This window comes from Aeromonas sp. 30P (genome assembly GCF_051919805.1).
Classification (GTDB): Bacteria; Pseudomonadota; Gammaproteobacteria; order Enterobacterales; family Aeromonadaceae; genus Aeromonas; species Aeromonas veronii.
Genome location: NZ_JBQBEA010000001.1, coordinates 2018602 through 2075556, shown reverse-complemented (window position 1 = coordinate 2075556; position 56955 = coordinate 2018602). Strand labels below are relative to the sequence as shown.

At 59.4% G+C, this 56955-nt stretch carries 46 protein-coding genes, 12 tRNA genes and 4 pseudogenes (1 of these 62 only partly in view); 28 read left to right on the top strand and 34 right to left on the bottom strand.

Features of this window, described 5'->3' with window-relative positions:
- From purT to ACTG2B_RS09590, 3 genes are all read left to right on the top strand, one after another.
- Positions 1-871, top strand: partial view of a formate-dependent phosphoribosylglycinamide formyltransferase gene (purT, locus tag ACTG2B_RS09600; RefSeq protein ID WP_439995595.1) — the 3' portion only. Its footprint begins 308 nt before the window's first position; the window shows 871 of its 1179 coding nt (coding positions 309-1179); its start codon lies beyond the left edge, outside the window; the stop codon is at positions 869-871.
- Positions 872-997: 126 nt separating this feature from the next.
- The gene (hxpB, locus tag ACTG2B_RS09595) at positions 998-1657 is read left to right on the top strand and encodes a hexitol phosphatase HxpB (protein WP_088868865.1); all 660 of its coding nucleotides are present in this window, start codon (positions 998-1000) and stop codon (positions 1655-1657) included.
- Between the two features lie 271 nt (positions 1658-1928).
- Positions 1929-2132, top strand: coding sequence for a CPXCG motif-containing cysteine-rich protein (locus tag ACTG2B_RS09590; RefSeq protein WP_005336871.1), 204 nt, complete (start codon positions 1929-1931; stop codon positions 2130-2132).
- A 174-nt stretch (positions 2133-2306) separates the two neighbouring features.
- Here the strand turns inward: ACTG2B_RS09590 and ACTG2B_RS09585 are convergent, their stop codons facing one another.
- Both ACTG2B_RS09585 and ACTG2B_RS09580 read right to left on the bottom strand, forming a co-directional pair.
- Entirely contained in the window at positions 2307-2924 is a 618-nt protein-coding gene (locus ACTG2B_RS09585; RefSeq protein ID WP_439995594.1) for a riboflavin synthase subunit alpha, read from the bottom strand.
- Between the two features lie 102 nt (positions 2925-3026).
- Positions 3027-3929, bottom strand: a complete 903-nt coding sequence (locus ACTG2B_RS09580; RefSeq protein ID WP_139734724.1) for a DMT family transporter — start codon at positions 3927-3929, stop codon at positions 3027-3029.
- Positions 3930-4059: 130 nt separating this feature from the next.
- Here ACTG2B_RS09580 and ACTG2B_RS09575 point away from each other — a divergent pair, with 130 nt between their 5' ends.
- The 7 genes from ACTG2B_RS09575 to ACTG2B_RS09545 all read left to right on the top strand — a co-directional run bounded on the left by ACTG2B_RS09575 (position 4060) and on the right by ACTG2B_RS09545 (position 6432).
- On the top strand, positions 4060-4266 hold the full coding sequence (locus ACTG2B_RS09575) for a YaeP family protein (protein ID WP_005352334.1): 207 nt from the start codon (positions 4060-4062) through the stop codon (positions 4264-4266).
- A gap of 149 nt (positions 4267-4415) precedes the next feature.
- Positions 4416-5795, top strand: a complete 1380-nt coding sequence (locus ACTG2B_RS09570; protein ID WP_047440645.1) for an MATE family efflux transporter — start codon at positions 4416-4418, stop codon at positions 5793-5795.
- Between the two features lie 159 nt (positions 5796-5954).
- Positions 5955-6031: transfer RNA gene (locus ACTG2B_RS09565), tRNA-Val, on the top strand.
- 12 nt (positions 6032-6043) lie between these two features.
- Positions 6044-6120, top strand: a tRNA-Val gene (locus tag ACTG2B_RS09560).
- A gap of 18 nt (positions 6121-6138) precedes the next feature.
- A tRNA-Val gene (locus ACTG2B_RS09555) sits at positions 6139-6215 on the top strand.
- Positions 6216-6240: 25 nt separating this feature from the next.
- Positions 6241-6317 (top strand) — tRNA-Val (locus ACTG2B_RS09550).
- Between the two features lie 38 nt (positions 6318-6355).
- Positions 6356-6432, top strand: a tRNA-Val gene (locus tag ACTG2B_RS09545).
- 169 nt (positions 6433-6601) lie between these two features.
- Here the strand turns inward: ACTG2B_RS09545 and ACTG2B_RS09540 are convergent.
- The 6 genes and pseudogenes from ACTG2B_RS09540 to fadR form a co-directional block, all read right to left on the bottom strand.
- Positions 6602-8435: pseudogene (locus tag ACTG2B_RS09540) on the bottom strand (sigma 54-interacting transcriptional regulator).
- Between the two features lie 283 nt (positions 8436-8718).
- Positions 8719-9183 carry a hypothetical protein gene (locus tag ACTG2B_RS09535; protein ID WP_042055892.1) on the bottom strand — a complete coding sequence of 155 codons (465 nt, stop codon included), beginning with the start codon at positions 9181-9183 and terminating at the stop codon, positions 8719-8721.
- Between the two features lie 264 nt (positions 9184-9447).
- Positions 9448-10332 (bottom strand): AEC family transporter, encoded by an 885-nt coding sequence (locus ACTG2B_RS09530; RefSeq protein ID WP_439995591.1) that lies wholly within the window; start codon positions 10330-10332, stop codon positions 9448-9450.
- A 12-nt stretch (positions 10333-10344) separates the two neighbouring features.
- Positions 10345-10902 (bottom strand): YaeQ family protein, encoded by a 558-nt coding sequence (locus ACTG2B_RS09525; protein WP_005336887.1) that lies wholly within the window; start codon positions 10900-10902, stop codon positions 10345-10347.
- Positions 10903-11090: 188 nt separating this feature from the next.
- Complete coding sequence (locus ACTG2B_RS09520) at positions 11091-11231, bottom strand: TIGR02808 family protein (protein WP_005345965.1); 141 nt, start codon at positions 11229-11231, stop codon at positions 11091-11093.
- Between the two features lie 265 nt (positions 11232-11496).
- On the bottom strand, positions 11497-12210 hold the full coding sequence (gene fadR / locus ACTG2B_RS09515) for a fatty acid metabolism transcriptional regulator FadR (protein ID WP_026034983.1): 714 nt from the start codon (positions 12208-12210) through the stop codon (positions 11497-11499).
- Between the two features lie 333 nt (positions 12211-12543).
- Between fadR and nhaB the strand changes: the two genes are divergently transcribed.
- Complete coding sequence (gene nhaB / locus ACTG2B_RS09510) at positions 12544-14124, top strand: Na(+)/H(+) antiporter NhaB (protein WP_374810426.1); 1581 nt, start codon at positions 12544-12546, stop codon at positions 14122-14124.
- A 98-nt stretch (positions 14125-14222) separates the two neighbouring features.
- The gene (dsbB, locus tag ACTG2B_RS09505; RefSeq protein WP_267519911.1) at positions 14223-14744 is read left to right on the top strand and encodes a disulfide bond formation protein DsbB; all 522 of its coding nucleotides are present in this window, start codon (positions 14223-14225) and stop codon (positions 14742-14744) included.
- A 77-nt stretch (positions 14745-14821) separates the two neighbouring features.
- On the opposite strand, the gene ACTG2B_RS09500 is transcribed toward dsbB, so the two are convergent.
- The 3 genes and pseudogenes from ACTG2B_RS09500 to uvrB form a co-directional block, all read right to left on the bottom strand.
- Positions 14822-15469, bottom strand: coding sequence for a DedA family protein (locus ACTG2B_RS09500; protein ID WP_013723684.1), 648 nt, complete (start codon positions 15467-15469; stop codon positions 14822-14824).
- Between the two features lie 179 nt (positions 15470-15648).
- A pseudogene (locus ACTG2B_RS09495) lies at positions 15649-15904 on the bottom strand (YkvA family protein).
- Entirely contained in the window at positions 15901-17913 is a 2013-nt protein-coding gene (gene uvrB, locus ACTG2B_RS09490; protein ID WP_019445830.1) for an excinuclease ABC subunit UvrB, read from the bottom strand. The pseudogene ACTG2B_RS09495 and the gene uvrB overlap by 4 nt, the downstream one beginning before the upstream one ends.
- A 133-nt stretch (positions 17914-18046) precedes the next feature.
- On the opposite strand from uvrB, the gene ACTG2B_RS09485 reads away from it, so the two are divergent.
- Positions 18047-18122: transfer RNA gene (locus tag ACTG2B_RS09485), tRNA-Asn, on the top strand.
- A 470-nt stretch (positions 18123-18592) separates the two neighbouring features.
- Here the strand turns inward: ACTG2B_RS09485 and ACTG2B_RS09480 are convergent.
- Positions 18593-18757 carry a hypothetical protein gene (locus ACTG2B_RS09480; protein WP_213387073.1) on the bottom strand — a complete coding sequence of 55 codons (165 nt, stop codon included), beginning with the start codon at positions 18755-18757 and terminating at the stop codon, positions 18593-18595.
- Between the two features lie 127 nt (positions 18758-18884).
- Between ACTG2B_RS09480 and ACTG2B_RS09475 the strand changes: the two genes are divergently transcribed.
- Positions 18885-20570: an aspartate:alanine antiporter gene (locus ACTG2B_RS09475; protein WP_005336899.1), complete on the top strand. Its 1686-nt coding sequence runs from the start codon at positions 18885-18887 to the stop codon at positions 20568-20570.
- A gap of 327 nt (positions 20571-20897) precedes the next feature.
- Here the strand turns inward: ACTG2B_RS09475 and fabB are convergent, their stop codons facing one another.
- The gene (fabB, locus tag ACTG2B_RS09470) at positions 20898-22109 is read right to left on the bottom strand and encodes a beta-ketoacyl-ACP synthase I (protein ID WP_194496353.1); all 1212 of its coding nucleotides are present in this window, start codon (positions 22107-22109) and stop codon (positions 20898-20900) included.
- Between the two features lie 90 nt (positions 22110-22199).
- On the opposite strand from fabB, the gene mnmC reads away from it, so the two are divergent.
- Positions 22200-24218: a bifunctional tRNA (5-methylaminomethyl-2-thiouridine)(34)-methyltransferase MnmD/FAD-dependent 5-carboxymethylaminomethyl-2-thiouridine(34) oxidoreductase MnmC gene (mnmC, locus tag ACTG2B_RS09465; protein ID WP_247822714.1), complete on the top strand. Its 2019-nt coding sequence runs from the start codon at positions 22200-22202 to the stop codon at positions 24216-24218.
- A gap of 95 nt (positions 24219-24313) precedes the next feature.
- Here mnmC and ACTG2B_RS09460 read toward each other — a convergent pair whose 3' ends face one another.
- Both ACTG2B_RS09460 and ACTG2B_RS09455 read right to left on the bottom strand, forming a co-directional pair.
- Positions 24314-24910 (bottom strand): DUF922 domain-containing protein, encoded by a 597-nt coding sequence (locus tag ACTG2B_RS09460; RefSeq protein ID WP_064335946.1) that lies wholly within the window; start codon positions 24908-24910, stop codon positions 24314-24316.
- Between the two features lie 183 nt (positions 24911-25093).
- Positions 25094-25558, bottom strand: coding sequence for a hypothetical protein (locus ACTG2B_RS09455; protein WP_236272406.1), 465 nt, complete (start codon positions 25556-25558; stop codon positions 25094-25096).
- Positions 25559-25753: 195 nt separating this feature from the next.
- On the opposite strand from ACTG2B_RS09455, the gene dcuC reads away from it, so the two are divergent.
- From dcuC to ACTG2B_RS09430, 5 genes and pseudogenes are all read left to right on the top strand, one after another.
- Positions 25754-27106, top strand: coding sequence for an anaerobic C4-dicarboxylate transporter DcuC (gene dcuC / locus ACTG2B_RS09450; RefSeq protein ID WP_005336914.1), 1353 nt, complete (start codon positions 25754-25756; stop codon positions 27104-27106).
- Positions 27107-27197: 91 nt separating this feature from the next.
- Positions 27198-28843, top strand: a pseudogene (locus tag ACTG2B_RS09445) (bifunctional metallophosphatase/5'-nucleotidase).
- A gap of 189 nt (positions 28844-29032) precedes the next feature.
- Positions 29033-30676 carry a hypothetical protein gene (locus ACTG2B_RS09440; RefSeq protein WP_439995588.1) on the top strand — a complete coding sequence of 548 codons (1644 nt, stop codon included), beginning with the start codon at positions 29033-29035 and terminating at the stop codon, positions 30674-30676.
- A 144-nt stretch (positions 30677-30820) separates the two neighbouring features.
- Positions 30821-31324, top strand: a complete 504-nt coding sequence (locus ACTG2B_RS09435) for a M48 family metallopeptidase (protein WP_005333421.1) — start codon at positions 30821-30823, stop codon at positions 31322-31324.
- Positions 31325-31350: 26 nt separating this feature from the next.
- Positions 31351-32214, top strand: a complete 864-nt coding sequence (locus ACTG2B_RS09430) for a DUF2927 domain-containing protein (RefSeq protein WP_421278568.1) — start codon at positions 31351-31353, stop codon at positions 32212-32214.
- A 175-nt stretch (positions 32215-32389) separates the two neighbouring features.
- Here the strand turns inward: ACTG2B_RS09430 and ACTG2B_RS09425 are convergent, their stop codons facing one another.
- Together ACTG2B_RS09425 and ACTG2B_RS09420 are read right to left on the bottom strand one after the other, a co-directional pair.
- Positions 32390-32641: a DinI family protein gene (locus ACTG2B_RS09425; RefSeq protein ID WP_005333426.1), complete on the bottom strand. Its 252-nt coding sequence runs from the start codon at positions 32639-32641 to the stop codon at positions 32390-32392.
- Between the two features lie 74 nt (positions 32642-32715).
- Entirely contained in the window at positions 32716-35142 is a 2427-nt protein-coding gene (locus ACTG2B_RS09420) for a DNA polymerase II (RefSeq protein ID WP_439995587.1), read from the bottom strand.
- Positions 35143-35308: 166 nt separating this feature from the next.
- Between ACTG2B_RS09420 and ACTG2B_RS09415 the strand changes: the two genes are divergently transcribed.
- The 3 genes from ACTG2B_RS09415 (at position 35309) to ACTG2B_RS09405 (ending at position 37826) form a co-directional block, all read left to right on the top strand.
- On the top strand, positions 35309-35803 hold the full coding sequence (locus ACTG2B_RS09415) for a prolyl-tRNA synthetase associated domain-containing protein (protein WP_279487568.1): 495 nt from the start codon (positions 35309-35311) through the stop codon (positions 35801-35803).
- A 263-nt stretch (positions 35804-36066) separates the two neighbouring features.
- Positions 36067-37305 carry a GGDEF domain-containing protein gene (locus ACTG2B_RS09410; RefSeq protein ID WP_439995586.1) on the top strand — a complete coding sequence of 413 codons (1239 nt, stop codon included), beginning with the start codon at positions 36067-36069 and terminating at the stop codon, positions 37303-37305.
- Positions 37302-37826, top strand: coding sequence for a GNAT family N-acetyltransferase (locus ACTG2B_RS09405; protein ID WP_371167525.1), 525 nt, complete (start codon positions 37302-37304; stop codon positions 37824-37826). The genes ACTG2B_RS09410 and ACTG2B_RS09405 overlap by 4 nt, the downstream gene beginning before the upstream one ends.
- Positions 37827-37886: 60 nt before the next feature.
- Here ACTG2B_RS09405 and ACTG2B_RS09400 read toward each other — a convergent pair whose 3' ends face one another.
- The 4 genes from ACTG2B_RS09400 to ACTG2B_RS09385 form a co-directional block, all read right to left on the bottom strand.
- Positions 37887-38747, bottom strand: coding sequence for a PA4780 family RIO1-like protein kinase (locus tag ACTG2B_RS09400; protein WP_107684862.1), 861 nt, complete (start codon positions 38745-38747; stop codon positions 37887-37889).
- A gap of 195 nt (positions 38748-38942) precedes the next feature.
- A complete protein-coding gene (locus ACTG2B_RS09395) occupies positions 38943-39938 on the bottom strand; it encodes an LpxL/LpxP family acyltransferase (RefSeq protein WP_162515105.1) in 996 nt (331 codons plus the stop codon).
- 151 nt (positions 39939-40089) lie between these two features.
- Positions 40090-41079 carry a lauroyl-Kdo(2)-lipid IV(A) myristoyltransferase gene (lpxM, locus tag ACTG2B_RS09390; RefSeq protein WP_439995585.1) on the bottom strand — a complete coding sequence of 330 codons (990 nt, stop codon included), beginning with the start codon at positions 41077-41079 and terminating at the stop codon, positions 40090-40092.
- A 258-nt stretch (positions 41080-41337) separates the two neighbouring features.
- Complete coding sequence (locus ACTG2B_RS09385) at positions 41338-42330, bottom strand: TDT family transporter (protein WP_439995584.1); 993 nt, start codon at positions 42328-42330, stop codon at positions 41338-41340.
- Between the two features lie 102 nt (positions 42331-42432).
- On the opposite strand from ACTG2B_RS09385, the gene ACTG2B_RS09380 reads away from it, so the two are divergent.
- On the top strand, positions 42433-43338 hold the full coding sequence (locus ACTG2B_RS09380) for a LysR substrate-binding domain-containing protein (protein ID WP_235461184.1): 906 nt from the start codon (positions 42433-42435) through the stop codon (positions 43336-43338).
- 94 nt (positions 43339-43432) lie between these two features.
- Here the strand turns inward: ACTG2B_RS09380 and nfo are convergent, their stop codons facing one another.
- From nfo to ACTG2B_RS09355, 5 genes are all read right to left on the bottom strand, one after another.
- Positions 43433-44275: a deoxyribonuclease IV gene (gene nfo / locus ACTG2B_RS09375; protein ID WP_439995582.1), complete on the bottom strand. Its 843-nt coding sequence runs from the start codon at positions 44273-44275 to the stop codon at positions 43433-43435.
- Between the two features lie 317 nt (positions 44276-44592).
- Positions 44593-44922, bottom strand: a complete 330-nt coding sequence (locus tag ACTG2B_RS09370) for a YbaB/EbfC family nucleoid-associated protein (protein ID WP_005333445.1) — start codon at positions 44920-44922, stop codon at positions 44593-44595.
- A gap of 114 nt (positions 44923-45036) precedes the next feature.
- Positions 45037-47631: a DNA polymerase III subunit gamma/tau gene (gene dnaX, locus ACTG2B_RS09365; RefSeq protein WP_439995581.1), complete on the bottom strand. Its 2595-nt coding sequence runs from the start codon at positions 47629-47631 to the stop codon at positions 45037-45039.
- A 172-nt stretch (positions 47632-47803) separates the two neighbouring features.
- A complete protein-coding gene (gene apt, locus ACTG2B_RS09360) occupies positions 47804-48349 on the bottom strand; it encodes an adenine phosphoribosyltransferase (RefSeq protein WP_005352403.1) in 546 nt (181 codons plus the stop codon).
- A gap of 134 nt (positions 48350-48483) precedes the next feature.
- Positions 48484-48861 carry a YbaN family protein gene (locus ACTG2B_RS09355; protein ID WP_439995580.1) on the bottom strand — a complete coding sequence of 126 codons (378 nt, stop codon included), beginning with the start codon at positions 48859-48861 and terminating at the stop codon, positions 48484-48486.
- Between the two features lie 123 nt (positions 48862-48984).
- Here ACTG2B_RS09355 and dusC point away from each other — a divergent pair, with 123 nt between their 5' ends.
- The 3 genes from dusC (at position 48985) to ACTG2B_RS09340 (ending at position 51275) form a co-directional block, all read left to right on the top strand.
- Positions 48985-49929 carry a tRNA dihydrouridine(16) synthase DusC gene (dusC, locus tag ACTG2B_RS09350; protein ID WP_139408356.1) on the top strand — a complete coding sequence of 315 codons (945 nt, stop codon included), beginning with the start codon at positions 48985-48987 and terminating at the stop codon, positions 49927-49929.
- Positions 49930-50026: 97 nt separating this feature from the next.
- Complete coding sequence (locus ACTG2B_RS09345; protein WP_005333451.1) at positions 50027-50395, top strand: TraR/DksA family transcriptional regulator; 369 nt, start codon at positions 50027-50029, stop codon at positions 50393-50395.
- 160 nt (positions 50396-50555) lie between these two features.
- Positions 50556-51275 carry a substrate-binding periplasmic protein gene (locus ACTG2B_RS09340; RefSeq protein ID WP_439995579.1) on the top strand — a complete coding sequence of 240 codons (720 nt, stop codon included), beginning with the start codon at positions 50556-50558 and terminating at the stop codon, positions 51273-51275.
- A 117-nt stretch (positions 51276-51392) separates the two neighbouring features.
- Here the strand turns inward: ACTG2B_RS09340 and yjjG are convergent, their stop codons facing one another.
- The 8 genes from yjjG to ACTG2B_RS09300 all read right to left on the bottom strand — a co-directional run bounded on the left by yjjG (position 51393) and on the right by ACTG2B_RS09300 (position 54666).
- Complete coding sequence (gene yjjG / locus ACTG2B_RS09335; RefSeq protein WP_439995578.1) at positions 51393-52073, bottom strand: pyrimidine 5'-nucleotidase; 681 nt, start codon at positions 52071-52073, stop codon at positions 51393-51395.
- A 14-nt stretch (positions 52074-52087) separates the two neighbouring features.
- On the bottom strand, positions 52088-53587 hold the full coding sequence (locus ACTG2B_RS09330) for a M17 family metallopeptidase (RefSeq protein ID WP_439996922.1): 1500 nt from the start codon (positions 53585-53587) through the stop codon (positions 52088-52090).
- Between the two features lie 171 nt (positions 53588-53758).
- A tRNA-Met gene (locus ACTG2B_RS09325) sits at positions 53759-53835 on the bottom strand.
- A gap of 88 nt (positions 53836-53923) precedes the next feature.
- A tRNA-Met gene (locus tag ACTG2B_RS09320) sits at positions 53924-54000 on the bottom strand.
- A gap of 88 nt (positions 54001-54088) precedes the next feature.
- Positions 54089-54165, bottom strand: a tRNA-Met gene (locus ACTG2B_RS09315).
- A gap of 88 nt (positions 54166-54253) precedes the next feature.
- A tRNA-Met gene (locus tag ACTG2B_RS09310) sits at positions 54254-54330 on the bottom strand.
- Positions 54331-54418: 88 nt separating this feature from the next.
- Positions 54419-54495: transfer RNA gene (locus ACTG2B_RS09305), tRNA-Met, on the bottom strand.
- 94 nt (positions 54496-54589) lie between these two features.
- A tRNA-Met gene (locus tag ACTG2B_RS09300) sits at positions 54590-54666 on the bottom strand.
- A 196-nt stretch (positions 54667-54862) separates the two neighbouring features.
- Between ACTG2B_RS09300 and glgX the strand changes: the two are divergent.
- Positions 54863-56925, top strand: a pseudogene (gene glgX / locus ACTG2B_RS09295) (glycogen debranching protein GlgX).
- Positions 56926-56955 lie beyond the last annotated feature (30 nt).

The window sequence follows — 56955 nt, the reverse complement described above, 5'->3', positions numbered from 1 at the left end:
CCGCGCTACCCAGCTCACCATGAACCGGGAAGGGATCCGCCGTCTCGCCGCCGAGACCCTGGGTCTGCCCACCTCCCCCTACCGCTTTGCCCAGAGCAAGGAGGAGTTTGTCGCCGCCGTCGAGGCTATCGGCCTGCCCTGCGTGGTGAAACCTGTGATGAGTTCGTCCGGCAAGGGGCAGAGTGTACTGCGCGATCTCGCCAAACTGGATGAGAGCTGGACCTACGCCCAGGAGGGTGGCCGCGCCGGCCGTGGCAAGGTGATCGTCGAGGGCTTCGTTCCCTTCGAGTACGAAATCACCCTGCTCACGGTACGCGCCGTCGATGGCATTCACTTCTGCGAGCCGATCGGCCACCGGCAGGAAGATGGCGACTACCGCGAATCCTGGCAGCCGCAGATGATGAGCGAACTGGCGCTGGCCCGATCCAAAGAGGTAGCGGCCAAGGTGGTCGAGACGCTCGGTGGTTACGGCCTGTTCGGGGTCGAACTCTTCATCAAGGGGGATGAGGTGTGGTTTAGCGAAGTCTCGCCGCGTCCCCACGATACCGGCATGGTGACCCTGATCTCTCAGGATCTCTCCGAGTTCGCCCTGCATGTACGCGCCATTCTGGGGCTGCCGGTCGGCACCATCACCCAGTACGGGCCGAGTGCCTCTGCCGTGGTACTGCGCGAAGGGCACAGCCAGGATATTCGCTATCAGGGAATTGGTGAGGCATTGGCGCTGGTGCCGGGCGCCCAGCTGCGGCTGTTTGGCAAGCCGGAGATCGCCGGTCGCCGCCGTCTTGGCGTGGCGCTGGCCCGCGCAGCGGATTACCAGGATGCGGTAGAAAAAGCCAAAGCCGTGGCCGCCAAGGTCGATGTGCTGTTCTAAGGGCTTTTTTGCCATAGCAAAACAAACGTTTGCCGATGTGATCGGGCGCAAGGGGCATGGCAATGCCCCTTTTGCATTTTCCCGTCAGGCTTATAATCCCCTCTTCAAATTTGTCAGGAGTACAAGATGTTAGCTGCCGTGATCTTCGATATGGATGGTGTTCTGATCGACTCGGAACCCTTTTGGCAACGGGCCCAAATCGCCGTTTTCTCCGAACTGGGTCACCCCCACACGGTAGAGGATTGCGAATCGACCATCGGCGTGCGCATCGATCAGCTGGTTGCCCACTGGTATCGCCTGCGCCCGTGGAGCGGCCCGAGCCAGGAAGAAGTGGTGCAGCGCATTCTGGATCAGGTCAACGCCCTGATCCTCTCCGAAGGTCAGGCCAAAGCCGGTGTGCTGGAAGCGCTCGACCTTATCGAGGCCCGCGGGCTGAAAGTGGGTCTGGCTACCTCCTCACCCTTTGCGATGGTAGAAGCGGTGCTCGGCAAACTCGGCATTCGCGATCGCTTTATGGCGGTCCACTCCGCTGAAATCGAGCGTTTCGGCAAACCGCACCCGGATGTCTATATCCACGCCGCCGAGAAACTGGGGGTAGAGCCAGTTCATTGTCTGGCCATCGAAGACAGCTTTACAGGCCTGCTGGCGGCCAAGGCGGCCTCCATGACAGCGCTGATCGTGCCGGACCCCGCTTTAGTGGGTGACCCACGCTTGGCCATCGCCAACTACCAGCTCGGCTCGCTGGCCGAGCTGAATGCCGACATGTTGGCCAGCTGGGTCAAGTAGCGCCTATCGGCGCCTTGCTGCGCTCGCGTTCTCATATCCGCAGGGGGCTCCAGCCCCCTGTGATTGCCAAACAACCGTTGGCAATTTCCCTCTTTTCACCTGTCATTCTCAACCAGATTGTTCCTCTCGCACACGACCAGTCCAACCGGTTGTACCTTGCCATCGCTCAGGCTTGATCTCTGTCATAAACGTGCGTTTGCTCGCGGTTAACCCCCTGCAGCCCGACTAGAATCAGGGTAGATAGGCGGCCTCAGGGCCCGAGGAGGTTATCATGATCGAGTACACCAGCAAGCGCATCGTCTGCCCTCACTGTGGCCACCATACCCGGGTCGAGCTGGATGCCAGTCAGGGTGATCAGGAGTTTTACGAAGATTGCATGGCCTGTTGCAATCCGATCCACCTGCGGCTTCACCGCGACGAAGCCCGCGACTGTTTGCAGTTGTTTGTGGATGCAGACGACGAGCAACTGTTTTGATTGCGAGTCACAAAAGGCCGAGCAGCTGCTGTGCCTGCAAGTCGCAAAGAGCTGAGCAGATGTTGTGACTGCGAGTCATAAAAAGTTGAGTAGATATTTTCACCATATGAATAACAAGGGCCTGCACACTGCAGGCCCTTGCTTATGAGGCGATTAACACCGAGCCGTTTCCTTTCAGTTACCCCCGCGCGCCGCCAGTACCCGCTCCACCGTATCGACGATGGCCTGGGTCTGGGGATCGATCTCGATATTGGTCTGCCAGCCAGCCTTGACCCAACCCAGGTTGGTGCGGGCCAGGGTCTCGGGGATCAGGTGGACGCAGAACTCCCGCTCGCGCACCTCACCGATGGTCAGACTGATGCCGTCGATGCCGATGTATCCCTTGGTCAGCACATATTTCATCAGCTCGGGAGCAATGCGATACCACACCTGACGGTTGTTGGGCGTATCGATCACCGAGGTAACCTCTGCCATGCCGATGATATGGCCAGACATGGCATGACCGCCGATCTCGTCACCAAAGCGGGCAGCCCGCTCCACATTGACCTTGTCCCCCACCTTTAGCAGGCCGAGGTTGGTGAGACGCAGGGTCTCCTGCATCAGATCGAAGCTGACCAGCTCCCCCTCGACCCGGGTGACGGTCAGGCAGCAGCCGTTGTGAGCGACTGAGGCGCCGAGGGCCAGCCCTTCCCCCCACTCCCGGCTGGGCATGCGGATCACGTGGGTACGAAATGAAACACTCTCTTCGATGGCGACCAGCTCGGCCACACCTTGCACAATTCCGGTAAACATCATCACCTCTTTGTTTCTGGTAACACGCTCTGTTTTTTATCGCGGCCTGTGGCCGCTTCTTTTACATAATCCGTTTTTACACAATTCGTTTCGTACAAACTGTCACACCTGCTCCGCCGCCTCAGACCGCGCCAGCACACGAGCCCGGCGCTGGGAATGGATGACCACTATGCCAGCCAGCACGATGAGCAGACACCCCGCCATACTACTGAGGGTCGGCATTTCACCAAACATCAGATAGCCGCAGAGGGTAGAAAAAAAGATCTGGAAATAGAAGAAGGGCGCCAGAGTAGAGGCCTGCGCATACTGCATCGCCTTGATAAGGCAATATTGGGAGAGCAGGGTCACCACTGGTAGCGCCAGCAGATAGGGCAAGTCAGCAAGCCCAGGGAAATGCCACAGTGCAGGCTGCCAGCAGAGTGCAACCATTGCCACCATCCCCAGCATGAAGCAGGTGACGATCAGGATATCGAGGGTGGTCAAACGTGGATCCACCAGCTTGGTGATAAGGTTGTAGCCGGTGTTGGCCAGCACAATGACCAGTGGCAGCAGATAGTAGAGGTTCGCGTCGCCCCCATCAGGATGGGTCACCACCAGCACGCCAAACAACCCCAGCAGCACGGCCGCCACCTTGGTCCGGGTCAGACGCTCCCTGAAAAAGATCACGCCCGCCACCACGAAGGCCAGCGAACCAAGCTGGCAAATGATGGTGTAGACGTTGAGTGGTACATGGGCCAGCGCAATAACCGAGACCAGCGCACAGACCAGAAACAGCAGCGAGCGCAACAATAGCCAGCGATCCACCGCCAGCAGCGCCGACATGGTGCGCCTTGGCAACAACAGCAGCAGACCGAGGAAAGGAACAAAGAAGCGAAACCAAACCATCTCCATCACGGAGTAGCCATGGAGTACCAGATATTTGTCCGCGCCATCCTTAAGCGTCAGGGCGAGAAGTGCAAACAGCGTCAGAAAGATCGCCAGTGAGTTGCGCGAAGAGAACAGCATCAAAGAGGCCGAAACAGGAAAAGGGGGTAACCAAACTAACGGGCTTGCCGCAAATTACAACCGCGAGACTGACAAAATGGGAGCAAAACCGCTATATTTGCTCGCCTTTTTACTTTCAAGGAAGCAAATCATGATGGTTTATGAGTGCTGTGAAGCGATCCGTATCGCCTATAACCAGATTGGCTCCGGCGAGCAGGGCTATGTGCCGAAGGCCATCGCCGCCACCATCCGTGCCCTCAACGCGGTCGCCGCCGATGAGCGGGTACCCGCCGAGCTACGTGAACAGGCTGCCTATGCTGCCGCCAACCTGCTGATCAGCGATCACGAAGACGCCTGATCCTGCCCCTTGGGGCGGCAACTATTTCGTCCTGGCTGAATTTCAGGCTAGAATGCCTCCCCCACCCTTTGCACTTTCGTCCGAAAGTGCAAAGGCTCTTCCCGATTTCCGCTCTTTTTTACTCTTATCTGATCCACTCGGAGGTGTCAGTGCAACGTTATTGGTCCGAGGCGAAGCAGCTCGTCCGTCTAGCCAGCCCCATTCTGGTCGCCCAGGTGGCCCAGGTCGCCATGAACTTCGTCGATACCGTGATGGCGGGTCAGGTGAGTGCGGTCGATCTGGCTGCCGTGTCGGTGGCGTCCAGCTTCTGGCTACCGGTGATCCTGCTGGTACAGGGGATCATCATGGCGCTCACCCCCATCGTCTCCCAGCTCAATGGCGCCCGTAAACGGGAGGCAATCCGTCCGGCCGTTCATCAGGGCTTCTGGCTGGCACTGATCGTCACCCCGCTGGCGATGATTGCGCTCTATTACAGCCCGCTGGCACTGCAGTTCATGGATGTGGAGCCAGTGATGGCTGCCAAGACCACCGGCTATCTGCACGCCATCCTGTGGGGCCTGCCCGCCTTCGTGCTGTTCCAGGTGCTGCGCAACTTCAGTGAGGGGCTCTCCCACACCATGCCCACCATGGTGATCGGCTTTGTCGGGTTGGCGGTCAATATTCCCGCCAACTACATCTTCATTCACGGCCACTTCGGCATGCCGAAACTGGGCGGGGTGGGTTGTGGCGTGGCCACGGCCATCGTGCTGTGGGCCATGCTGCTGGCGATGATCCTCTATGTGAAGCTCTCCCGTCACTTCACCGAGATCCGGCTCTTCTCCCAGCTGGCTCGCCCCAACGGCAGCCGGATCTGGCGCTTGTTCCGCTTGGGCTTCCCCATCGCCATGGCGATCTTCTGCGAGGTGACCCTGTTTACCGTGGTGGCCCTGATGCTGGCCCCCTTCGGCGCCGAGACGGTGGCGAGCCACCAGATTGCCCTGAACTTCTCCAGCCTGGTCTTTATGCTGCCCCTCTCCATCGGGGTGGGTGTCACCATCCGGGTCGGTCACAGCATCGGCGAAGGGCAACCCCATCACGCCCGGGTGGCGGCTCGCACCGGCTTGATGCTGGGGATGGCCATCGCCGCTGCCACTGCCGCCATGACGGTACTGCTGCGCGAGCAGATCGCCTCCATCTATACCGATGATCAGCAGGTGATCGTCCTGGCGGCCATTTTGCTGTTCTTCGCCGCCATCTATCAAATCTCCGACTCGGTGCAGGTGGTCGCGGCCGCCGCACTGCGCGGTTACAAGGATACCCAGGCGATCTTCTACGTCACCATCGTCGCCTACTGGGGACTGGGTCTGCCCACCGGCATGATCCTGGGTCTGACCGACTGGCTGGTGCCACGGATGGGGCCGCAGGGTTTCTGGATCGGTTTTATCGTCGGCCTCACCAGCGCGGCCCTGATGCTGGGGGCGAGATTACGCTACATCTACGGCCGTTTTGCCACTCCGGAAGCCTGCACTACCCTGTCGCGGGCCCAGTAACAGGGCTTGGCAAGCGACAACTCGCCTGCAAAATCAACAGGCTGCGCAAGAACTGGGCAAACAGTCTCCTTTGTGCATATGGCCTGTTGACAGCCTTGGGGGGCATGGGTAGTATGCCGACCACGTCAGCAGCGCTGGCGTAGTGAAGTAAGAGAAAGTGGGTTTATAGCTCAGTTGGTTAGAGCACTACCTTGACATGGTAGGGGTCGTTGGTTCGAATCCAATTAAACCCACCACTTTTCTGTGATGCGTCCTTAGCTCAGCTGGTTAGAGCACCACCTTGACATGGTGGGGGTCGGTGGTTCGAATCCACTAGGACGCACCATTACAGAACACTGATTATGCGTCCTTAGCTCAGCTGGTTAGAGCATCACCTTGACATGGTGGGGGTCGGTGGTTCGAATCCACTAGGACGCACCATTCAGTTTGAAAGAAATGCAGATGTGGGTTTATAGCTCAGTTGGTTAGAGCACTACCTTGACATGGTAGGGGTCGTTGGTTCGAATCCAATTAAACCCACCACTTCTGAATAAAGAAATAAAAGTCGCATTGCGCACCCTGCGTCCTTAGCTCAGCTGGTTAGAGCATCACCTTGACATGGTGGGGGTCGGTGGTTCGAATCCACTAGGACGCACCAGATTAAAAAAGCCCGCTCATCGAGCGGGCTTTTTGCATTCTGCCATGCAGCCACTCCCCTGCCCCGCCACTTCGTTCAGCACAATTCGGCAATGGCGCAGAACCTTGTTCCCATAAAAAGCCCGTGTCGTCTGATAAACGACACGGGCCAGATCGATGCCGCCAGCGCCTCAGCTCTGCACGGCAATCTCGTACTTCTTTATCTTGCGATAGAGGGTAGCAATCCCAATCCCCAGCGCCTGTGCGGCCAGTTTTTTGTTGCCGAGCCGCTGCAGGGTCTCTTCTATCATCTGTTTTTCCATGCTCTCAAGGCCGCTCTCACCCGGAACGGGTTCAGGCAGCTTCTCCGGCGTGGCGGCGAGCGGAGCTGTGGCAGCCACATTGAACGCCGCATCCAGGTTGGTCACCGGGATCGACTGGGCGGTGACGCTATGGGGCTCCTGATTGCGGATGATGTTGGGGGGCAGCAGGCTGGCGTCAATCACCTCGCCCGCCTGGCTGACGTTGACCAGATATTCGATGAGGTTGCTGAGCTCGCGCACGTTGCCCGGCCAGCGATACCCCTTGAGCAGCGCCATCACCTCGGGTGCCAGACCGGGATAGACGATGCCGATCCGGCTGGTGTGCAGGTTGAGGAAGTAGTGGGTCAGCAGCTCCACGTCCCCTTCCCGCTCCCGCAGTGGCGGCAGGTTGAGAGGGATGACGTTGATGCGGTAGTAGAGATCTTCACGAAACTTCCCCTCGGCGATGTATTGATCGAGATGCTGGTGAGTGGCGGCGATGATGCGAATATCCACCGGCACCGGTCGGCTGGCCCCGATGGGGGTCACCTCCCGCAGCTCCAGCACCCGCAGCAGCTTGGCCTGCATGGTAAGCGGCATGTCGCCAATCTCGTCGAGGAACAGGGTGCCCTGATGGGCCGCCTGGATCAGGCCCTGTTTGCCACCGCTGGAGGCACCGGTAAAGGAGCCCTTCACATAGCCAAACAGCTCGCTCTCCAGCAGTTGTTCGGGAATGGCGGCACAGTTGATGGCGATAAAGGGCTTGTCCTGCCGCGGACTCAGGCGATGGACAGCGCGTGCCACCACCTCTTTACCGGTGCCGCTCTCGCCACAAATCAGCACGCTGGAGGGACTCTGGGCGATGCGGTGCAGCAGCCGTTTGAGGGTGCGCATCGGCTTGCTCTCGCCGATCAGCTGATCGATCCGCACATCCGGATCCGGCTCCTGAACCTGACCAGAGTGGGACTGGTGAAACGCCATAAAAGAGCTGCTGGCCCTGCACATGGTGCAATTGACCGATGATCAGCTCCTGACGCCCCTCAAAGGTGATGATGTGCTGAAGATGACCACTCAGCCCCTGTTGGGAGAAGGTGAGCGGGCGGATCCCCACTTCGCGCCCCTGCAGCTGTTCCTGCTGGCAACCCAGATGATGGAGCGCCGCCTCGTTGGCGTAGAGCAGTTGACTCTTGTCATCGAGCAGCAGGCAGCCCTGATCCATGTTGGTCATCAGATTGAGGAACACCTTGTTGACCCCGTCCGACAGCCCGCGCGAATCGAGCAACTTGGCCACAAAGATAGTGGAGATATGGCGCACATAGTCGCACACATCCTGCAGATTGTTGTTGAGGCGCGCCTGCTGCTCGTCGCTGAAGGCCACCAGACTGATCACCCCGATACAGCGCTCGTCCACCATGATGGGCACCCCGAGGAAGGCGCGCTCACGGCAGCTCTCCTTGCAGGTACAACCGTCACACACCGGATCATCGCTGGTGTGGGTAACGATCTTCTCCCGCTGATTATCAATCACATAGCGCAGCAGGCGGGAGTCGCCCTCCAGCTGACGTCCGAAGAACTTGCCATAGGGCCCGGTGCCAGCCACCCGAACCATATCGGCATCCACAATCTCGACCTCAAGCTGCAGCACACTCGCCAGCATCTTGGCAAAGCGCAAGATGGTCGGCTGGATCTGCATCAACAGACACTGGTTGCTCACGGATCTCATCCATCATTCCTTTTTGTTCTTGTTATCCTCCCCCTAAAGGGAGTCATGCTGGCCAGATACTAAGGGATATCAGGGGGAACTACTTCGGGGGGGATCACGAAAAGGGAAAATGCTCCGTATCCTCTGCGACTTCAGAGGCACAGATAAAATTCAATAAAAACATGAAGATGAAAACACATGCAGCAAGATAAACCACTCGGGACAGCCAAGCCTGCTGATCTGCGGAATCCATCGACAAATCATGCTGAAGGTGGGGAAAACAGCCACTGAAATGGCATCTGGCTCACGCGCCGCGTACCTGTTTCAAGACTTGGCACTCATGGTCGAAATCCGCTTTATCTTGCGGCTGAATGTAACTTTGCCAGCGGGCAAACAGTTCGGCCGTCGGATAACGATGCAGACGAATACCGGTGCGATAGAGTTTGGGAAAGAGTGGGTCTGGCTGGGATCTCACGACCAGACCGCGCAGTTTCTCGCCAGAGGGAATGGCAATCACCAGCTCATCCCCCTCTTTCAACCGTATGGCCCCCAGAATACCGATGCCGCCGATGGCTATGTCGCGCACCACCACATAGGGCACGGGGTTGAGCAACTCCAGAAACCAGTTGCGACGGCGACATTCCGCCTTGTAACCACCACCGCTGAGGATAAAACGGCGGTGTCTGCGCCAGTCATAACCGGTAGGCAATGCCGGGTCATAGCGCGATTTTGCCTGCCCCACAGGATCAGATTGCTCACTTGTGCCCATCCGGTTTCCCTCACTGGCATTGGTTAAACAGTGTCAGTCAGCTCTTTTTCAACTATAGCTGTCGCCGTTAGGCCCGGGGCTCAGGGTCGGATACGGGGACGACAGATATATTACGGAGGCAATGATGGACAGAGATGGCATGGAAGAGCTTGCTGATCCTGATAGGCTAACTTTCCCCTGCAAGGATGAGATGCGAACGACTGTGACTCGGTTCGATCAAGCAATTGACCAGTGAGTCGCACCGCCGCAGCGATGCAATCTGACTTAGCCGGGCAGATGAAGTGCCAACCAAACCACCAGCGGGATCACCAGCACAGAGAGGGCATTGCCGCCGAGCACGATACTGGCCACCTTGTCCGGCTGACAGTGATACTGCTCGCAGAGCATGTAATTCAAGACCGCAGGGGGCAAGGAAACCGACAACATCAACAGCGGGATCCACTCCGTCTTGAGGGGCAACAGCCAGATCGCCAGCAGCAGCGACAATCCCCCCGCCAGCAGATAGAGCAGGTTGTACTTGAGCGCGAGGCCAAGGTGATCAAGCTCCCCCTCCATCAGGCGAATACCCAGCGCAAAGAGCATCAGGGGTACCGAGATCTGACCGAGCAGCGAGGCCGTGGTCACCAAATATTCCGGCAGCGTAATGTGCAGGTTGGCCACCAGCAAACCGGCCAGCGCGGCCCACAACACAGGGCTGCGCAGCCACAGCCAGCGGGAGGTATTGGCCGAGAGGATAAACATGCCGACCGAGAAGTGCAGCAGATTGGAGAGCACAAAGAGGATCACGATGGCCCCCAGTTGCTGCTCGCCAAACGCCAGCACCATCAAGGGGATACCAAGATTGCCGGTATTTCGGAACATGGCGGGCAAGATCAGCGCTGCCCGCTCAATCCCTTTGAGTTTGAGCAGCGCAAGCAGCAGACCGGGTAACAGAATAACCAGCGCCCCCGCCGCAATCAGCGGCAGATGCTCCGCCAGCGCCAGCGGATACTTGACCAGCGCAGAGAAGACCAGCGCCGGGGTAAACAGCTCGATATTGGCCCGATTGACGTAACCGAGCGCAGCCCCCGGTCGCAATCGCCCGTAGAGGGCGCCGAGCCCGACCACACCGAACACCGGAATGACGATATTGAGCAAGGCGCTGAACATGGGCGGCATCCGTTACAGTTCGCGGGCCGGTTTGCCCATCAGCACCACCGGATCCAGCGTCACTTCCAGTGCGCCGTTACTGACCCAGAGCTGACCATCGGAGATAGTGCAGGTGAGCTGCATGGTGCGCTCGACCATGGCGGTGAGCGGCAGAGTCTGGCTGTCGGAGAGTTCGATGATGCTGAGGTTGTCATGCTGGCTCAGCTTGCCCTGGTTCTGCTTCCACCAGACGCTGGTGCCACGACCGCCGTAGAGGTAGAGCACCACCTGACGGGCGCGGTTACAGGCCTTTTTCAGCCGTTTTTCATCGGGTTGGCCCAGCTCGATCCAGAGCTCTATTTCGTCCGAGTAGTTCTTGCACCAGAGCTCGGGTTCATCATCGGCGCTCAATCCCTTGGTGAACTCCAGTCGCTCGGCGGCGTGCCAGGCAAAGGCCGCCAGCCGGATCATCATCCGCTCATCGGTTTCGGAGGGGTGGCGCGCCAGCGTGAGGGAGAAGTCCTGATACAGATTGCGATCCATATCAGACAAACTGATCTGGGCCTTGAATACGGTTGCCTTGAGAGCCATAGAAAACCTTGAACACCTGATAAGAGAAGGGTGAGTGGGAAATACGGGCGCCAGTGTAATCAAAATCGGCGGCAGGTTCGACCATCCTGACCAAAGATTTCCCCTTCCCTGCCGGGATAAGTGCTTTAAAAGACACAAAAAACAAATGCCAGTCCGAAGACTGGCATTTGGCGGCATGGAGAAGCGACTCACTTCTCGGCGGACTGTACCCCGAACGCATTCAGCAGCATGCAACAGGTCACTGCCACCGCCACGAATCCGCTCAGAAAGATAAAGGGCATGGCCCCATATCCCAGTACTGTCCAGATGGTGTGTTCAAGAAGACTCATTGTTGTGTCCTTCATCCGGTGAAAGGTGTGTTCCTTCTGGCGGATATTGGCTCCGCTCTTGATGCCTCCATTTGACCTCAATCAGCGGTTGGGTCCTATGCCACCAAAGTGATAAATGCAGGGTTCATTTGCGCTGGATCAAGCTTTTTGGCCAAATATCCATGTAGTTCAAACAATTACCACCACCAGTCAAGGATAGACACAAACACGGCGGAATAAAAAAACGCGCCGAATGGCGCGTTTCTTGGACAGCACAGGCAAGGGATCAGTTGTCGCACAGATCGCTTGGCATGTCCTGACGCAGGCGTGTCCACAGCTTGCCGGACTCGATACCGTACTGACGCACCGTCATGAACACGGCTTCGTGGTTCTTGGTCTCCGCCAGATTGAGCAGGGTCTTGTAGTAGGCATCTGCGGTCTCGCGGGCCTGCTTGTCGGAGAAGTAGTAGCTGCCAACCCGGCTGTACAAACCTTTGAAACCGTTCAGGATCAAAGCGTAGATCGGATTGCCGGAAGCAAACGCCAGCTGGTGGTGCAGACGATAATCGAACTCGGCATAAGCCTGTGCGTTGTTCTCGACCCCATCGGCGCCACGCAGGATCTCGGCGGCCTGTTCCGGATTGTGACGGATCGCCCCGCGGATAAAGATGGTGCAGATGTGGGTACGGGCGGAGAGCAGCTGAGCTATCAGATCAGGTACCTTGTCCTGATCCAGACGAGCCAATGTCTCCAGAATATTGAGGCCGGAGGTTTCCCAGAAATTGTTCACCTTGGTCGGCTTGCCATGCTGTATGGTCAACCAGCCATCACGGGCCAGTCGCTGCAGCACTTCGCGCAAGGTCGTCCGCGTCACCCCGATCAACTCGGATAATTCACGCTCGGCGGGCAGAATAGATCCGGGAGGAAAGCGATTGTTCCAGATGGACTCGATGATGTATTCCTCGGCAAACCCAGCTGGGCTCTGCGCTTTTATAACCATGAATTGACTCTGTTGTAATGCGTAAAAAGGCTGACGAATGATATCAAAGCGATGATGGCTGGCAAGCATAAGGTCAGTCCTCTGCTCACATATGGCAAATATAGTGTTGGGAATATGTATCTAATCGCCACGAGGGAGCCAGCCAACCCCGACAAGGTGGTTATAAAACAGACAGATGGGCAGAGTTCCATCGGCTATCATTTATAATCGTCACGCTTTTTGATTAAAATCACGAGGAATCAGACAGATAAAGGCCAACATCCGGAGGCACAGGTCGAATCATCCTTGACTGCATAGAAGCAGATCCTAACAACAAAGTTGAGACCCATTATCATGCCAATAAGCCTAGGGCAGGCATTCGCCAAGAACTTCTTGGGCAATGCACCACAGTGGTATAAAAGCGCCATCTTGCTATTTCTGGTAATCAATCCGATTGCCTTCCACCTTGATCCTTTCATTGCGGGCTGGTTACTGGTCGTTGAGTTTATCTTCACCCTGGCCATGGCCCTCAAGTGCTACCCCCTGCAACCGGGTGGTCTGCTCGCGATCGAAGCCGTGTTGATCGGCATGACCTCCGCCGATCAGGTCAAGCACGAGCTGGTCGCCAATATCGAAGTGCTGCTGTTGCTGGTGTTCATGGTGGCAGGCATCTATTTCATGAAGCAGCTGCTACTCTATGTCTTCACCAAGCTGCTGATCGGCGTACGCTCCAAGATCCTGCTCTCCCTCTCCTTCTGTCTGGTCTCCGCCTTCCTGTCGGCTTTTCTCGATGCCCTGACCGTGATTGCCGTTGTGATCAGCGTCGCAACCGGCTTTTATGCCATTTATCACAAGGTCTCGTCCGGCAAGGAGTTTGGTCACAGCCATGACCATACCGATGATAAGGAAGTCGCCGAGCTCAATCGCCAGGATCTCGACGATTTTCGTGCCTTCCTGCGCAGCCTGATGATGCATGCCGCCATCGGTACCGCGCTGGGTGGTGTCTGCACTCTGGTGGGCGAGCCGCAAAACCTCATCATCGGCGAGCAAGCCAGCTGGAACTTCGCCGAATTTGCCATTCGCATGTCTCCCGTCACCATCCCCGTCTTTATCTGCGGTCTGCTGACCTGCGTGCTGGTGGAACAGTTCCGCTGGTTTGGCTATGGTGCCCGCCTGCCGGACACGGTGCGCGCCATCATGGAGGAGTACAACCGCTACGATGAAGCTAAACGCAGCCCGCAAGACAAGGCCAAGCTGATCGTTCAGGCGTTGATTGCGGTCTGGCTGATTGTCGGTCTGGCCATGCACCTGGCAGCCGTTGGCCTGATTGGTCTCTCGGTCATCGTGCTGGCCACCTCCCTGACCGGGATCACCGAGGAGCACTCGCTGGGTAAAGCCTTCCAGGAGGCACTCCCCTTCACCGCCCTGCTGGCAGTCTTCTTCAGCGTGGTCGCCGTCATCATCGATCAGCAGCTGTTCAAGCCAGTGATCCAGCTGGTACTGGCAGCAAAACCGGAGAACCAGCTGGCCCTCTTCTATCTGGCCAACGGGGTGCTCTCCATGGTCAGTGACAACGTCTTTGTCGGCACCGTCTACATCAATGAGGTGAAAACGGCCATGCTCAATGGTGCCATCGACCGCGCCCAGTTCGATCTGCTGGCGGTAGCCATCAACACAGGTACCAACCTGCCATCGGTCGCCACCCCCAATGGTCAGGCCGCCTTCCTGTTTATGCTCACCTCGGCATTGGCGCCGCTGCTGCGTCTCTCCTATGGCCGCATGGTCTGGATGGCGCTGCCCTACACATTGGTGCTGGGGCTGATCGGCTTTTTCTCTGTCGAATTGCTCCTTGGTCCTGCCACCGAGTGGTTCTATCAGCATGGATGGCTGGTGATGGAGAGTGCGCTGCCAGCGGTACAGCAGGCGCTGCATTAATCCATTGAGATGGTTTCCGAGGGCCCTTTCAGGGCCCTTTTCTTTTCGGTTCCGCTCTGCTCTAATTCAGCCACTGTTTTTTCTGAGAGATCAATGAGATGATCGAGTTTCTCCGCCGTATTGCCGCCCATCGGCTGGCTTGGGGTCTGTTGGCAGCATCAGCCCTGTTCCTCGAGTTGTGCGCCCTCTTCTTCCAGCATGTGCTGGGCCTCTCCCCGTGCGTGATGTGTGTTTACGAACGGTTGGCGACCCTGGGTGTGCTGGCCGCCGGTCTGCTCGGCATAGTGGCGCCGGATAAGTGGTATGTTCGCTGGAGTGCCATGTTGCTGTGGGGCTACAGTGCCTTCCGCGGCTTCCAGCTGGCCCTCAAGCATGTGGACTATCAGGTTAACCCCTCCCCGTTCAACGTCTGCAGCCCATTTGCCGACTTCCCGAGCTGGGCTCCGCTCGATCAGTGGCTCCCCTGGCTCTTTATGCCGGAAGGGGATTGTGCCCAGATCACCTGGCAGTTCTTCGGTTACTCCATGCCCCAGTGGCTGGTCGTCATCTTCGCCGCTTACCTGTTGGTCTTCACCGTAGTGGCCATCGGCAATCTGGTGAAAGGGCGCTGCTGCAACTGAGTGTCATGCCCGCGTGGAGATAAAAAGGGGGAGCCATAATGGCTCCCCCTTCTCGTTCTGGTTGACCGTATTTCTGGTTATGCCTTGGCTGTACCCATCTTGGCCTTGACCGCGCCAATTACCATGGGCAACAGGGAAATACCGATGATGCCGAAGATCAGCAGGGTAAAGTTGTGACGCACCACCGGCAGATTGCCAAAGAAGTGGCCGGCATAGACAAAGGAGAGTACCCACAGCAGGCCGCCAACCAGGTTGAACGCCAGGAAGCGCGGATAGGTCATGGCCCCCATCCCTGCCACAAACGGCGCAAACGTACGCACGATAGGCAGGAAGCGGGTGATGATGATGGTCTTGCCACCATGCTTGGCATAGAAGGCGTGGGTCTTCTCCAGATAATCCCGGCGGAAGATTTTGGAGTCCGGATTGCGGAACAGCTGCTCGCCGAAGAAGTGACCAATGGTGTAGTTGACCACGTTGCCCAGCACGGCAGCGATGATCAGCACGGCCGCCAGGGTATGGACGTCCAGCACGCTGCCCACGGTAAGCGCACCGGCGGCAAACAGCAGGGAGTCACCCGGCAGGAACGGCGTCACTACCAACCCGGTTTCACAGAAGATGATGAGAAACAGGATGGCGTAAACCCAGACACCATAGTTCTCGAATAGCTCTTTCAAATGCACATCAACGTGCAGGATAAAGTCGATTGCAAAGAGGATCAGATCCATTTTTTCCATACCCATAAAGTGAACGGCGTGGAGTCTACGCCAATGCCATCCGGGCGACAATCACCGGGCCTGCCTCTTTTTCATCCCGCAGCGCCCACCTTCAAATGAAACCGTTTTTCCGATTCCTTCGAGGGTGGGAGCGCACAGAGTGATGTCGAGCGTGGTGTTGAAAAGGTGAACTAGGAGGCCTGTTCCAGATCGCTGCGCACTGCGGGGGGCACAACGCTCCCAGCCCCATAGCAACACCAGCAGCAGAGTCACATCATCAAACCAGCCCAGCAAGGGCACCACGTCAGGGATAAAATCCACCGGACTGATGCCATAGAGCAGGATAAGGATCACCAGTCCCCTCGCCCACCAGGGGGTACCGGGATGGCGAAAGCCCTGATAGAGACGACGAAGTCGTTGCCAAATCAGCCAGCGTTTACGGCTCATGATTCGATCAACTCGCTGCGCAGCCGCTGGATCTGATCCCGCAGTGCCGCCGCCTGTTCGAACTCCAGATCCCGGGCATGCTGGAACATCTGCTCCTCCATCCGCTTGATCTCTTTGGCAATCTCGCTGGCAGAGCGGACATGGTATTCCCCTTGCGGCTCGGCTGCCTTGCGCATCCCCTTGCCTGGTTTGCCTGCCGTGCGGCTGCCGCCCATGTCCATCACATCGCCAATGGATTTGTTGAGCCCTTTGGGGGTGATCCCATGCTTGAGGTTATGGGCATGCTGCAAGGCGCGGCGCCGCTCGGTCTCCTCAATGGCTACCTTCATCGAGTTGGTGATGGTATCGCCGTAGAGAATGACCTTGCCGTTGAGGTTACGCGCCGCCCGGCCGATGGTCTGGATCAGCGAGCGGGTCGAGCGCAGGAAGCCCTCTTTATCTGCATCGAGAATTGCCACCAGCGACACTTCCGGCATGTCGAGACCTTCCCGCAGCAGGTTGATGCCCACCAGCACATCGAACTTGCCAAGGCGCAGATCGCGAATTATCTCCACCCGCTCCACAGTATCGATGTCGGAGTGGAGGTAACGCACCTTGACGTCGTGCTCCGCCAAATACTCGGTCAAGTCTTCCGCCATCCGCTTGGTCAGGGTAGTGACCAGCACCCGCTCCTCGACGGCGACCCGCTTGCGGATCTCGGAAAGGAGATCGTCCACCTGGGTGGTCACCGGACGCACCTCGATCTCCGGATCGAGCAGGCCGGTTGGGCGCACCACCTGCTGCACCACATCGCCGCCGGACTTCTCCAGCTCGTAGGGGCCGGGAGTCGCCGAGACAAACACCGTCTGCGGCATCAGCGCTTCAAATTCGTCGAACTTGAGTGGCCGGTTGTCCAGCGCCGAGGGGAGCCGGAAGCCGTACTCCACCAGGGTCTCCTTGCGGGAGCGGTCCCCTTTGAACATGGCGCCGATCTGCGGCACCGTGACGTGGGACTCATCGATGATGAGCAAGCCATCCCCCGGCAGGTAGTCAAACAGGGTGGGCGGCGGCTCCCCCGGCGCACGACCGGAAAGGTAGCGGCTGTAGTTCTCGATGCCGGAGCAGTAACCCAGCTCCTGCATCATCTCCATGTCGAACTGGGTACGCTGGCTGATGCGCTGCTCCTCCACCAACTTGTTGAGGGACAACAGCTGCTCGCGGCGGCTGCGCAGCTCCTCCTTGATATGCTCGATAGCCCCCAGAATGGTTTCGCGCGGGGTAGCGTAGTGGGTCTTGGGGTAGATGGTGTAGCGTACTACCGTCTGCTCGATGGCGCCGGTCAGCGGGTCGAACTGGGAGAGGCGCTCCACCTCCTCGTCAAACAGCTCCACCCGCAGGGCCAGCTTGTCCGATTCTGCAGGATAAATATCGATCACTTCACCGCGCACCCGGAAGGTGCCGCGTTGAAACGCCATGTCGTTACGGGTGTACTGCAGCTCGGCGAGACGGCGCAGGATATCCCGCTGGTTGATCACATCCCCCACTTTGAGATGCAGCATCATGCTCAGATAAGCTTGGGGATCCCCCAGACCATAGATGGCCGACACCGAGGCGACAATCACCACGTCGCGCCGCTCCAGCAGCGCCTTGGTGGCGGACAATCGCATCTGCTCGATATGATCGTTGATCGAGGCATCCTTCTCTATAAAGGTGTCGGTGGTCGGCACATAGGCTTCGGGCTGGTAATAGTCGTAGTAGGAGACGAAATACTCTACAGCGTTGTCGGGGAAGAACTCCTTCATCTCGCCATAGAGCTGGGCGGCCAGGGTCTTGTTGGGAGCCAGGATCATGGTCGGGCGGTTCAGGGTGGCGATGACGTTGGCCATGGTGAAGGTCTTGCCCGAACCGGTCACCCCGAGCAGGGTCTGATGGGCCAGCCCTGACTCGATGCCATCCAGCAGTTGGGCAATCGCCGTGGGCTGATCCCCGGCGGGTTGAAACTGGCTGGCTAACTTGAACAATTTGCTCATGAACACTCCCGACACAAAACAGCAGAGGAGCAGTGTAACCGAGGGTTTGGCAGCGGTACACCCGTGCCATCATCCCGCGAATGGCTTGACCACCCAGGACACCTTCTGTATGATGTTCCTCCTTGCCTGATGTTCCCCCGTAGTTCAGTCGGTAGAACGGCGGACTGTTAATCCGTATGTCACTGGTTCAAGTCCAGTCGGGGGAGCCAATTCCTCACCATCTCGGTGCAAGTTATCCACTTTAGTGCCCTCTCCTGCCAATTTTAATGCACAAGACCCTTCTTGCTGCTGACGCTCCCTTTTGTTACCCGTTCCGGCTCGACAGAATTTTCTCCTGTCGCATCTAACTATTTGATTTTTATACAAACATTTTTCTTCCGGTATTTTTTGAACAGCCCTTGCATCCCAGTGCTGGCGCGGCTTTCAGGGCGATGAACAAGTTTCATGAACAGGGTTATCCACAGATTCTGTGGGTAAGTGCAGCAAGCCCTGTCAGGACGCGGGATTGCCCTTGATGGCCCCCGGCGAAGAGTCATTTTGCTGGCCAACCTGATTTTATGCTGTTTTTTGCTCCCTCCGGAACCACCTAGTGACAGGCTCTATTGGCACTTTTCAGAAGCATCTTTTTGCCAACCCATGCCCCGTGGGCGAGCGGGTAAATATCAAGCTGATTTACCCCTCAGCCAACCATGGCGGCCATCGGTTGAATCTGCTGAAACTGATCCCCGCCAAGCGGTCGGACAGCAGAATCTAAAAAATCGTCCTGCGCCAGAGCGCTTCGGTCGCGGGCAGCAGATTTCACTAATTGACAACGACGGTTACAGCAAAAATTGCCAGATTTCATCCGCTTGTCTCCCTATCACGCCGCCGGTTCCACAAATAGCGTCCGATTAATCGCTCCCTTGCGCTTCTTTATTGGGGATAGATCCGGCACAATATCGACCCCACTTTTTTCCTCGGTTTTTCCGGGCATGACCATAGATTTCGTGACACTGCTACATCAAAGCGACTCCCTGCTGCTGTTCGTGGTATTGGCCTTCGGCCTGCTGCTTGGCAAGGTGCGAATTGGCAACTTTCAGATTGGCAACACCATAGGTGTGCTGTTTACCGCCCTGCTGTTCGGCCAGATGGGCTTCGAATTTGCAGCCACCACTGAAAACGTCGGCTTTATGCTGTTCATCTTCTGTGTGGGGATCGAGGCGGGCCCTCACTTCTTCAGCGTCTTCCTGCGCGACGGCATCCACTACATCACCCTGACCTTGGTGATTTTGCTGACCGCCCTGTTGCTGACGGTGGGGCTCGCCAAGTTCTTCAATCTGGGGCCGGGCATGGCAGCGGGGATCCTGGCGGGTTCCCTCACCTCGACCCCGGCGCTGGTGGGCGCCCAAGATGCCTTGCGCAGCGGTCTTCTCAACCTGCCCCATCAGACCGACATGCAGGCGGTGCTCGACAATATGGGCATCGGCTACGCCCTGACCTATCTGGTGGGTCTGGTGGGCCTGATGCTGGTGGTGCGCTATCTCCCATCGCTGGCACGCCTCGACCTCAATACCGAGGCGCAAAAAATCGCCCGCGAGCGGGGTCTCTCCGACAGCGAGAGTCGCAAGACCTATCTGCCCATCATCCGCGCCTATCGGGTTGGTCCCGAGCTGGCAGCATGGATCGGTGGTCGTACCCTGCGAGAGACCGGCATCTATCCCCATACCGGTTGCTATGTAGAGCGGATCCGCCGCAACGGCATTCTCGCAAGCCCCGATGGCGATGCCGTCATTCAGGAAGGGGACGAGATCGCCTTGGTGGGCTATCCCGAGAGCCACGAGAAGCTGGACGTCAACTACCGCAACGGTAAAGAGGTGTTTGATCGCAACCTGCTTGACCTGCAGATCGTCACCGAAGAGATAGTGGTGAAAAACGACTCCGTGGTCGGCCGCCATCTGGTGGAGCTCAACCTCACCGAGAAAGGGTGCTTCCTCAACAGGGTGGTGCGCTCCCAAATCGAGATGCCGTTCGATCGCAACATCATGTTGCAAAAGGGCGACGTGCTGCAGATCAGTGGCGAGAAGCAGCGGGTCAAACTGCTGGCCAACAAGATCGGCTTTATCAGCATCCACAGCCAGACCACAGATCTGGTGGCTTTCACCACCTTCTTCGTACTCGGCCTGCTGATCGGCTCCGTTTCGCTGGTGTTCGGTCAGATCGAATTCGGCCTCGGCAACGCCGTCGGCCTGCTGCTGGCGGGCATTTTGATGGGTTACCTGCGGGCCAACCACCCGACGGTCGGCTACGTGCCGCCAGGCGCGCTCAGATTGGCCAAGGATCTCGGTCTGGCGGTCTTTATGGTGAGTACGGGCCTGAAAGCTGGTGGCGGCATCCTCGACCACCTCAGCGAGGTGGGTACGGTAGTGCTCTTCTCCGGCATGCTGGTGACCACCTTGCCGGTGCTGGTAGGCTATCTGTTCGGGGTCTGGGTGCTCAAGATGAACCCGGCACTGCTGCTCGGTGCCATCACAGGTGCCCGTACCTGTGCCCCGGCGATGGATGTGGTCAACGAGGCAGCCAACAGCTCCATTCCGGCGCTCGGTTATGCCGGTACCTATGCGGTGGCCAACGTGATGCTGACGCTGGCGGGCTCCTTTATCATCGGCTTCTGGTTCTAGCCAGTACCCATCACATTACCGCTAACAAAGAAGGGAGCCTCAGGCTCCCTTCTTGCTATCTGCCCCGCTAGAGAGATGTAGATCAGGCTCATTGGTGTGATGTCACCTCCCCCCCTCCATCTGCACTGAACTCTGCCACCAACCCACTCTTCCTATTCCACAATTGCCGATGCTCTGCTCTGCTCTGCTCTGCTCTGCTCTGCTCTGCTCTGCTCTGCTCTGCTCTGCTCTGCTCTGCTCTGCTCTGCTCTGCTCTGCAATGAGTGATGGTAGATCCCGAAGACAAAAAAAAGCGCCCTGAGGCGCTTTTTTCATATCAACCGGATATCAGCCTTTGAACTTGCTGAACACCAGGGAGGCGTTGGTACCGCCAAAGCCGAAGCTGTTGGACATGACAGTGTTGAGTTCGGCCGCTTCGTACTCGCGCACGATGGGCAGACCTTCCGCTTTCTCGTCCAGAGTCTCGATGTTGATGCTGGGGGCGATAAAGCCGTGTTCCATCATCAACAGGGAGTAGACAGCCTCGTGCACGCCCGCAGCGCCCAGCGCATGGCCGGTCATCGCCTTGGTGGCAGAGATCTTGGGACCGTTGGCGCCAAACAGCGTCTGGATAGCTTCCAGCTCTTTGGTATCACCGACCGGAGTGGAGGTACCGTGGGTGTTGATGTAATCAACCTTGCCGACACCCTGCATCGCCATCTTCATGCAACGCACCGCGCCTTCACCGCTCGGCGCGACCATGTCATAGCCATCGGAGGTAGCACCGTAACCGGTCAGCTCGGCATAGATGTGAGCGCCACGGGCCAGCGCATGTTCCAGCTCTTCGATCACCAGAATGCCGCCGCCACCGGAGATAACGAAACCGTCGCGGTTCGCATCATAGGTACGGGACGCTTGTTCCGGCGTGTCGTTGTACTTGGTGGAGAGGGCACCCATGGCGTCAAACTGGATGGTAGAGGACCAGTCCAGCTCTTCACCGCCACCGGCGAAGACCACATCCTGTTTGCCAAGCTGGATCAGCTCAAGCGCGTGACCGATGCAGTGCGCAGAGGTGGCGCAAGCTGAGCTGATGGAGTAGTTGACACCCTTGATCTGGAACGGGGTCGCGAGGCAAGCAGAGGTGGTGGAAGACATGGTGCGTGGCACCATGTAAGGACCCACACGCTTGACCCCTTTCTCGCGGGCGATATCCACAGATTCCGAGGTGTTCTTGCCGGAGGCACCACCTGAACCGACCACCAGGCCGGTACGCTCGTTGGAGACCTGATCTTCCGCCAGACCGGCATCTTCAATGGCCTGCTGCATGGAGAGGTAGGCGTAGGCCGCAGCGTCGCCCATGAAACGCATGACTTTACGGTCGATCAGTTCAGACGGATCGAGTTTGATGTTACCCCAGACACGGCTGCGCAGGTTGTGCTGCTCGAACTGCTCGGAATAGGTGATGCCGGATTTACCTGCTTTCAGGGAGGCCAGCACTTCTTCCTTGTTGTTGCCGATACTGGAGATGACGCCGATACCGGTGATCACTGCTCTTCTCATTAATTCATCTCGTCTGGAAAAACTGGCGCCAAGTCTACCCGCTTTCGGCTGCCAAACTGGTCTGCTTTCACGTAGAATGCCCGCGATTTTGTGACGCGAGCCGAGGAAAACGTGAGTCAAACATCCTTACATCATGCCCGATTGGACTGGAATGAAGCGGGAACTCCTGTCTCCAGTGACTTCGGGGATGTGTACTTTTCCAATGATAACGGTCTAAGTGAAACCCGCTACGTCTTTTTGCAGCAAAACCGGCTACCTGCGCGATTTTCGCACCACGATAGTGACAGTTTCGTGATAGGTGAAACAGGTTTCGGCACAGGCCTTAACTTTCTGGCGACAATGCAAGCCTTCCTGGAACAGGCGCCCCAATCCGGTAACGGCTCCCGTCTGCACTTCATCAGTTTCGAGAAATACCCCCTGACCCAAGACGATCTGCGCAAGGCGCTGGCCGCCTGGCCTGAACTTGGCCACTTGAGTCAGGATCTTGTCGCCCAATGGCCGCTGCCGGTTTCCGGTTGCCACCGCCTTCATTTTGCGGGTGGCCGCATTCGCCTCGATCTCTGGTTTGGCGACATCAAGGATATGCTGCCGCAGGTGCCTCACCGGGCAGAAGGTCTGGTGGACGCCTGGTATCTGGATGGTTTCTCCCCGGCCAAGAACCCGGAGATGTGGACACAGGAACTGTTTGATGGTCTCGCTCGCCTCGCCCGTCCCGATTGCTCCATCGCCACCTTTACCTGTGCCGGTTTTGTCCGTCGTGGCCTGATTGCCTCCGGTTTTGCCATGAAGAAGGTGAAGGGCCACGGCAGCAAGCGGGAGATGCTGGTGGGGGATCGCACCGACAAGCAGCCGCAGCAGACCATCGCCCCCTGGTATGCCCGTCCTGCCGGACGCACTGGCGAGGTGGTGATCATCGGCGGCGGCATCGCCTCGGCCATGACGGCGCTCTCTCTGGTGGAGCGGGGTCGCAAGGTGACGTTGCTGTGTGCAGATGGCGAACCGGCCACCGGCGCCTCCGGCAACCGCCAGGGGGCGCTCTATCCCCTGCTCAACGGCGAGCACGATGCCCTGTCACGCTTCTATTCGCTCGCCTTTGGCTATGCCCGCCAACGGCTGCTGGCGTTGGCCGAACGCCATCCTATCGCTTTCGAATTATGTGGAGTGACCCAGCTCGGCTATGACGACAAATCGGCAGCCAAGCTGGCGAAAATGAGCCAGGGCCCCTTCCCGTCCGAACTGATGCATCCCCTCTCTACAGCAGAGGTAGAGCAGGTGGTTGGCCTGCCCTGTGGCCACAGCGGCGTCAGTTACCCGCTGGGGGGCTGGCTCTGTCCGGCCGATCTCACCCGAGCCGCCCTGAAAGAGGCGCAAGCCAGCGGCCTGCTTGAGGTGGTGTTCAACACCGAGGTGGTTGCCATTGCCGAGCAGACAGATGCTTGGCACATAGAGAGCCAGGACGGCCGCCACTGGCAGGCCCCCAATCTGGTGGTCGCTGCCGGTCACCAGTTGCCAGCATTGCTCCCCTTTGCCGAGCTGCCGCTCTATCCGGTGCGCGGTCAGGTGAGCCATGTGCCGACCACGGCCAGCTTGCGTCAGCTCAAGACCGTGCTCTGCTACGATGGCTACCTCACGCCAATGCACAACGCTCACCACTGCATCGGTGCCAGCTATGGCCGCAATCAGAGCAGCCTTGATTTTCGTGTCGAGGAGCAAATCCAGAATCAGGTGCGGTTGCAAGCCTGCCTGCCGGAGCAAACCTGGCCAGCCGAGGTGGATGTGAGCGGCAACGAGGCGCGCGTGGGGGTGCGTTGTGCCAGCCGGGATCACCTGCCGGTGGTGGGGCCAGTGGCCAGACTGCAAGGTCTGGCGGATCACTATGCGCAACTGCAGCATGATCAGCACAACGCCCAGCCACTCCCCCTTCACCCCGGCCTCTATGTGCTGGGGGCGCTCGGCTCGCGGGGCCTCTGCTCGGCGCCGCTCTGTGGCGAGCAGCTCGCCAGCGAGATCTGCGGCGATCCCCTACCGCTGGCCGCCGATCTGCTGGAAGCGCTCCACCCTGCCCGTTACTGGGTACGCAAGCTGCTCAAGGGCAAAGCGCTGGTCTGAACCGGACTCTGCAAACAAATAGAATGGCCGCCCATCAGGCGGCCATTCTATTTATCAAATCGTGCGATGCTGAATATTGCGTCTTGAGATAGCGCTTACTTGGGCCAGTGCACCCCGAGCTGTTCGCCGTAACCTGTCTGACGCTGGAATCCGTCGAGCCGTCCCTTGATCTTGTTCAGCTCGCCACTGCCCGCTGCCCACGCGGCATAGCGCAGCGCCTGGCAATCTGCATGACCGGGTAATCCCGCAATGGCGCCACCCACCTGATTGGCCCCTTGCAGCACCATCTCCTTGAAGCGGGATTCGTAGTCAAACATGCTGGAGAGCAGCCGCCCCCAGCGCTGGCGGGCAGGATCGTTACTGTTCGCGCTCTGACGCCAGCGGGGCAGCAACACAGTGGCGTTGGTGGTCACCGTCACCCGGTTGAGCTGGCAGCGACCCGGCAACTGCTCGGTATCCAGCTGCCAGTCCACTTGATAACTCGCCTTGCCGAGTACGGGCTTGCCATTCACCTTGGGAGCACTCTGGGCAATCGCCCGGGCAAGCTGCTCCGGACTGGTTGCATTGACCTCATAAAAACGGACATTGATGCGGGACTCTGGCACCACTTGCGGCCGGCTCGGCTGAGCCTGACTCATCAGGGGCAACAGCAACAACCCGACCCCCACTACTCCATAAACCTTGCTGACCATGCCAGACTACCTTCCTTGATTGCACGGGCGGAGTACCAACCTTGGTGAACCCCACCGCCACACAGATGACGGGTATAGCCTATGTGTGACGACGAGGCGGCGCAATACAATGATGCACCCAGAAATCAGAGCACGCTCACAGCTTGCGTGAGCAGAGTATGGCACAAGGCCAAAACTGTATTTTTATTGAGCATGACGGCTGATGCGCTGCCAGTCGAGGTGATAGTTTTTCACATTGATGTCATGACCATCTATCTGAATAAAATGATCATTTTTAAGACGGTTGGCAAAAAAGTCCTGATCTGCCCCCTCATTGAGCCACAGCTCGCAAAGTCCCCGTTTTCCCTCTTTGGCATAGAATCTCGGAGTGACCAGCAACGCGACCCCATCTACCCGGATGGCATGACGGGCCAGGCAGTTTGCTTCGGTGGTTTTGGATGCCAGCGCGGCAAAACGGGGTCTGTTCCCCTCGGCAACCACCAGTACACCGTAAGAGTGAGGAGCCATGAGACGCCGCATGGCGACCGCCTGATGAGGACCGGTTTGATGAAAACCGTCATTGGTTACCGCAAACACGCAAGTAGGTGAAAATAGCATCGCAAGCAGGAAAATAGAGCGTTTAATGCCTGAAAAATCACCAGCCACCATATAAAAGCCTCAAAAGACAACCAAGGCTGGCAAGGGTAGGTAGCCAAACCCGCTGGGTAAAGTACCTTTACCTTTCTTTAATTCTGTTCATGGGGTTAAACGTTGATTTAGCTCACACAACATCCTGTTTCCAGTCGCCACTCTACCCCTATCGGAATAGACTCCCTCCACTCTCATCCAATCAGAAGGCAACATATGCTGGAACTCATCGTTGGCACCCTGGTCACCCTGGTGGTGGGCCGTGCCATTTTCAAAGGATACTCCGCGACCGGGGTGCTGCTGAGCGGCGGCTTGCTGCTGCTGGTCATCACCGCCATGATGGGCAAGCCGGTACTGCCGAGCAAGGTGGTCAGCACCGGCTATATCGCAACCGATATCTTCGAATACGTCCGCTTCCTGCTCAATGACCGTGGCGGTGGACTGGGGATGCTGATCATGGTGCTGTGCGGCTTCGCCGGCTACATGAGCCATATCGGCGCCAACACCATTCTGGTCAAGCTGGCCAGCAAACCGCTCGGCATCATCAAGTCCCCCTATATCTTGCTGGTGGCTGCCTATCTGGTGGCCTGCGCCATGTCGCTGGCGGTCAGCTCCGCTACCGGCCTCGGCGTGCTGCTGATGGCCACCCTGTTCCCGCTGATGGTCAACATGGGGATCTCCCGTGGCGCGGCTGCGGCCGTGTGCGCCTCGCCGGCCGCCATCATTCTGGCACCGACCTCAGGGGACGTGGTGATGGCCGCCCAGGCCGCCAACATGCCGCTGCTGGATTTTGCCTTCAAGCTGACCCTGCCCATCTCGCTGGTGGCAATCGCCTGCATGGCGGTGACCCACTTCTTCTGGCAGCGCTACCTTGACCAAAAATCCGGTGAGCACAACGAGCCGGTCGCACCGGGTGATCTGGTGACTACCGCCCCCGCTTTCTACGCCATCCTGCCCTTTACCCCCATCATCGGGGTGCTGGTGTTTGACGGCAAATGGGGTCCGCAGCTGGATATCGTCACCATCATCGTCATGTGCATGGTGCTGGCCAGCCTGCTGGAACTCGTGCGTATCCGCAATGGCAAGGAGCTGCTGGACGGTCTGCAGGTCTGCTGGCGCAACATGGCTGATGCCTTTGCCGGTGTGGTCATGCTGCTGGTCGGTGCCGGCGTCTTCGCCCAGGGTCTGATGACCATCGGCTTTATCGACACCCTGCTGGCTCACGCGCAGGATCTCGGCTCCGGCGGCCTGATCATGATGCTGTCACTGGTGGTGATCACCACCCTGGCCGCCTTCACCACCGGCTCGGGCAATGCCCCCTTCTACGCCTTCGTAGAGCTGATCCCCAATCTGGCCAGCAGCCTTGGCATTAACCCGGCCTATCTGGTGATTCCCATGCTGCAAGCCTCCAACCTGGGTCGCACCATTTCTCCGGTCTCCGGGGTGGTGGTCGCCTGTGCCGGGATGGGCAAGCTCTCGCCGTTCGAAGTGGTCAAGCGCACCAGTATGCCGGTCGCCGTCGGCCTGCTGGTGGTGATCGTCGCCACCCAGATCATGGTTCCCGCCTGATCGCTGACCAGCCCGGCACCCTGCCGGGCTGGTATCCTCCCCCCCCTTTGCAGTAGACTCGGTGCTCATTTTCCCCCTAAGGAGGACCGAGATGAGTATTACGGTTCAACTTGCCCATTTCAGTGATTGCCACTCCCACTTCGATGGCGCGCCCATGAGCTTCTCCCCTGTCGGTGAAGGCCAATGGCGCACCCAGTGCGGCGGTTATGCCCGGATCCTGACCCGACTGACCCAACTGCGTGCCAAAGCCGCAGCAGCTGGCCAGCGTTTTCTGTTTCTGCACGGTGGCGACTCCTTTCAGGGCTCTCTCTATTTCAACCGCTTCAAAGGGCGCGCCAACGCCGACCTGCTCGCCATGCTGGCCCCCGATGCCATGGTACTTGGCAACCACGAATTCGATCTGGGCAATGGCCCGCTGGTGGAGTTCTTGCGCCAGCTCGATTTTCCGGTGCTGGCCGCCAATCTGGACAACAGTCAGGAGCCAGCCGACACGCCACTTGGGCTGTGGGATATTCCCCACCTCTACGACGCCCATCAGCCCTGGCATCGTCAGGTGATCGACGGGGTTCCCTTTGCGCTGCTCGGCATCACCCTCGCCCAGATGGCTGCCATCGCCAACCCGGATCCCCACACCCGTTTCCACGCGGTCGCCGACACCCTCACCCGGGTGCTGCGGGAGATCAAGCGCGAAGGGATCCAGCATATCGTGCTGCTGAGCCACCTCGGGCTGGATCAGGACAAGCTGCTGGCCGAGCGCTTCCCCGAGCTCAGCCTCATCATCGGTGGCCACACCCACAGCCTGCTCGGCGATCTCGCGCCGCTGGGTCTGCCAAGCGAAGGCAGCTATCCGCTGGTGAACAACGGGGTGGCCATTTTGCATGCTGGCCACAGCGCCCTCTGCCTCGGTGTCTGCGAGCTCACCTTCGATGAGGCGGGCCGTGTTGTGCAGAGTCAGGGGCAGCTGGAGTGGCTTCCCTGGCAGCCCTGGCCGTTTGCCTCCCCCCACCTGTCGGGCTCACCTTCTGCGAGCCGGATCCACAGCTTGAACAACATCTGGCCAAACGCTATCGGCCGGAGATTGAAACCATGAGCCAGCGCATCGTCACCCGACTGGCGGCGCCACTGCCCCATCAGCGACTGCCGGATACCACCCTGCCCCACGGCAGCCAGCTCGCCCCGCTGGTGGCCCGCGCCATGCTGACCGCCGCTCGTGAACAGGTAGGCGAGGTGGACTTTGCCCTGCACAATGCTGGCGGCGTGCGCTGCTCGCTGGAGCCGGGCCCCCTGAGCGAAGCAGATATCGCCGGTCGCCTGCTGCCGTTTGCCATTCCCCTCACCCTCTATCGGGTGCACGGTCACGAGTTGGCGGAAGCGCTGGAGAATGCCATCGACAACGCCACCAACAACGGCGTGGTCGGCAATGGCAATGGCAGCTTCCCCTACACCGCGGGGGTGCGATTCACCTATCAGGCCGATCGGCCCAAGGGTCAGCGCATCACCCGACTGGAGTGGGAGGCCGCCCCCGGCCAGTGGCAAGCGGTCAATGCCGAACAGGTCTATCGCGGGGTGTCGAGCGCCTATACCGCCTCCGGCAAGGAGGGTTACACCGCACTGGCGCGTACCCTGACCCAGCACAATCAGGAGCTCGGCATCACCCTGGCCGACGCCTTTATCCGCTGGGCCCGTCACCTGCCGACACTGGAAGCGCAGCCGCCCCTGCTTGAGTACCTCAGTTGATGCAGAGGGGGAATGGCTTTGCCACATCCCCCTGACGGCCAAAATTGCCGCAGCCAGCGCCCGGTTCCCTGCAAGAACCGGGCTTTTTCGAGAATATTTGCCCCACACGGGCCCGCCCCATTGCATCGCACTCACTAGCTCGGCAAGATAGGCCCGCTTTCAAGACCAGCTGCAGGAACAGGCGACTTCATGAATCACTCCATCCGTTTCACTCCCCCTCGCGTCAACCCGGGTATCAAGCCAGCCATCGTGCTGCTGACCGCCCTGCTGGCGCTGCTCTTCTGTCTGCGCAACCCGCTCTTCCACGCCATGGCGCCGGGCTTTGATGCCTCGCTGTTCGCGGTGATGGGCAAGATGTGGAGCGAAGGGGGCGTGCTCTATCGCGACATGATCGACATCAAGGGGCCGATGATCTTCGCTCTCGACGCGCTGGGTTATCGAATGGGGGGATTTGTCGGGATCTGGACACTGGAGTGGGTGCTCTGCTGGCTCGGATTGCTGGCCAGCTGGCAGGCCTTTGCCCAGCTCGGACTCTCGTTCAAGGCGCGCCTTGGCGCCATGCTGGCGGTGCTGGCTCTCTACGGCACCCGTTACTACTACGGCAACATGACCGAGGACTGGACCTTCCACCTCGCCCTCATCGCCCAGTGGGCATTCATTACCCTGCTGCTGGACAAGGGATTTCGCTGGTGGCCGGCACTGGTGGCGGCCCTTACCTTCGCCATCGTCGCCTGGATGCGCACCAACAACGGCGCCTTCTGGGGCGCCTGGTATCTGGTGCTGTTCTGCCACTGGTGCCTGCACGAGAAGTGGCGTGACGCCATCTTGCTGCTCATCTCCAGCCTGCTGGGTCTGGCGCTGATTGGCGGCCCGCTTTACGCCTACTTCCAGCAGCATGACCTGCTGGCAGCCTTCAAATACTACGCATTCGACATCTTCTTCGAGGGGAGCTACGGCAATGGCTTCTCCCCCATGGTGGGCGCCGTCGGCCTGCTGCGCACCGGCCTTATCATGCTGCTGCCCGCCTTCATCATTCTGATGCTGAGCCGCCGTCAGGAGTGGTATCTGCCCGCCCTGCTGGCAACCCTGTTTGGGGTACTGTTCACCCTGATCGCCAACTCGGTCTCCGGCCATGTGTTCGATCACTACGACGTGCTCTATCTGCAACTGGCGGTGCTGCCGCTGGCGGTATTGCTGGATCGCAGCGAACAGCAGGCAGATGCCATCGGCCTGCTCTGCATCTCGCTGGTGGTGCTCACCGCCAGCTGGCTGCTGGCCCAGCAACTCGCCTTTGGCTGGAGCACCAAGGAGTGGTCCCTCGAGCGGGTCAACGAGGTGCTCGGCACCAGCCTGCTGTGGGCGCTGCCTGTGCTGATCCTCATCCCCCTCTGGCGCGCCTGGGATGTGCGCAGTGCCACCCCCTGGCTGGCAACGCTGGCCATGCTGCTGCTGATGATCAACAACGCCTGGGAAGGCACCCTCAAGGGTCGCCCTTTCAATCCGGCCGCGCAGGTACGGGTTGATCGCATCAAGGCCGAGACAGTCCCGAGCGACAAGATCTGGGTCGATGGCATCCAGCCGCAATATTATCTCTGGACCGATCGCCAGCCGGCGTCCGCCTACCTCTTCTTTGCCAACGTCAATCCGCCCTATGACGTGCGCGAGCGAGTGCTGGCCGATATCCAGCGCCAGAATCCGAAGTTCATCATCGCCAAGCCGGATCGGGTGAGCGAGGAGCTGAAAAAACCGAGCACCCCTTCCCATCTCGCCTTCTATCAATACCTGACCAGCCACTACGAAGAGGTGGATCCGGGTCTCTATCGCCGACGCTGATCGTCAATACGCCCCGCAGGGCGGCCATTGTTGCAATGGCCGCCCTTTTTCTTGCGCCAGAACCCCTTGCAGCAGCGGCCCGCAGTAGGCAAGCCCGCCCGAGATAACTACAATGACGCTCTTTTTGATGTAACGAGTGACACCATGGCGGAACTGACTTATCTGGGCGGCTATCCCGACCCTCTCAAGGCACAGGTACAGCAGCTGATTGCGGCAGGCAAGCTGGGGGAGATGCTGGCCAAACGCTATCCGGAAAGCCACCAGATCCAGAGCGACAAGGCGCTGCTTGCCTACACCATGGAGCTGAAGAACCGCTACCTCAAGAGCTCGGCGCCCCTGTCAAAGGTGGTGTTCGATGGCAAGATCAACGTGATCAAGGATGCCCTCGGCCTGCACACCTACGTCAGCCGGGTACAGGGCAGCAAGCTCAAGGCCAAGAACGAGATCCGCATCGCCGCCCTGTTCAAGGAGGCGCCGCCCCCGTTCCTGAAAATGATCGTGGTGCACGAGCTGGCCCATATCAAAGAGAAGGATCACAACAAGAGCTTCTACCAGCTCTGCCAGCACATGGAGCCCGACTATCATCAACTGGAGTTTGATCTCAGGCTCTGGCTCACCTGGCGTGATATCGACAAGGCCAACCGCTAGGCTGACAACCGTTTCAGGGAGGAAACATGTCATTTGCCGCCATCCCCTTTGGTGCCACGCACTTTATTGCCACTTTGGTAATGGCCAACATGGGCCGCGCAGCCCATCCCCGCCGCGCGTCACGCGGGCTGCTGGCGCTGCTGTTTTTGCTCGCAGGCCACGGCGCCCGTGCCGATGAGCGCTGGCAGAGCGACAGCTATCTCACCGAGAGCTTTATGGCCATCGCCATGGAGCGGGAGTATGGCGAAGCCAGGCAGACCCGTTTTGCCCGCTGGCAGCAGCCGATCCGGCTGCAACTTATCAACGAGTCGGGTGACAAGCCGCTGCAGGCCGACGTGGTGAAGGTACAGGCGGCCCATCTGGCCCGCATCACCGGCCACTCCATCAGCATGGTGGCCGCAAAGCCCAACCTCACCCTGATCATGACCGACTACAGCAAGATGAAGAGCTGGGCCAACCGCACCATGGGGGAGGATCCATCGGTCAAGATGGCGCTCAAGGAAGGGCTCTGCCTTGCCAACTTCGCAACCAATGCGAAACACGAGATCAGCCGTGCCACCATCATCATTCCGGTAGACTACAGCCGGGCCAAGGGACGCTTTCTCGACTGCGTGGTGGAGGAGTTCACCCAGGTGATGGGGCTGCCCAACGACTCGGACAAGGTGTTTCCCTCCATCTTCAATGACAACAGCATCGACAGCTTTTTGACCGGCCTCGACTATGTGCTGCTCAAGATGGCCTATCACCCTGCCCTCAAAGCCGGGATGAGCAGTGACGAGATCCGCGCCGCACTGCCTATCGCACTGGCCGATCTGCGCGCCAAAGGGGAGATCCGCGAAGCCAATCGCCGGGTGCAGCAGCAGAGCCTGAAAAGCTGGGCGGGACTGTAACGGCATGGCTCAACCCAGAGTCAGACAAGCCACCGCGAACCTCTCACCACCCACAAAAAACGCAGCCACCTGGCTGCGTTTTTGTTGTCCGGGGATCGGCGGATCATTCGCGGGCATGCCCGTTTATCAGCAACCCATTTATCCAACGCCCGAGTTATCCACTGACAGTGCGGGATCAGGAGGCGACGTTCTCTTCCGGCATCCAGCTCTCGGCGTTCTCCCACACCTCCTGCACCATGGCTTCGGCCAGCTCTTTGTCTTCCTTGCTGGCACGGCTGACGGTCAGAGCCATGGCACTGCCTGGCGCGACCCGCACATGGATGTCGGGAAATTTTTCGCCAAGCTGCTTGAGCAGCTCCTGACGTAGCGCCTCCATGGTCGAGGTCGGGATCTGATGTTTTCTGTCGATGATGATTTCAAGACGCATAGGAAACTTCTCCATGATTTATAACTGTATTTTTATCCAGTATTCATGGAAAGTAAAGTGCCAACTTGCACCAATCAAAAAAGATCCAGCTGCTGGCCGCAGATCCGGTCGAACGACTCGCCGATAAAGGGCAGGATGGCATCGGCAATGGGCCGCAACTGCTTGTCGATATAGTGTTCGTAATCGATGGCACTGCGCCGGTACTCCAGCGGCTCGGGGCCATTGAGGGTCATCAGATAGGCGATGGCGCCCCGATGCTGATAGCGCTGGGGCAGCCCGCGGCGCAGGTTCTCCTCATCGGCCAGCCGCGCCGCCCGCACATGGGGCGGCACATTCTTTTGATACTCCTCGAGCTTCTGGCGCAGCCGTTTGCGGTAGATAAGCAGATCGTCGTGCAGGCCAGCGCGAGTCTCATCCACCATGGTGCGCACATAGCCGCTGGGATCTTCATCGTGAAACACCAGTTCATAGAGGCGGGTCTGAAACTGCTTGGCCAGCATGGTCCAGTCGGTGCGCACCGATTCGAGCCCCTTGAATACCAGCTGTTCACTCCCCTCACTGGCCTTGCCAACCAGCCCCGCATAGCGCTTCTTGCTCCCCTTCTCCAGCCCGCGGATAGTGGGCATCAGAAAGCGGCGATAGTGGGTCTCGTACTGGATCTCCAGATAACTCGGCAGGTCGAACTCGCGCCTAATCAGTGCAGCCCAGTTATCGTTGATCATTTGCGCCAGTCGCTGGCCGATCTCATCCGCCTCATCCGGGCTGGTCTCGCGCCCCAGATGGACAAAGGTGGAGTCGGTATCGCCATAGATCACCTCGAACCCCTTCTCTTCAATCCACTCGCGGGTCTGCTGCATGATGCTGTGGCCACGTAGGGTGATAGATGAGGCTAGGCGCGGATCATAGAAACGGCAGCCCCCCGACCCCAGCACGCCGTAGAAAGAGTTCATGATGATCTTGATGGCCTGGGAGAGCGCCTTGTTGCTGGCCGCCTTGGCCCGATCCCGCGCCGCCCACAAGGTAGCGATGAGACCCGGCAAGAAGTGCCGCTCGCGGGAGAACATGGCGCCGCGAAAGCCCGGAATGGCGTGCTCGGGATGCTGCAGCCCTTCGATAAGTCCCATGGGGTCGATGCAGAAGGTGCGGATGATGCTGGGATAGAGACTCTTGAAATCGAGCACCAGCACATGGCGATAGAGGCCGGGTTTGGAGTCCATCACATAGCCACCTGGGCTCGCCAACCCCCCATCGGCCGGCAGATTGGGGGCCACGTAGCCGCCACGATGGAGCCGCGGCAGATAGAGGTTGGTAAAGGCCGCCACCGAGCCCCCAACCCTGTCCAGCTCAAGGCCGGTGAGGGAGGCACGCTCGATGGCAAAGGGGATGAGGTGGCAGTAATCGAAGATCTCCCACACCAGCTTGCAATCTTCCAGGTTGTAGCGAGCGAGCGCCTCCTTGTCGGAGTGGAACAACTCGGTGATCTTCTCCCCCCGATTGGCCACGTCCTCGATATCCTTGCCACGGCCAAGCAGTTCGCTTGCCACCGCATCCAGGCTGTAGCTGGCAAACTGCCAGGTGGCGCTTTTCAGGGTATCGATGCCATCGAGCACCATGCGCCCGGGGATAATAACGTTGCCGGTCTGGGGATCGCCCCGTGACGAGCGCCAGAAGCAGAGCTCGCGCCCCCGCCCGAGCCGCAGCCGCCGCTTGTTAAGCTCGGCGCGGCGTAGCAGCAGGCGAAAATCAAAATTGACCACGTTCCAGCCGATGACCAGATCGGGGTCATGCAGGCTGAACCAGCTCTCCAGCGCACTCAGCAGGGAGCTCTCGTCCTCTACCCACTGGACCTGGGTGCCCCAGCTCTCGGCATCCGCCTCCGGGGTGCCGATCATGATGACCCGCGCATCCTGCTCGCTGTAAAGACCGACCGAGAAGAGGGCCCCGTCCATGGCGCACTCCACATCCAGCGACACCCAGGAGAGGGTTGGCGTCACCGCCTGCGGCGCGCAGCGCGCCTCGTTCACCTCCCAGTAGCCCTGCTTGCCCCCCTTTTTTACCGCCCGGCCATCAAAGCGCACGCCAGCGGTGATGAAGCGTTCCATCAGGAAGCGCTCCGGCAGCCGGATATCCGCCTCGAAGTGCTCCAGACCGCGAATAAGCAGCAGCTCGATGGCGCGGTGAAAGGCGCTCAGGGTAGCGAAATAGCAGCCCACCACAGGGCGACCGTCGAAGGTGTGCATCGGCAGGCGGCGAAACCGTCCGCTCACCCCGGCCCCCTTGAACAGCTCGGCGGCTTCTGCCATATGGCTCTGCGGCAGGAAGAACACCGGCTCCTGCCCCGGCACCACCACCCGTACCGGCCCCTGCGCGCTCCAGAGCCACATCACGATTTCGGTGGTTGCAGGCAGCCCGTTACGACCGCGCACGTCCCGACCGTGGCGGGTCAGGATAAAACCGTCGAGGGGCGGAGTGGCGGGTACGGTGGGCTGGGTTGCAGTCATGAAGCGTAAAAGGGCTGTTCGAGAATGGGACTATTGTACGTTCATACAGTGCCTGCTCGCAATCGTCACGCGGGCTGCGAGGCGGGAGTCAAACTGGTAAGCTCGATCCGGCCGTTATTCCCGCCCATCCCGTTCTGACCACTCTTCACCGACGAAAGGAGTCTATGTGGCAATCTATTCTCTGCTGGATCAGCTGGCTATCCCCTACCAGCGTGTCGATCATCACCCGGTGTTTACCTGTGAGGAGGCGAGCAGGCTGCTGCCCGACCTGCCCGCCGCCAAGACCAAAAACCTATTTTTGCGCGACCCAAAAAGCGAGCGGCTGTTTCTGGTGGTGAGTCCGGAGGAGCACCGGGTCGACCTCAAGGCGCTGGCAGCAATGCTCGGGGTCAAACGGCTGAGCTTTGGCTCCCCCGAGCGACTCGATGCGGTGCTCGGCCTTACCCCGGGCTCGGTAACCCTGCTCGCCATGGTGCGCGACAGGGAAAAAGCGGTAGAGCTGGTGGTGGACGAGGCCATCTGGCAGGCCGAACAGGTGCAGTGCCATCCGCTGGTCAACACCGCTACTCTGATCATCCGCCTCGACGACGTGCGCCGTCTGCTGACCCATCTGGACAGGGAGGCCATCGTAATGCGCTTGCCTGCTGCAACCTGCGATTAGCACAACGTCTGGCGGTTGGGTTCACCCTGCCGCCAACACAACCACCTTTCACGCAACACAATTGACTGAAAAGACAATAAAATACCCCCATGAGCTCTGATAAATCGAGTCAGCAGTTGCCATCGTGCAAGAAGTCGGAGGTGAGCACATTCGGCCATTTAACCCATTGATAATAGGTTGGATTCATGTTGTGATCGGCCACTGCCAGCGGGCGATACCCCATCGCCTGTTCGTTCACAGGTGACTTCCCAGAGAGCCCCTTGATGCCAAGTCTGTTTTCCTCGGCCCAGTTGTTGAGTCTGGTGCTGTTCGTCACGCTGTCACATGTGGGGGTCGCCACCATTTTCGCCGCCATGTGGCACACCCATCGCCAGATCAGGGCATTGATCTACTGGTCAGCGGGGGAACTGGTTATCGCGGGGGCTTTTTGCTGCCTGCTGCTGCGCCCCCTTGAGGGAAATGCATCCCTTGCCAATATTCTCTGCACCAACCTGCTGTTGATGTCGACCACCCTGCTCTATGAACGGGGTATGCGCCACTTCTTTCGCCGTGAAGCCGACCAACTGGGCTGGCTGCTGCCCGCCGTTACCCTCGGCGGTTTCGTTTTGTTTGCCCTGACCGCCCTGCAGCAACCCCTCTTTGATGTGCACAGCCGGATCATCGTGCTCTCCGGCGTGCTCTCGCTGCAGATTGCGCTGCTTATCTGGCAGCTCTGGCGCTACCAGCGGCTGGCCCCCGTCTATCGGGTGCTGCGCTTTGCCATTCTGCTGCTCGGCCTGCAACTGCTGTTGCAACTGCTGCGGATCGCCAAACACCTCTGGCAGCCGGAGCTGGCGGCCAACTCCTTCACCGACCCGCTGCTCGGGCCTGTGATCCTGCTCAGCCTGCTCTTTACCATCGCCCGCAGTTATCTGCTGCTGAGCCTGGTCCACACCCGCCAGCAGCAAGCCTTGCTGGCCACCCAGCGCAAGCTGGAGCGGCGCGCCAATCAGGATGAGCTGACCGGCCTCTTCAGCCGCCACTATTTCGAACGCCAGGTTGCCCTGCGTGCCCGCGAGGTGACGGGCCCCGGCCAGCTGCTGCTGATCGATCTGGACAACTTCAAACAGATCAACGACCGCCACGGCCACCCCGCCGGTGATGCCATGCTGCGCGCCGTGGGTCGGGTGATCGCCAATACCCTACCTGCCGAGGGCATGGCCGGTCGGCTTGGCGGCGATGAGCTGGCCCTGCTGCTGATGGCGGACCCGCAGACCCTGCCCGACTACTGTCACAGCCTGCAACAGCAGATCGCCGAGGCGACCCGGGCGCTGGCCGGTGGCCCCATCAGCCTCAGCATCGGCCTCACCTCGCTGCACCCTGACGAGGGATTTGAAGCGGCCTACCTGCGAGCGGATCAGGCTCTTTACGCCGCCAAACAGGCTGGGAGGCAACGGGCCTGCGTACAGGAGCTGCACCACAACGAGCCGCAACCGCTGCCGCCCTGCGCGCTCCTGTCATGAGCGCAGTGCTCGCTCTGCAATGCCGACCGGCCAGGCTGGCAGATGCCCCGGCTTACCGGCGCTATGTCACCGAATGCGCCGAGGACGGACAGCCGCTCTATCAGGTGGCGCAATTTGACCCGGACGGCTGGCTACAGAGCCTGCTGGATCACGCCAAAGGGCGCAACTTGCCCAGTGGATACCTGCCGACCACCACCTATTTTGCCCTCGATGGCGAGGAGATCATCGCCACCCTGCGTCTTCGTCACGGTGACAATAAGGCAACCCGCCAGTGGCTGGGTCATATCGGTTACGAAACCCGCCCCTCTCGCCGTGGCGAAGGGGCTGCGACCGTGCAGCTGCGCTGGGTGCAACAACAGGTACTGGCAGCGCCTGTGCTGATCAGCTGCGGCGAAGATAATCTGGCTTCCCGCAAGGTCATTACGGCCGCCGGTGGCGTGTTACTGGGACGGCGCTTCCATCCGGGGGATCGCAACTGGCTGGAGATGTATCAGCTAGCCCCCTGCCCCAGCCGACCATAGCCGCGGCAGTAATAAAAAGAGCGCCCCGAAGGCGCTCTTTTTGCGAACGTGGCAAGACCGTTAGTAGCTGTCTTCCTGTTCCGCCTTCATCCGGGCCTGACGGGCATAGGCCTCCTCCTCGGCGCTCTCAATCTCCTGCAGCACCGAATCGAGATCGATGGCGGCGCGACTCTCTTCAAAGTGACCGGTCAGCTCGCTCTCGGGGGTGAGTTTGCCATCTTCAAACAGCGCCCACATCTCCTGGGCATAACGGGTCTTGAGCAGCTCGGGGGCATACATGCCGTAGTAGTTGCGCATGTTGTTTACGTCACGCTCCAGCATCGCCTTGGCCTGGTTGTTGGCTGCGGCATCCACCACCTGGGGCAGGTCGATAATGACGGGGCCCTGTTCATCCACCAGCACATTGAACTCGGAGAGATCGCCGTGGATAAGACCGGCGCAGAGCATCCGCACCACGTAACGGATCACCTTGGCATGGTCGATGACCGCCTGCTCGGGGGTAAGCGCCACATCGTTGAGGCGCGGCGCGACATTGCCATCCTCATCGGTGATAAGTTCCATCAAGAGGACGCCATCGAGACAGACATAGGGCTGCGGCACCCGCACACCGGCCGCCGCCAGCTTGAACAGGGCGTCGACCTCGGTGTTCTGCCACACCTCTTCATGCTGTTTGCGGCCATACTTGGAGCCCTTCTCCATGGCGCGAGCGCTGCGGCTGTTACGCACCTTGCGCCCCTCCTGATAGACCACGGCCTGCTTGAAGCTGCGCTTGGACGCCTCTTTGTAGACTTTGGCGCAGCGGATCTCGTCGCCGCAGCGCACCACATAGACGTCGGCCTCTTTGCCGCTCATCAACCGGCTGACGACCTCATCGACCAGGCCGTCATCAACCAGAGGTTGGATTCGATTTGGAATTTTCATGGCCGCCCTTTTACCCTATTTCCGCTCTCGAAGATAGCTCCGCGCACGCTCACCTGCCTCTCCCTTTCATAAGACACCCTGTTATCCCCTGTTTGCGCTGTTTTTGTCCACCCGTTCGCCTTAAAAACCACCAGCAGCAGACCAAATACGAAAGGCGCCTGTGCCAACAAAAATGGCCCGCAAGCGGGCCAATTTTCAAGGTTCGGGCGGCAAGCCCTGACGAATACGCTGGATCCCCGCTTCATAGAGGCCGTCATCCCCCTCCTGATGCTCCAGGGTTTCGAAGATCTTGAGAAACCACATGTACTGCTCGGGATGGCGCGCCACCTGCATCTCTACCACCCGGTTCATGGCATTGACGTCTGCCAGCAGATCGGCGGTGGGATAAGGGTCAAACGGCGGCTCGATCTCCAGCAGATAGCGTCCCTCATCCTCGTCATAGCTGGCGAAGATGGGCACGGCTCTGGCACCAGTCAGCTTCACCAGCTTGGGCAGCGCGGGCAGGGTTGCCTTGGGGCGGCCAAAGAAGGGAACAAACACGCTCGCCTCGCGGCCGTGATCCTGATCTGGCAGGTAGAAGAAACTGGCACCAGCGCGGATCGACTTGATCGCAGGCTTGATCCCGGCGCTGCGCTCATAGACCTTGCCCCCTTTGGCCCGCTCGCGGTTGATGTACCAGTCGAACACCTCATCTTTCGGGCTCTTCATCATGGTGCACATCTCGATGCCCATCATGGAGAAGTAGCGGCCAATCATGTCGACCGCCCAGGTATGAGGCACCACCAGGATCACCGGGCGGCCCGCAGCCTGCTCCGCTTGCACATGCTCCCAGCCGGTGACCTTGATGCGGCGGGTCAGCCGCGCCTTGCTGCGCCAGCTGAGCTCGCCAAAGCCCATAAAGGTCTTGAGCCCGACCCGGATCGATTTGAGCAGCAGCGCTTGACGTGCGGCGGCATCCAGCTCGGGAAAGCAGATCTTGAGGTTGGTATCGGCGATATAGGCCTGCTTTTTCGAAAAACGCAGCAGGGTCGGCGAAACCAGATCGGCAAAGCGATCCCTCAATCTCGCAGGAGTAAATGCCAGCAGGGAGAGCAGGCCCAGCGCGCACCAGCTGCCCCACCATTTGGGATGCAGCAGGCGGCTATGAAATGAGGTATCAAATACCGGATCTAACGCAGACATGGCGGCCATCAAGTCATCAAAAACAAACGGTTATTGTAGTGATCCTGACATTTTTTTCTACCCTGGGGAGGCAGGCCATCGACCCGCAAGGCACTGTTCAGACGAGTTATCATAAAAAAATGGCCCACCTGGGGCCATTTCAATCAACGCAAATTCTGGGTCAGCCGTGGGGCGACAATCCCTTGCGGATCCGCTGGATCCCCGCCTCGTAAAGGCCATCCAGCCCCTCCTGATCCTCACGGGTATCGAAGATCTTGAGGAACCACATGTACTGGCCCGGATGGCGCATCAGCTGCTGTTGCACCATGTCATTCATCCGACAGGTATCGGCCATCACATCCTCGGTGGGATAGTTGTCGAACGGTGCCTCAATCTCCAGCCGGTAGCAGTGGTTCGCTTCGTCATAGCAGGCGAGCAGCGGCACCGCCTTGGCGCCACTGACCTGCACCAGACGGGGCAAGGCAGGCAGGGTCGCTTTGGGATAGCCAAAGAAGGGGGCGAAGATGCTCTTCTCGCGGCCATGATCCTGATCCGGCAGATAGAAGAAGCTGCGACCGCTCTTGATGGTTCTGATCACCGCCTTGATCCCGGCGCTGCGCTCATAGACGCGGCAACCGTTCTTGGCTCGCGCACGGTTGAGGTGCCAGTCAAACACCGGATTGCGCGCCCGTTTCATCATGGTGCACATCGGCACCCCGCGCTGGGTGAAGCAGTAACCAGCGGCATCCACCGGCCAGGTATGGGGCACCACCAGGATCACCGGACGGCCGGCCGCCCGCTCCGCCTCGATATGCTCCCAACCGATCACCTGCATCCGGCTCATCAGATAACGCTGACTGCGCATGGTGAACTCGCCAAATCCCAACAGACTCTTGAGGCCGACCCGGATCGAGGTCAGTGCAATGGCATCCCGCTCTTCCGGGCTCTTGTCCGGGAAGCAGATCTCCAGATTGGTTCTGGCGATATAGATCTGTTTTTTCGAGATACGAAACACCAGCGGAGCCAAGGCTTCGGCCAAACGGTCGCGCAATCGCGCCGGCACAAAGGCCAGCAGCATGAGCACACCGAGCGCCAGCCAGCTGAACCAGTAGCGGGGATGCAGAAAACGGGCTTCAAAAGAGGAGTCAAATACGGGATCTTGGGACGACATGTATTGGGGTCGAGCGAAAAAGTGGTGCTGCATTGTAGTCGTCCTGACAGGTAATACCAGTTAAATCCATGGCAAATAGCCCGCCACGGGCGCCACATCAAAAAACCATAAAAAAATGCCCCGCACTGCGGGGCATTTTGCTCGTTACACAACCAGGGTGGAGGCTCTTTGTCCATCCATCGTATGACTGGTCGTTTATCCCGTCGCTCTCGGAGCGCACTGCTTATCCATTTCCCGATGTCACATCTTCTTCAAGATTTAACGGTGAGCACCCTGGCGGGCCATGCCGTTATTCATTTCGGTATTACGCTGCGGCAGAAAAAACATCAGGTAACGCAGTGCCACATACCCGACGATCACGGTAGCCACCCCCAGCTCAAAGTGGGCCAGCAGTCTGATCTGCTCGACGTAGTGACTCCCTTGCGCAAACCCTTCAACCAGATGGGCCACTTTGAACAGAGCGGTGGCACCGATCACCAGCGGGAAGGTGAAGGCGGCATAACCCGGCGAAAAGGGCAGACGCAGCAGTTTGATAAAGGCCAGATAGATGATGCCGGTCATCAGGATGGCGATCCCCAACAGCACAGCCACCAGCAGCAGTGACGGCACCTGACTGACGGTCAGGTAACCGGCAAGAGAGAGGCTGGCAGGGGCAGCCAGAATGGCGATGGTCGGTTTGGCGGCATCCGGCACTTCATGGCTGAAGATCAGGCGATAGAGCATCAGCGGCAGCATCAGGCCATAGCAGATGATCCCGAACCAGAGCAGACCGTTGGCCAGCGGGGCAAATTGACCACCCGGGAAGGCGACGTCAGCCACGATGATGCCCACTGGCGGCACGAACCAGCTCGGCACCATGTGGTGGATTTCAAACTCTTTGGCGCGATGCCAGATAAAGGTGGCCAGGAACAGCAGGTGAACCGCCACGGCAAACAGCCAGAGGGCCTCGCCCGCTTGCGGCGCAATCATACCGAGCGCTTTGGAGACCACCATGGTGCCCATGGCATAGGTCGGAACCACACTGCCCACCACGGGGTGAGCGAGATCCTGCAACAGCAGGCGGGGGTGAAGCAGAAACTTGAAGGTCAGGATCACCAGCAGCACGGCCGCAATGGCAGCGCCCAGCAGTTGCATCCGGCCATCGAAGTGACCGGCATTTTCCCAACACCAACCAAGGCTGGCGATGCCCAGCGCCAGACCCGCCATGGGGGTTGGGGCGGCAGCCAGTGATTTACGGGTTCTTGCGATCATGATGACACCTTTCTATTGATGACTATGGCGATAGGATAATGCCCCCTTATCGTTTACGATATCTAAATGAATTAAATCAATCATTCAGGAAAACCAAACACGATGAAACTGACCCTGCAGCAGCTGAAAGTGTTCGCCACCATTGCCCGCTATGGAAACCTTGGCCTTGCCGCCAACGAGCTCTGCCTGAGCAAGGGGGCCGTCTCCCAGTCGCTGCAGGAGCTGGAGCGCCAGCTCTCCACCCCGTTGTTTGACCGCATTCACCCCAGATTGCAGCTCAATAACGAAGGGCGCCTGCTGCAACCGGCCGCCGAAGAGCTGCTGACCCGGATGCAGGATATCGAGAACCTGTTCAGTCCCGATGCCGAGCCGAGCGGCCAGCTTCGCCTTGGTGCCAGCCAGACCATCGGCAACTACCTGCTCCCCACCCTGCTCGCCAGCAGCAAACAGGAGCTGGGGCTCCCCCCCAAGGTGACCATCAACAACACTCACCTGCTCTGCCATGCGCTGGCCAACTTCGAGCTGGATATGGCACTGATCGAGGGGGAGAACCACCACCCCGACCTGCTCGCCGAACCCTGGCTGCAGGACGAGATGCTGGTGGTGGCGCCACCCGGTCACCCGCTTGCCAGCAAGAAGGAGCTTTCCCTCTCCCGACTGGGGGGCGAAACCTGGGTATTGCGTGAAGCGCAATCGGGCAGCCGCGAGCAATTTATCCAGCAGATCCAGCCCGAGCTGCCCCGCTGGCAACCAGGGCTTGAACTCAACACCCTGGAGGCGGTGATGCTGGCGGTGGAGAAGGGGCTTGGCATCTCCTTTATCTCCCGGCTGGCAGCCTCGGATCGCCTGGCAGATGGGCGGCTGATCGCCCTGCCCCTCTCCCGCCGCTTCCCGCGCCAGCTCTCCCTTATCTGGCACAAGCAGAAGTACCACTCCACTTCCCTGCGCCACTTTATCCACTTCTGCCGGGCTCAGGTGAAGGATGCCGAGGTGAGCCGCGCAGAGTAACGCGCTCGGAGCGCCGCTGGCACGCCCGCCCGCCAATGACGGAGAAAGCAGAGAGGGAGCCACGGCTCCCTCTCTTTGATTCGCTTGCTCGGTATCACTGCGCCAGACTGCGCAACCAGCTGATCTCCTCGCCCCAGATGGACTCGTCTATGGTCTCGAGGATCAGCGGAATGCGATCGAAGCGATCATCATTCATGATGTGGTGGAATACTGGCTCCCCCAGATTGCCCTCCCGCAAGCTGTGGTGGCGATCGACCCGGCTGCCGAAGGTACACTTGGCGCCGTTGATATGCATCCCCTTGAGATAATGAAAACCCACCGTGCGGTCGAACTCGGCAAAGACGGCAGCGCAGCTCTCGGCGGTGCGCAGATCGTAGCCAGCGGCAAAGGCGTGGCAGGTATCGAAACAGATCCCGACCCGGCTCTTGTCCTCCACCCCTTCGATGATGGTGGCAAGGTGCTCGAACGACCAGCCGAGGTTGGTCCCCTGCCCGGCGGTATTCTCGATCACCGCCGTCACCCCCTCACTTCGCTCCAGCGCCCAGTTGATGGACTCGCTCACCAGCTTGAGGCTGGCCGCCTCAGGGATCTGCTTGAGATGGCTACCGGGGTGGAAATTCAAATAACAGAGCCCCAGTTGCTCGCAACGCTTCATCTCGTCGAGAAACGCATCGCGGGATTTGGCCAGACCATCGGGATCCGGGTGGCCCAGATTGATGAGATAGCTGTCGTGGGGCAGGATCTGCTCCGGCAGAAAACCGGCCTTGTCACAAGCCGCCTTGAAGGCACGGATGGTGGCATTCGACAAGGGGGCCGCCTGCCACTGACGTTGATTCTTGGTAAAGAGGGCAAACGCGTTGGCCCCGATGGCCTGGGCGCGGGCGATGGTATTCTCCACCCCGCCGGCCGCACTGACGTGGGCTCCGATATATTTCATACAATCTCCTCAATACGGCAAGCCGCCATTATGCCGATCCAGCCCTGCCACGCCAAACCGGGATATCCGATAGCGGGTATCGACAAAAAGTGCTGCCTTAGCAAGGCGGCTGCGTTTCACGGCGTAATCGGCCTGCACTGTAGCAACCGCTCCGCAGAAGGGATAGTTAGAGCCCATCCACGCCAGCATGGCGCCCATAAAAAACGCAGCGTATCGCCTGAGCAATAACGCTGCGTCTTTGGGTCTCTCGGCCGTCCCCCTTGCCGTGGCTAGAATGACCTGCGACAAGGGAGCAAGAATGCGCGGGGAGAGTCGTCTTAGAAGGGCATCTTGAAGCCTGGCGGCAGTTGCATGCCACCGGTCAGTTCGCCCATCTTGGCCTTGTTCTGCTCTTCCACACGACGCACTGCATCGTTGCAAGCGGCGGCAACCAGATCTTCCAGCAGCTCCTTGTCATCTTCCATCAGGGAGGGGTCGATCTCGATGCGACGGACGCTGTGGCTACCGGTCATGGTGACCTTGACCATGCCAGCACCGGCTTCACCGGTCACTTCCATCTGAGCCAGCTGCTCCTGCGCCTTCTGCATACGCTCTTGCATCTGTTGGGCCTGTTTCATCAGGTTCCCCATTCCACCTTTACCAAACATATGTCGTCTCTCGTCTTGAAATCCGGCATCCAGCGCCGGGCTGTGGGCTTGTCTGTCCTAGATGGGGACAGCCAAACTGCTTTTCAACCGGAAGCAAGCTCCCGGCCACGGAATTTAGCGGTTGAGTGGCTCGATGCTCTCGTGATGAAGCACGGCACCAAACCGCTGAACTAAAAACTGTACGTTGGGATCCTGCTCCAGATCCCAGGTCATCTGCTCGCGCACCCCGAGATAAAGGCGATGTTCGATCTCAAGGGGGGTCTCCTGGTCAGGCACCACACCAAGCGTCACCTCGACTTGCACGGGTTGTCCCAACGCTGGCCCGATGATCTCGGCCAGATCGGCGCGCGCCTTGTCGCTCACCAGATGGCGCTGCTCGGGCTTGAGGGTTAGCAGTACCTTGTCCCCTTCCCGCGTCATCACCGAGTTGATGGCGAGCTGGCGCAGCCGCCCTCCCACCTGAGTGTGAGCGATCAACTCGGCCCAAGGGTCGCCGCAACCATTGAGCAGCGAGGAGGGGATAAGGCGAGTCGCCTCTCCCTCTTGCGGCTCGCTGTCGCTCTCGAGCTCATCCCAGTCGATGGTCTCCATCACCGGCTGAGGGGGTTCATCCTGCGTCACAAGGGCAGCAGCCACCGCCGTGGTGGCAACGGGCGGCAGAGTCGCTGGGGCGGGCGTCACCGCAGGCGCCGCAGCACTGCGCTCGTCGGGTCGATAGCTCGGCTGCCCGTCGAGTTCCCAGGGTGGCAGATCGGATGGCTGGGCCGGTGCCGTGACGGGGGCGTGGCTCATCACCTGAGTCTGCTCGGCAAAGCCCTGATTGAGGTACTCCTCGTATTCCCCGTTGTCACCATGCGGCTCGTAACCGTCGCCATAGAGATCCACCGGCGGCAGATCATTATAGTGTCCCATCGTCGCCATCCCCTGCCCGGCCGGTTGGCCGACCGGAGCTGGCTGTTGGGTGACGGCCGGTACAGCAGCGGGCGCAACAGGGCGAGCTGGTGCAACCGGTACTGCGCGCGGCGCAGGCGCCGCCGTGGCATCCTGACCTCGCTGGCGGCTGCGCAGCATATTTCGCTTACCAAGCAGGCTCTGCATGCTCGATACCGCTGATACCGGTTCAGCAGCGGCAACAGGCGTTGTTGTCGCTTCGAGTGCGGGCTCGAAGGGGGCGGTCAGCGGCTCGCTACGGGAATAGTCCATATCGGCTGCGGAAGGTGCTCGATCATCAGCATCAGCGGATTGTTCGGCTGAGTGCGCAGACACATCGGGCTGCGCATGGGTCAACGCGGGCTCGGGTTGATACCCCATGCCCGTAGCTTCACGCAGCAGCTCATCCTGCTGGCTGAACAGCTCGGCGGCTTGCGCCTCCTCCTCGCTGTCAGCGGGGTTACCGATGTCATCCACCATCGAAGGCAGGGAGACATCAACCGCGGGCACTGCACTGGTAGCAACAGGCGTGCTGGCAACAGGGCTGGCTAGCGGTGCGGGCACGGCGCCGCTGATCGGTGCCAGTGCGGCCGACTCAGCGGCCGGGCGCTTTCCCGGCAAGGAGGCTACCGGCGTGGCACTGCTCGTCATTGACGGGGGCAACGCGGTGAGGCTGGCCGGATGCAGGGCATCGCGCCTTGGGGAGAAGGCGAGCATCCGCAGGCAGGTCATCTCCAGCGCGGTGCGGCCATCGGGGGCCCAGGGCAGATCTTTACGGCCACCCAGCACGATCTGGTAGCAGAGCTGCACCTCTTCCGGGCTCATCGCCTTGGCCAGTTGCAGCAGGGAATCAGCATCCGCCCCCTGCTCCTGCACACTGGCAGGCAGCAGTTGCGCCATGGCGATGCGATGGAGCAAACCTTCCAGCTCGGCGTGGAGCTGATCAAAATCGGGGCCCAGGGTGGCGATCTCGGTGATCTTGGCCATGGTCGCGGGGGCATCTTGCCGCAAAATGGCTTCCAGCAGCTGGTGCAGATGGCGGTGATCGAGCGTGCCCAGCATCGCCAGCACGCTCTCGAGGCGCACGCTGCCATTGCCGTGGGCCAGCGCCTGATCGGTCAGGCTCAGGGCATCGCGCATACTGCCGTCGGCGGCTTTGGCCAGGGCCAGCAGGGCGCGTGGTTCGAAGGGCTGCCCCTCCTGATCCAGCACCCATTCGAGCTGCTTGGCGATCTGGGTCTGATCCAGACTCTTCAGATGAAACTGCAGACAGCGCGAGAGAATGGTAATTGGCAACTTCTGCGGATCCGTGGTGGCCAGCAGAAACTTCACATAGGGGGGCGGCTCTTCCAGGGTTTTCAGCAACGCGTTGAAGCTGTGGCGCGACAACATGTGCACTTCATCGATGAGATAGACCTTGAAGCGGCCGCGGGCCGGACGGTACTGCACGTTGTCGAGCAGCTCGCGGGTATCTTCCACCTTGGTTCGCGACGCCGCGTCAATCTCCAGCAGGTCGACAAAGTTGCCCTGATCGATCTCGCGGCAGGTATCGCAGACACCGCACGGGTGGCTGCTGATCCCCTGCTCGCAGTTGAGGCTCTTGGCCAGAATACGGGCGATGGTGGTCTTGCCGACCCCGCGGGTACCGCTCAGCAGATAGGCGTGATGCAGCCGTCCCTGATCCAGGGCGTTGGTCAAGGCGGTCAGCACATGTTGCTGGCCTACCACTTGTTCAAACGTATGGGGGCGCCATTTACGCGCCAGAACCTGATAGCTCATAAATCCATCATGCAGGGAAGACAGGGCATTGAGGCCGGATGCTAACACAAATGGCGGGCTGGCTGTATCGGCTATCGGTCAGAGCGGGAGGGATCGCTTGATTTTCAAACCGATGCCCGCAAGGGCACCGGTTCAATGCAGGCCCGATGCAGAGGATCGGGCCGAAGAGGCATTACTCGCCGGCCAGCTCGACCAGTGAGACTACCTTGATGCCAGCAGCAGTCAGGCGGGCATCGCCCCCCAGAGACGGCAGGGAGATGATGAAGGCCGCATCGGCCACTTCACCACCGGCACGGCGGATCAGCTTGACGGTCGCATCGACGGTACCGCCAGTCGCCAGCAGATCGTCCACGACCAGCACCTTGTCACCGGGCACGATGGCATCGGTGTGCAGTTGCAGGGTGTCGGTGCCGTACTCGAGGGCATAGGACTCCTCGATCACTTCGCGCGGCAGCTTGCCCGGCTTGCGGACCGGCACGAAGCCCAGCCCCATGGCATAGGCAACCGGTGCGCCAAAGATGAAGCCGCGGGCTTCGGTGCCAACAATCTTGGTGATCCCTTGATCACGATAATGATTGGCCAGCAGATCGATGGTGGCCTTGAAGGCCTCGGCGTTCTCGATCAGGCTGGTAATGTCACGAAACAGAATGCCCGGCTTCGGATAGTCGGGAATGGTCTTGATGCTTGCTTCGATAAATTTCAGGGTTTCCGGATTCATGTGTTGACCGCTTATTTTTTTGACCCAGGGGTGGCCATTTTTTCTCAATTCCCTTCTGCGGGAAATAAAAAAGCCTGTCACGCAAAAATGACAGGCCGACTCCATAGCATTATTGCTGCAATAGCTTAGGGACTTCACTTCACCATTGCAACTGGCTCCAGCACCGGCAGGCGCATTAACCAGGTGAGCAGGATCACCATTATGACAACCAGCAGCCCCTTGACCCACAGCAGTGGCACCACCGCCAGCGACACCGAGAAAGTGAGCAAAATGAAGATAATGGCGCGCCGTCTGGCCTGACGACGAATACCGCGATACTGCTGCCAATCCACGATGGGCGGGCCAAACCAGGGATGGGTCAGCAACCAGCGATGAAAACGGGGCGACGAGCGGGCAAACAGGGCTGCGGCCAGCAACATGAAGGGGGTAGTCGGCAACAGGGGCAGCACAATACCCACAATACCGGTGGCAAATGCCAGCCACCCGAGCGCCATCAGACACCAACTCTTCATTCCTTCTCCTTGCGTGATTTATCTCCCTCTAGCCTAACAGAGTTTGAGCGGGTGCTGACAGCGGGCCGCAACCCCACTACAATCTGCGCTCTTTTTTCTTGCCACTCTCGTCGGAAAGCCGTTATGCGCGTTATTTTGGCCCCCATGCAGGGGGTACTGGATCACCTGATGCGGGAGGTACTCACCTCCGTCAATGATTACGATCTCTGCGTGAGCGAGTTTATCCGGGTCGTCGATCAGCTGCTGCCCGCCAAGGTGTTCTACCGCCTCTGCCCTGAACTACTGCAAGATGGCAAAACCCGCGCAGGCACCCCGGTGCGGGTACAACTGCTGGGGCAACACCCCGAGTGGCTGGCCGAGAACGCCCTGCGCGCCATCGAGCTGGGCTCCCCCGGCGTCGATCTCAACTTCGGCTGTCCCGCCCCTACGGTCAACAAGAGCAAGGGCGGTGCGGTGCTGCTCAAAGAGCCCGAGACCATCTACCGCATCGTCAAGGCGGTGCGCGAGGCGGTGCCTGCCCATCTGCCGGTGAGCGCCAAAATTCGCCTCGGTTACGACGACAAGGATCTCTATCTGGAGAACGCTCAGGCGGTCTTCCAGGGGGGCGCCAACGAGCTGGCCGTTCATGCCCGCACCAAGCGCGAAGGCTACAAGGCACCCGCCCACTGGGAGTATGTGGATGCCATTCGCCGCGCCCTGCCCATCCCCGTCACCGCCAACGGCGAGATTTGGGATCACAAAGATGCCCTCGCCTGCGCCAGGGTCTCGGGTTGCGATGCCCTGATGGTCGGGCGCGGCGCCATCTCCCTGCCCAATCTGGCCAACGTGATGAAAACCGGCTGCCCGCACATGAGCTGGGCCGAGGTGCTGCAGTTGATGGTGAGCTATACCGAGCAGGATCTGGCCAGCGAAAAAGCCGACTACTACCCCAGCCGCATCAAACAGTGGTTCAGCTATCTCAAGCGGGAATATCCCGAAGCGGACCTGCTGTTTCAGGAGATCCGGGTGCTCAAAGAGACGGCTCCCATCCGCGATGCCCTGCTGCAAGCAGCCAAAAGCCACGGCTAACCACGTTTAACTTGACGCATATCATCTTGATAGAGTTATCGGATCCCTATACTGCCCCGAATCTGTCGTCTGTCCTGTGGGGGATAATGTGTGTGAAATGACGCAAGCACAGTTGACTGTCTGGCGTAATCGCCTGCTGTCAGACTGGGCCCAAGTAAGAGAAACGCTGATCGGTCAGCTCAAAGCCTGCCGCCGTGACGAGTGGGCCGAACAGGTCGGTCACTGCGAGCAGGATCAACTGGTGGAACTGACCAGCCGGCTGGATCTGCCGAAGGTAGAGCAGAGCGTGGCCCGCCTCAAGCGGATCGATGCAGCACTCTGCCAGATGGATCTCGGCCTCTATGGCCTTTGCTCCGATTGTGAAGAGCCGCTTTCCATCGAACAGCTGGAACAGGATCCGACCCTGCAACGCTGCCCGCGCTGTGAAACCCGTTATCGCAAGGGATTCCACGCCCACGAACTGTGAGGGATGCACATCTGTGCATCCGCTCAACCCTCAGCACTGGTTACTCCGTCGTTCCTGTCCAATACTCACCGTATCAGCCTGTTCGAGGGTATGCGTTGTGTACAGACTCTTGTTGTTATGGTGTTTGTGTTGCCAGGCTACGGCACAGGAGTCATTGGTCGTGGGCTGGGTCGACTGGCAGCCCTTCAGTTATCGCAATGAACAGCAACAGCTCCGCGGACTGGATGTGGAGCTGCTCAACGCCATCTTCCTTCGGGCCGGTTATCAGGCCAAATTCAGTGAAATGCCCTGGGCTCGCGTGCTGCACGAGCTGAAATTCGGCACGGTTCAGCTGACCATGTCAGCCAATATCACCGCCGAGCGGCAGCAATATGCCCGTTTCAGCCACCCCTATCGGGAAGAGGAGACGGCCATCATCATCCGTCGGCAAGATGCCGAACGCTGGCGCGGGATCACCACCCTCGAGCAGTTGATCAACACCCCCGACTTCCATATCGGGGTGCTCAAGGGCTTTGATTACGGCAATACCTTCCGCCAGTTGATGGCAAGGCCCGAGCTGCAGCCTCGCTTGCAGATGCGCCTGCGGCTGGATCAGCTGCTGAAGATGTTGCAAGGGGGTCGGATCCAGGGGTTTATTCTGGATCCCCACGGACTGCAGGGGTGGCAGGATAAGGATGAAGCGCAGGATCAGCTGCATACCCTGCTGCGTATCGAAGTCACACCAGTTCACCTGATGCTGAGCAAAGAGAGCACCACTGAAGCGCAACTGCAGCGGATCAATCAGGCTATCGATAAATTAAAACAGAGTCCCGACTATCAGCAGATCCTCGATCGCTACCAGTTCAGATCCCTGCATTCACAGGAAAATACTCATAAGTAAGGGGAGCATCAGCTCCCCTTACTGTCTCAAGCAAACCCAATCCGTTCTCAAACAACCCTGGTTGCAACTTGCCAGGACGCTTTGGTCATCGATAACGTGATGGGTTAAGCCTGGCTATCAGCGTCCCAGCACAATGTCGGCAAGGTGGGCGAAGTGGTGGATTTCGTGTGTGGCATCGCACTCGCCCGCTTGCCGCGCCGGGTTGTACCAGCAGGTTGCCAGCCCCTGCGCCGCCGCCCCGGCAATATCGGTCTTCGGGTTATCCCCCACCATCAGCACCCGCGCAGGATCCGGCTGCCCCATCAGGGAGAGGGTGTGCTGGAAAATAGCTGGCGCCGGCTTGGTCACCCGGATCTCGTCGGAGATCACCAGCGGCTCGAACCACTCGCTCCAGCCCAGTCTGCCGAGCCGCCCCCGCTGAGGCACGCTGAAACCATTGGTGATGATCCCCATCCGCACCTTGCTGCGCAGCTGCTGCAGGGTCTCGACCACTCCTTCGAGAGGCATGCTAAGGGCAATGATTTGCTCCAGAAAGGTGTTGTTCATCGCCATGGGATCGGCGGAAACCTGCTGGGCAAAGAGGGAGAAGCGGGTCTGCTGCAACGCCGTTGCATCGATCTCGCCGTCGTTGTACTGCTGCCAGAGCCCGTGGTTGAGGGCGTAGTACTGCGCCATGCTGGCGTCATCAGCCTGTACGCCATAGATCTGCAGGGTGTGCGTCAGCGCGGAGGCGACCGGAAAATCGAGCAGGGTTTCATCCAAATCGAACAGCACCCAGTCATAGCTTGGTTGTTTCACAGAACTCCTTGTTATCATTCAGATTGTTCAGAGGCTTGGCGACCAACTCTGCCAAGCGGGCTGGCCAGCAGATCCAGCGTGAGACGCACGCCGAAGCCGGTCACTTCGCTGGAGACCACCCCATTGCCCCCCTTGTTGCGAAAACCGCTCAGGTCGAAGTGCAGCCAGGGGGTCTGCTCGGGCACGAAGTGGGCGAGGAAACGGGCCGCATCAATGTGATCCGGCGAACTTCCCGGCGCACACTGCAACAGATCGGCCCACTCGCTTTCGATGTTGTCGTCATAATCGTCATCAAGCGGGAAGGGCCAGACTCGTTCACCGCTGCGCTGACCCAGATTGACCAGCGATGTAATCCATTCGCTGCGATTGGTAAAGACGCCGCTGTAGCGGCTACCCAGCGCCCGTTTGCAGGCCCCGGTCAGGGTTGCGTAATCGAGCAGCAGATCAGGAGTATCCTGCACCGCCATCGCCAGGGTATCGGCCAGTACCATTCGCCCTTCGGCATCGGTATCGACCACCTCGATGGAGGTGCCATTGATGGCAGTCACCACCTCGCCAGGACGATAGGCGTGAGGGCCGATATGGTTCTCGGCAATGGCCAGCCAGCAGTGTACCTCGTAGGGTAGCTGAGCTCGGCTGATGGCGTAGAGGGCCCCCAGCGCCACCGCGCTGCCCCCCATGTCCAGATGCATGCCATACATGCTGCCAGAGACCTTGAGGTTGTAACCGCCGGAGTCGTGACAGATCCCCTTGCCTACCAGTGCAATGCGGCGCACCGGCTTGGGCGGATAGTAGCTGAGCTTGACCATGGCCCCCTGATTGTCTTCCGAGCCACGAGCAACGGCCAGAAACGCCCCCGCCCCCAACTCGGCCAGCTGCGCCTGATCATAGTGATGGCACTGCCACCCCTCATCTTGCGCCAGCTTGCTGACAAACTCGCGATAGCTGGCGGCCGTCAGCTCGGAGGCAGGCAACACCGCCAGATGGCGAGCCAGTCCGTTGCCCCCCGCTTCGCTGTAGAGGCGCGCCAAGTCCAGCACCACCGCGGGTGAAACCTTGATCTGCTGATAGCTCCAACTGCTTTCACTGCGGCGCTTGCTGGTGGGCAACGAAATATTGGCGGCAAGCAGGGCTGACAACATCACTTCGGCCAGCATCACTCGCTCGGAGGGAGAAAAACCTTCCAGATGCAGCCCGAGCCGCTCCACATTAAGCCCAGAAAGAGGAGCAATCCAGCCTCTGATCTGTTTATAGAGGCGGTGATCCCGCGTCACACTGCCGGTCACAAACATCACCTGCAACAGGGTATTGCCATGCATCAGGGTAAAGGGCGCTTTTTTCCCCAGCGCAAGCTGGGTCTTGACTCCCGCAAGGGCGGGGAGCGAAAGCAAGGACTCCTTCTGCTCTTCGGCGATCAGCAGCAGTTGCAACGGCAGCCCTTGGGCAAGGGCTTCGGCCAGCGTGGCATCCCGGCTTTCAATAGCAGGAGGAAGATAGGTGAAGGGAGTGATCACAGGCTCGTGCCTCATCCATGAAGAGATACCTGATGATACCCAACAAATGGTTGATACGACCAGTTTTGGTCTTGAAAAAGCGTCAGAAATAGCAGCAATCACCAGATGGTGACGAGCATCAAGAAGGATTGTTCAATGATTGGCAATGCAGGAAGGGAACGTACAGAAAGTTGGTTGCGGGGGCCGGATTTGAACCGACGACCTTCGGGTTATGAGCCCGACGAGCTACCGAGCTGCTCCACCCCGCGTCCGAATTGTCACCCTCAAGCCGAGCAGTAGCTTGGTGGCGTTTGTCTGCCTTCGACTGTTTGCACAATCGCAAGCTGACGAAAAAGTTGGTTGCGGGGGCCGGATTTGAACCGACGACCTTCGGGTTATGAGCCCGACGAGCTACCGAGCTGCTCCACCCCGCGTCCGAATTGTCACCCTCAAGCCGAGCAGTAGCTTGGTGGCGTTTGTCTGCCTTCGACTGTTTGCACAATCGCAAGCTGACGAAAAAGTTGGTTGCGGGGGCCGGATTTGAACCGACGACCTTCGGGTTATGAGCCCGACGAGCTACCGAGCTGCTCCACCCCGCGTCCGAATTGTCACCCTCAAGCCGAGCAGTAGCTTGGTGGCGTTTGTCTGCCTTCGACTGTTTACACAATCGCAAGCTGACGAAAGAGTTGGTTGCGGGGGCCGGATTTGAACCGACGACCTTCGGGTTATGAGCCCGACGAGCTACCGAGCTGCTCCACCCCGCGTCCGAATTGTCACCCTCAAGCCGAGCAGTAGCTTGGTGGCGTTTGTCTGCCTTCGACTGTTTGCACAATCGCAAGCTGACGAAAAAGTTGGTTGCGGGGGCCGGATTTGAACCGACGACCTTCGGGTTATGAGCCCGACGAGCTACCGAGCTGCTCCACCCCGCGTCCGAATTTTTCTCGAATTGGCCGAGCCGTAGCCAGTTCGATTTCTCCTTTTCCACCAACCGGTTACACCGGCTTGACTGGTCAGGATCTCAGATGGTTGCGGGGGCCAGATTTGAACTGACGACCTTCGGGTTATGAGCCCGACGAGCTACCGGGCTGCTCCACCCCGCGTCTGAGGTCGCCAATAATAGGCGCCAGCGCACAGATTGCAAGTAAATATCTCAAAAAAAGTTTATTCGTAGATTAATTGGACAAATAGTGCGGTCATTAGCAGCATCATGCTGTTTTTTCAGGCAATCGAGTCCTTGCTAGGCATCCGGCACTACACTCAATAAGGTGAACACTCCTCATTTTGGGTAGGTAGAATATGCGCATCTCCGCCGGTCACTGCCGTCAGTTGGGGGCCACACCCGACAGTAACGGCGTCAACTTTGCGATCTGGGCACGCCTTGCCAGCCGGGTCGAACTACTGCTCTTCGCAAACGCAGACGATGCGACCCCCGAGGTGATCCCCCTCTCCCCGCGCCTCAACCGCACCGCCTACTACTGGCATATCCATGTGGAGGGGATCTCGGTCGGGCAACGTTACGCCTATCGCATTCAGGGCCCGTGGCGCCCATATGGCGGCACCCGCTTCGATGCCGAGAAGGTGTTGCTCGACCCTTACGGCCGCAGCATCGAGCTTGGCGCCAATTACGATCGATGGGCGGCGGCCCGTCCGGGCAGCAATCTGGCTTGTTGCGCCAAGAACAAGGTGGTCGATACTCGCCACTACGACTGGGAAGGAGACAAACTGCCCGCTCACTCCCTCTCCCGCTCGGTGATCTACGAACTGCATCTGGGGGGCTTTACCAAGTCCCCGAGCTCCGGGGTCGATCCGGCGCTGCGTGGCACCTATCTAGGGCTGATTGAGAAGATCCCCTACCTGCAATCTCTCGGTGTCACCGCCGTCGAGCTGCTGCCGGTGTTCCAGTTCGATCCTCAGGATGCACCCAAAGGACTCTCCAACTACTGGGGTTACAGCCCCATGTCCTTTTTCGCCCCCCACGCCCAATACGCCTGCGGCGATGATCCGCTGACCGAGTTTCGCGACATGGTCAAGGCGCTGCACAAGGCCAATATCGAGGTGATTCTGGACGTGGTTTACAACCACACCGCCGAAGGAGGAGATGATGGCCCCACCTTCTCGTTTCGCGGCATCGACAACGAGGCCTACTACATCCTCGACAACAACCAGAAGGACACCAACTATTCAGGCTGCGGCAACACCTTCAACGGCGCCCATCCGGTGGTGCTGCGGATGATCATGGACAGCCTCCACTTCTGGCGTCAGGAGATGCACGTCGATGGCTTTCGGTTTGATCTGGCCGCCATTCTGTCGCGGGATGAATCGGGTCAGCCGCAGGCCAATGCGCCTACCCTGCGCACCATAGATACCGACCCCAACATCGCCGACATCAAGCTGATTGCCGAAGCCTGGGACGCGGGGGGGCTCTATCAGGTGGGGTCACTGGCCGGCGCCCGCTGGCGTGAGTGGAACGGCCAGTTCCGGGATGATGTGCGCCGCTTCCTGCGCGGGGATGACAACAGCGTCACCGCCTTTGTCGAGCGGCTCTGCGGCAGTCCCGACATCTACCACTATCACCACGCCGATCCCGAGAAGAGCATCAACTTCGTCACCTGTCACGATGGCTTTACTCTGTGGGACTGGGCCAGTTACAACAGCAAGCACAACGAGGCCAACGGGGAGGAGAACCGTGACGGCTGCGATCACAACTTCAGCTGGAACCACGGCCACGAAGGGGTAACGGAAGATCCCCAGATCAACGCCCTGCGGATGCGCCAGGCCAAAAACATGATGGTGGCAACCCTGCTCTCGGTGGGCTCCCCCATGCTGCTGATGGGGGATGAGCTGCTGCGCACCCAGCGGGGCAACAACAACGGCTACTGCCAGGACAATGCCACCTGCTGGATGAACTGGCTGCCCAATGCCCGCAGTCAGGAGATGTTCCGCTTTATGAAGGAGCTGATCCAATACCGCAAACACCTGTTTCAGCGCCCGGAGCAGGAGAGCATGCCGCTGTCACTCACCGAGATCCTGCGCCACAGCGAGATCTGCTGGCACGGGGTCAACGCCGGGCAACCGGATTTCAGCCCCCACTCCCATGCCATCGCCATGTCGGCGCTGTCGAGCGAAACCAAGCTGGCGCTCTATGTGCTGTTCAACGCCTACTGGGAGCCCCTCACCTTCAACCTGCCGAGCCCCCCAAGGGGGTCGGCGGCTACTGGCGGCGGATCCTCGATACCGCCCTCCCCTCGCCGCAAGATATCTGCACCTTCGGCATGCCGCTGGAGGGATTGACCCGCGAATATCTGGCCCAGCCGCGCAGCAGTTGCCTCTTTATCTGCGGGGCCGACGATTTCTATTGATCGATTGCTGTGAATTGATAGCAGCGATAC

Excerpts from the sequence above, each read along its gene's own strand:
- ACTG2B_RS09475 (WP_005336899.1), top strand. The coding sequence starts at position 18,885 with ATGACCATAGATTTCGTGACACTGCTACATCAAAGCGACTCCCTGCTG.
- ACTG2B_RS09580 (WP_139734724.1), bottom strand. The coding sequence starts at position 3,929 with ATGCTGTTCTCTTCGCGCAACTCACTGGCGATCTTTCTGACGCTGTTT.
- ACTG2B_RS09585 (WP_439995594.1), bottom strand. The coding sequence starts at position 2,924 with ATGTTTACCGGAATTGTGCAAGGTGTGGCCGAGCTGGTCGCCATCGAA.
- ACTG2B_RS09535 (WP_042055892.1), bottom strand. The coding sequence starts at position 9,183 with ATGGGCACAAGTGAGCAATCTGATCCTGTGGGGCAGGCAAAATCGCGC.
- hxpB (WP_088868865.1), top strand. The coding sequence starts at position 998 with ATGTTAGCTGCCGTGATCTTCGATATGGATGGTGTTCTGATCGACTCG.
- nhaB (WP_374810426.1), top strand. The coding sequence starts at position 12,544 with ATGCCAATAAGCCTAGGGCAGGCATTCGCCAAGAACTTCTTGGGCAAT.
- ACTG2B_RS09355 (WP_439995580.1), bottom strand. The coding sequence starts at position 48,861 with ATGAAGAGTTGGTGTCTGATGGCGCTCGGGTGGCTGGCATTTGCCACC.
- ACTG2B_RS09480 (WP_213387073.1), bottom strand. The coding sequence starts at position 18,757 with ATGAAATCTGGCAATTTTTGCTGTAACCGTCGTTGTCAATTAGTGAAA.
- ACTG2B_RS09410 (WP_439995586.1), top strand. The coding sequence starts at position 36,067 with ATGCCAAGTCTGTTTTCCTCGGCCCAGTTGTTGAGTCTGGTGCTGTTC.
- ACTG2B_RS09500 (WP_013723684.1), bottom strand. The coding sequence starts at position 15,469 with ATGGATCTGATCCTCTTTGCAATCGACTTTATCCTGCACGTTGATGTG.
- fadR (WP_026034983.1), bottom strand. The coding sequence starts at position 12,210 with ATGGTTATAAAAGCGCAGAGCCCAGCTGGGTTTGCCGAGGAATACATC.
- ACTG2B_RS09460 (WP_064335946.1), bottom strand. The coding sequence starts at position 24,910 with ATGGTCAGCAAGGTTTATGGAGTAGTGGGGGTCGGGTTGTTGCTGTTG.
- dcuC (WP_005336914.1), top strand. The coding sequence starts at position 25,754 with ATGCTGGAACTCATCGTTGGCACCCTGGTCACCCTGGTGGTGGGCCGT.
- ACTG2B_RS09575 (WP_005352334.1), top strand. The coding sequence starts at position 4,060 with ATGATGGTTTATGAGTGCTGTGAAGCGATCCGTATCGCCTATAACCAG.
- ACTG2B_RS09400 (WP_107684862.1), bottom strand. The coding sequence starts at position 38,747 with ATGAAAATTCCAAATCGAATCCAACCTCTGGTTGATGACGGCCTGGTC.
- ACTG2B_RS09395 (WP_162515105.1), bottom strand. The coding sequence starts at position 39,938 with ATGGCCGCCATGTCTGCGTTAGATCCGGTATTTGATACCTCATTTCAT.
- ACTG2B_RS09420 (WP_439995587.1), bottom strand. The coding sequence starts at position 35,142 with ATGACTGCAACCCAGCCCACCGTACCCGCCACTCCGCCCCTCGACGGT.
- ACTG2B_RS09525 (WP_005336887.1), bottom strand. The coding sequence starts at position 10,902 with ATGGCTCTCAAGGCAACCGTATTCAAGGCCCAGATCAGTTTGTCTGAT.
- dnaX (WP_439995581.1), bottom strand. The coding sequence starts at position 47,631 with ATGAGCTATCAGGTTCTGGCGCGTAAATGGCGCCCCCATACGTTTGAA.
- ACTG2B_RS09430 (WP_421278568.1), top strand. The coding sequence starts at position 31,351 with ATGTCATTTGCCGCCATCCCCTTTGGTGCCACGCACTTTATTGCCACT.
- apt (WP_005352403.1), bottom strand. The coding sequence starts at position 48,349 with ATGAATCCGGAAACCCTGAAATTTATCGAAGCAAGCATCAAGACCATT.
- dsbB (WP_267519911.1), top strand. The coding sequence starts at position 14,223 with ATGATCGAGTTTCTCCGCCGTATTGCCGCCCATCGGCTGGCTTGGGGT.
- lpxM (WP_439995585.1), bottom strand. The coding sequence starts at position 41,079 with ATGTCGTCCCAAGATCCCGTATTTGACTCCTCTTTTGAAGCCCGTTTT.
- uvrB (WP_019445830.1), bottom strand. The coding sequence starts at position 17,913 with ATGAGCAAATTGTTCAAGTTAGCCAGCCAGTTTCAACCCGCCGGGGAT.
- ACTG2B_RS09590 (WP_005336871.1), top strand. The coding sequence starts at position 1,929 with ATGATCGAGTACACCAGCAAGCGCATCGTCTGCCCTCACTGTGGCCAC.
- ACTG2B_RS09370 (WP_005333445.1), bottom strand. The coding sequence starts at position 44,922 with ATGTTTGGTAAAGGTGGAATGGGGAACCTGATGAAACAGGCCCAACAG.
- ACTG2B_RS09380 (WP_235461184.1), top strand. The coding sequence starts at position 42,433 with ATGAAACTGACCCTGCAGCAGCTGAAAGTGTTCGCCACCATTGCCCGC.
- ACTG2B_RS09520 (WP_005345965.1), bottom strand. The coding sequence starts at position 11,231 with ATGAGTCTTCTTGAACACACCATCTGGACAGTACTGGGATATGGGGCC.
- ACTG2B_RS09405 (WP_371167525.1), top strand. The coding sequence starts at position 37,302 with ATGAGCGCAGTGCTCGCTCTGCAATGCCGACCGGCCAGGCTGGCAGAT.
- ACTG2B_RS09440 (WP_439995588.1), top strand. The coding sequence starts at position 29,033 with ATGAATCACTCCATCCGTTTCACTCCCCCTCGCGTCAACCCGGGTATC.
- nfo (WP_439995582.1), bottom strand. The coding sequence starts at position 44,275 with ATGAAATATATCGGAGCCCACGTCAGTGCGGCCGGCGGGGTGGAGAAT.
- ACTG2B_RS09455 (WP_236272406.1), bottom strand. The coding sequence starts at position 25,558 with ATGGTGGCTGGTGATTTTTCAGGCATTAAACGCTCTATTTTCCTGCTT.
- dusC (WP_139408356.1), top strand. The coding sequence starts at position 48,985 with ATGCGCGTTATTTTGGCCCCCATGCAGGGGGTACTGGATCACCTGATG.
- ACTG2B_RS09345 (WP_005333451.1), top strand. The coding sequence starts at position 50,027 with ATGACGCAAGCACAGTTGACTGTCTGGCGTAATCGCCTGCTGTCAGAC.
- ACTG2B_RS09530 (WP_439995591.1), bottom strand. The coding sequence starts at position 10,332 with ATGTTCAGCGCCTTGCTCAATATCGTCATTCCGGTGTTCGGTGTGGTC.
- ACTG2B_RS09425 (WP_005333426.1), bottom strand. The coding sequence starts at position 32,641 with ATGCGTCTTGAAATCATCATCGACAGAAAACATCAGATCCCGACCTCG.
- ACTG2B_RS09435 (WP_005333421.1), top strand. The coding sequence starts at position 30,821 with ATGGCGGAACTGACTTATCTGGGCGGCTATCCCGACCCTCTCAAGGCA.
- ACTG2B_RS09385 (WP_439995584.1), bottom strand. The coding sequence starts at position 42,330 with ATGATCGCAAGAACCCGTAAATCACTGGCTGCCGCCCCAACCCCCATG.
- fabB (WP_194496353.1), bottom strand. The coding sequence starts at position 22,109 with ATGAGAAGAGCAGTGATCACCGGTATCGGCGTCATCTCCAGTATCGGC.